55 protein-coding genes, 1 other RNA gene and 1 pseudogene (2 of these 57 running past the window's edge) are annotated in these 57671 nt (G+C 30.8%); 10 read left to right on the forward strand and 47 right to left on the reverse strand.

Annotated elements, in window-relative coordinates:
- From HMPREF9629_RS05465 to HMPREF9629_RS05680, 45 genes and pseudogenes are all read right to left on the reverse strand, one after another.
- On the reverse strand, positions 1 to 1100 hold the 5' portion of the coding sequence (locus HMPREF9629_RS05465) for a DUF342 domain-containing protein (RefSeq protein ID WP_009525373.1). 307 nt of this gene lie to the left of the window's left edge; 1100 of the gene's 1407 nt are visible here — the first part of the coding sequence; the start codon lies at positions 1098 to 1100; the stop codon falls past the left edge of the window.
- A gap of 13 nt (positions 1101 to 1113) precedes the next feature.
- A complete protein-coding gene (locus tag HMPREF9629_RS05470; RefSeq protein WP_009525374.1) occupies positions 1114 to 1857 on the reverse strand; it encodes a sigma-70 family RNA polymerase sigma factor in 744 nt (247 codons plus the stop codon).
- Positions 1858 to 1948: 91 nt separating this feature from the next.
- A complete protein-coding gene (locus tag HMPREF9629_RS05475; protein WP_009525375.1) occupies positions 1949 to 2350 on the reverse strand; it encodes a hypothetical protein in 402 nt (133 codons plus the stop codon).
- Between the two features lie 12 nt (positions 2351 to 2362).
- A complete protein-coding gene (locus HMPREF9629_RS05480; RefSeq protein ID WP_009525376.1) occupies positions 2363 to 2848 on the reverse strand; it encodes a chemotaxis protein CheD in 486 nt (161 codons plus the stop codon).
- Position 2849: 1 nt separating this feature from the next.
- Positions 2850 to 3464, reverse strand: coding sequence for a chemotaxis protein CheC (locus tag HMPREF9629_RS05485; protein ID WP_009525377.1), 615 nt, complete (start codon positions 3462 to 3464; stop codon positions 2850 to 2852).
- Positions 3465 to 3533: 69 nt separating this feature from the next.
- Entirely contained in the window at positions 3534 to 3953 is a 420-nt protein-coding gene (locus HMPREF9629_RS05490; protein WP_009525378.1) for a chemotaxis protein CheW, read from the reverse strand.
- A 20-nt stretch (positions 3954 to 3973) separates the two neighbouring features.
- On the reverse strand, positions 3974 to 6067 hold the full coding sequence (locus tag HMPREF9629_RS05495; RefSeq protein WP_009525379.1) for a chemotaxis protein CheA: 2094 nt from the start codon (positions 6065 to 6067) through the stop codon (positions 3974 to 3976).
- Positions 6068 to 6070: 3 nt separating this feature from the next.
- The gene (locus HMPREF9629_RS05500) at positions 6071 to 7162 is read right to left on the reverse strand and encodes a protein-glutamate methylesterase/protein-glutamine glutaminase (RefSeq protein WP_009525380.1); all 1092 of its coding nucleotides are present in this window, start codon (positions 7160 to 7162) and stop codon (positions 6071 to 6073) included.
- Positions 7155 to 7811 (reverse strand): flagellar brake protein, encoded by a 657-nt coding sequence (locus HMPREF9629_RS05505; RefSeq protein WP_009525381.1) that lies wholly within the window; start codon positions 7809 to 7811, stop codon positions 7155 to 7157. Before HMPREF9629_RS05505 ends, HMPREF9629_RS05500 begins: the two co-directional genes overlap by 8 nt.
- Before the next feature lie 12 nt (positions 7812 to 7823).
- Positions 7824 to 8690, reverse strand: a complete 867-nt coding sequence (locus tag HMPREF9629_RS05510; protein ID WP_009525382.1) for a MinD/ParA family protein — start codon at positions 8688 to 8690, stop codon at positions 7824 to 7826.
- A complete protein-coding gene (gene flhF / locus HMPREF9629_RS05515; RefSeq protein WP_009525383.1) occupies positions 8687 to 9967 on the reverse strand; it encodes a flagellar biosynthesis protein FlhF in 1281 nt (426 codons plus the stop codon). Before flhF ends, HMPREF9629_RS05510 begins: the two co-directional genes overlap by 4 nt.
- A 1-nt stretch (position 9968) precedes the next feature.
- Positions 9969 to 11999 carry a flagellar biosynthesis protein FlhA gene (gene flhA, locus HMPREF9629_RS05520; protein ID WP_009525384.1) on the reverse strand — a complete coding sequence of 677 codons (2031 nt, stop codon included), beginning with the start codon at positions 11997 to 11999 and terminating at the stop codon, positions 9969 to 9971.
- A 7-nt stretch (positions 12000 to 12006) separates the two neighbouring features.
- Positions 12007 to 13062, reverse strand: a complete 1056-nt coding sequence (gene flhB, locus HMPREF9629_RS05525) for a flagellar biosynthesis protein FlhB (RefSeq protein WP_242822016.1) — start codon at positions 13060 to 13062, stop codon at positions 12007 to 12009.
- Between the two features lie 97 nt (positions 13063 to 13159).
- On the reverse strand, positions 13160 to 13942 hold the full coding sequence (fliR, locus tag HMPREF9629_RS05530; protein WP_009525386.1) for a flagellar biosynthetic protein FliR: 783 nt from the start codon (positions 13940 to 13942) through the stop codon (positions 13160 to 13162).
- A 26-nt stretch (positions 13943 to 13968) separates the two neighbouring features.
- A complete protein-coding gene (gene fliQ / locus HMPREF9629_RS05535) occupies positions 13969 to 14238 on the reverse strand; it encodes a flagellar biosynthesis protein FliQ (RefSeq protein ID WP_009525387.1) in 270 nt (89 codons plus the stop codon).
- A gap of 8 nt (positions 14239 to 14246) precedes the next feature.
- Positions 14247 to 15041 carry a flagellar type III secretion system pore protein FliP gene (fliP, locus tag HMPREF9629_RS05540; RefSeq protein ID WP_009525388.1) on the reverse strand — a complete coding sequence of 265 codons (795 nt, stop codon included), beginning with the start codon at positions 15039 to 15041 and terminating at the stop codon, positions 14247 to 14249.
- Complete coding sequence (locus HMPREF9629_RS05545; RefSeq protein WP_009525389.1) at positions 15031 to 15294, reverse strand: flagellar biosynthetic protein FliO; 264 nt, start codon at positions 15292 to 15294, stop codon at positions 15031 to 15033. The genes fliP and HMPREF9629_RS05545 overlap by 11 nt, the downstream gene beginning before the upstream one ends.
- 4 nt (positions 15295 to 15298) lie before the next feature.
- Entirely contained in the window at positions 15299 to 15661 is a 363-nt protein-coding gene (locus HMPREF9629_RS05550) for a response regulator (RefSeq protein ID WP_009525390.1), read from the reverse strand.
- 19 nt (positions 15662 to 15680) lie between these two features.
- A complete protein-coding gene (fliY, locus tag HMPREF9629_RS05555) occupies positions 15681 to 16883 on the reverse strand; it encodes a flagellar motor switch phosphatase FliY (protein ID WP_009525391.1) in 1203 nt (400 codons plus the stop codon).
- Positions 16873 to 17871: a flagellar motor switch protein FliM gene (gene fliM, locus HMPREF9629_RS05560; RefSeq protein WP_009525392.1), complete on the reverse strand. Its 999-nt coding sequence runs from the start codon at positions 17869 to 17871 to the stop codon at positions 16873 to 16875. The genes fliY and fliM overlap by 11 nt, the downstream gene beginning before the upstream one ends.
- A gap of 18 nt (positions 17872 to 17889) precedes the next feature.
- Positions 17890 to 18324 (reverse strand): flagellar basal body-associated FliL family protein, encoded by a 435-nt coding sequence (locus tag HMPREF9629_RS05565; RefSeq protein WP_009525393.1) that lies wholly within the window; start codon positions 18322 to 18324, stop codon positions 17890 to 17892.
- 24 nt (positions 18325 to 18348) lie between these two features.
- Positions 18349 to 19092 (reverse strand): OmpA/MotB family protein, encoded by a 744-nt coding sequence (locus HMPREF9629_RS05570; RefSeq protein WP_009525394.1) that lies wholly within the window; start codon positions 19090 to 19092, stop codon positions 18349 to 18351.
- A gap of 2 nt (positions 19093 to 19094) precedes the next feature.
- Positions 19095 to 19874 carry a motility protein A gene (locus HMPREF9629_RS05575; protein ID WP_009525395.1) on the reverse strand — a complete coding sequence of 260 codons (780 nt, stop codon included), beginning with the start codon at positions 19872 to 19874 and terminating at the stop codon, positions 19095 to 19097.
- A 5-nt stretch (positions 19875 to 19879) separates the two neighbouring features.
- Entirely contained in the window at positions 19880 to 20089 is a 210-nt protein-coding gene (locus HMPREF9629_RS05580; protein WP_009525396.1) for a flagellar FlbD family protein, read from the reverse strand.
- A gap of 426 nt (positions 20090 to 20515) precedes the next feature.
- On the reverse strand, positions 20516 to 21937 hold the full coding sequence (locus HMPREF9629_RS05585) for a flagellar hook protein FlgE (protein WP_009525397.1): 1422 nt from the start codon (positions 21935 to 21937) through the stop codon (positions 20516 to 20518).
- 300 nt (positions 21938 to 22237) lie between these two features.
- Positions 22238 to 22921 (reverse strand): flagellar hook assembly protein FlgD, encoded by a 684-nt coding sequence (locus HMPREF9629_RS05590; RefSeq protein ID WP_009525398.1) that lies wholly within the window; start codon positions 22919 to 22921, stop codon positions 22238 to 22240.
- A gap of 14 nt (positions 22922 to 22935) precedes the next feature.
- Positions 22936 to 24324 (reverse strand): flagellar hook-length control protein FliK, encoded by a 1389-nt coding sequence (locus HMPREF9629_RS05595; protein WP_009525399.1) that lies wholly within the window; start codon positions 24322 to 24324, stop codon positions 22936 to 22938.
- A gap of 25 nt (positions 24325 to 24349) precedes the next feature.
- Positions 24350 to 25621, reverse strand: a complete 1272-nt coding sequence (locus HMPREF9629_RS05600) for a hypothetical protein (protein ID WP_009525400.1) — start codon at positions 25619 to 25621, stop codon at positions 24350 to 24352.
- A 16-nt stretch (positions 25622 to 25637) separates the two neighbouring features.
- Positions 25638 to 26075 (reverse strand): flagellar export protein FliJ, encoded by a 438-nt coding sequence (gene fliJ, locus HMPREF9629_RS05605; protein ID WP_009525401.1) that lies wholly within the window; start codon positions 26073 to 26075, stop codon positions 25638 to 25640.
- A gap of 14 nt (positions 26076 to 26089) precedes the next feature.
- Positions 26090 to 27403 (reverse strand): flagellar protein export ATPase FliI, encoded by a 1314-nt coding sequence (gene fliI / locus HMPREF9629_RS05610; RefSeq protein WP_009525402.1) that lies wholly within the window; start codon positions 27401 to 27403, stop codon positions 26090 to 26092.
- Between the two features lie 2 nt (positions 27404 to 27405).
- Positions 27406 to 28212, reverse strand: a complete 807-nt coding sequence (locus HMPREF9629_RS05615; protein ID WP_009525403.1) for a FliH/SctL family protein — start codon at positions 28210 to 28212, stop codon at positions 27406 to 27408.
- Positions 28205 to 29236: a flagellar motor switch protein FliG gene (gene fliG, locus HMPREF9629_RS05620; RefSeq protein ID WP_009525404.1), complete on the reverse strand. Its 1032-nt coding sequence runs from the start codon at positions 29234 to 29236 to the stop codon at positions 28205 to 28207. The genes HMPREF9629_RS05615 and fliG overlap by 8 nt, the downstream gene beginning before the upstream one ends.
- A gap of 16 nt (positions 29237 to 29252) precedes the next feature.
- The gene (gene fliF, locus HMPREF9629_RS05625) at positions 29253 to 30824 is read right to left on the reverse strand and encodes a flagellar basal-body MS-ring/collar protein FliF (RefSeq protein ID WP_009525405.1); all 1572 of its coding nucleotides are present in this window, start codon (positions 30822 to 30824) and stop codon (positions 29253 to 29255) included.
- 204 nt (positions 30825 to 31028) lie between these two features.
- Positions 31029 to 31322: a flagellar hook-basal body complex protein FliE gene (fliE, locus tag HMPREF9629_RS05630; RefSeq protein WP_009525406.1), complete on the reverse strand. Its 294-nt coding sequence runs from the start codon at positions 31320 to 31322 to the stop codon at positions 31029 to 31031.
- Between the two features lie 14 nt (positions 31323 to 31336).
- Entirely contained in the window at positions 31337 to 31780 is a 444-nt protein-coding gene (gene flgC, locus HMPREF9629_RS05635) for a flagellar basal body rod protein FlgC (protein ID WP_009525407.1), read from the reverse strand.
- Entirely contained in the window at positions 31780 to 32178 is a 399-nt protein-coding gene (gene flgB, locus HMPREF9629_RS05640; RefSeq protein ID WP_009525408.1) for a flagellar basal body rod protein FlgB, read from the reverse strand. Before flgB ends, flgC begins: the two co-directional genes overlap by 1 nt.
- 332 nt (positions 32179 to 32510) lie before the next feature.
- Positions 32511 to 32849: RNase P RNA component class A (gene rnpB, locus HMPREF9629_RS11310), an RNA gene on the reverse strand.
- Between the two features lie 157 nt (positions 32850 to 33006).
- Positions 33007 to 33483 carry a 2-C-methyl-D-erythritol 2,4-cyclodiphosphate synthase gene (gene ispF / locus HMPREF9629_RS05645; RefSeq protein ID WP_009525409.1) on the reverse strand — a complete coding sequence of 159 codons (477 nt, stop codon included), beginning with the start codon at positions 33481 to 33483 and terminating at the stop codon, positions 33007 to 33009.
- A 185-nt stretch (positions 33484 to 33668) separates the two neighbouring features.
- Positions 33669 to 34749 (reverse strand): annotated as a pseudogene (locus HMPREF9629_RS05650) (PIN/TRAM domain-containing protein).
- Positions 34750 to 36159, reverse strand: coding sequence for a DNA repair protein RadA (gene radA / locus HMPREF9629_RS05655; RefSeq protein WP_009525412.1), 1410 nt, complete (start codon positions 36157 to 36159; stop codon positions 34750 to 34752). It lies immediately after the preceding pseudogene.
- Positions 36159 to 38657 carry an ATP-dependent Clp protease ATP-binding subunit gene (locus tag HMPREF9629_RS05660; protein ID WP_009525413.1) on the reverse strand — a complete coding sequence of 833 codons (2499 nt, stop codon included), beginning with the start codon at positions 38655 to 38657 and terminating at the stop codon, positions 36159 to 36161. Before HMPREF9629_RS05660 ends, radA begins: the two co-directional genes overlap by 1 nt.
- Before the next feature lie 119 nt (positions 38658 to 38776).
- Positions 38777 to 39526, reverse strand: coding sequence for an NADPH-dependent oxidoreductase (locus HMPREF9629_RS05665; RefSeq protein ID WP_009525414.1), 750 nt, complete (start codon positions 39524 to 39526; stop codon positions 38777 to 38779).
- A gap of 31 nt (positions 39527 to 39557) precedes the next feature.
- The gene (mnmA, locus tag HMPREF9629_RS05670; RefSeq protein ID WP_009525415.1) at positions 39558 to 40670 is read right to left on the reverse strand and encodes a tRNA 2-thiouridine(34) synthase MnmA; all 1113 of its coding nucleotides are present in this window, start codon (positions 40668 to 40670) and stop codon (positions 39558 to 39560) included.
- Between the two features lie 244 nt (positions 40671 to 40914).
- Positions 40915 to 41409 carry an FAD-binding protein gene (locus tag HMPREF9629_RS05675; RefSeq protein WP_009525416.1) on the reverse strand — a complete coding sequence of 165 codons (495 nt, stop codon included), beginning with the start codon at positions 41407 to 41409 and terminating at the stop codon, positions 40915 to 40917.
- Positions 41410 to 41528: 119 nt separating this feature from the next.
- Positions 41529 to 42287 (reverse strand): DeoR/GlpR family DNA-binding transcription regulator, encoded by a 759-nt coding sequence (locus tag HMPREF9629_RS05680; protein ID WP_009525417.1) that lies wholly within the window; start codon positions 42285 to 42287, stop codon positions 41529 to 41531.
- Positions 42288 to 42696: 409 nt separating this feature from the next.
- Between HMPREF9629_RS05680 and HMPREF9629_RS05685 the strand changes: the two genes are divergently transcribed.
- From HMPREF9629_RS05685 to HMPREF9629_RS05730, 10 genes are all read left to right on the forward strand, one after another.
- Positions 42697 to 43473, forward strand: coding sequence for an enoyl-CoA hydratase-related protein (locus HMPREF9629_RS05685; protein WP_009525418.1), 777 nt, complete (start codon positions 42697 to 42699; stop codon positions 43471 to 43473).
- 537 nt (positions 43474 to 44010) lie between these two features.
- The gene (locus HMPREF9629_RS05690) at positions 44011 to 45153 is read left to right on the forward strand and encodes an acyl-CoA dehydrogenase family protein (protein ID WP_009525419.1); all 1143 of its coding nucleotides are present in this window, start codon (positions 44011 to 44013) and stop codon (positions 45151 to 45153) included.
- A 283-nt stretch (positions 45154 to 45436) separates the two neighbouring features.
- Positions 45437 to 46747 carry a GntP family permease gene (locus tag HMPREF9629_RS05695; protein WP_009525420.1) on the forward strand — a complete coding sequence of 437 codons (1311 nt, stop codon included), beginning with the start codon at positions 45437 to 45439 and terminating at the stop codon, positions 46745 to 46747.
- Between the two features lie 618 nt (positions 46748 to 47365).
- On the forward strand, positions 47366 to 47722 hold the full coding sequence (locus HMPREF9629_RS05700; protein ID WP_009525421.1) for an Asp23/Gls24 family envelope stress response protein: 357 nt from the start codon (positions 47366 to 47368) through the stop codon (positions 47720 to 47722).
- Between the two features lie 25 nt (positions 47723 to 47747).
- A complete protein-coding gene (locus HMPREF9629_RS05705) occupies positions 47748 to 49391 on the forward strand; it encodes a DAK2 domain-containing protein (RefSeq protein WP_009525422.1) in 1644 nt (547 codons plus the stop codon).
- Positions 49392 to 49608: 217 nt separating this feature from the next.
- Positions 49609 to 50121, forward strand: a complete 513-nt coding sequence (locus HMPREF9629_RS05710) for an SEC-C metal-binding domain-containing protein (protein ID WP_009525423.1) — start codon at positions 49609 to 49611, stop codon at positions 50119 to 50121.
- A 618-nt stretch (positions 50122 to 50739) separates the two neighbouring features.
- A complete protein-coding gene (locus HMPREF9629_RS05715; protein ID WP_040012683.1) occupies positions 50740 to 51939 on the forward strand; it encodes a pyridoxal phosphate-dependent aminotransferase in 1200 nt (399 codons plus the stop codon).
- 411 nt (positions 51940 to 52350) lie between these two features.
- A complete protein-coding gene (locus HMPREF9629_RS05720) occupies positions 52351 to 53442 on the forward strand; it encodes a 30S ribosomal protein S1 (RefSeq protein WP_009525425.1) in 1092 nt (363 codons plus the stop codon).
- 42 nt (positions 53443 to 53484) lie between these two features.
- Positions 53485 to 54279, forward strand: a complete 795-nt coding sequence (locus HMPREF9629_RS05725; protein ID WP_009525426.1) for a CheR family methyltransferase — start codon at positions 53485 to 53487, stop codon at positions 54277 to 54279.
- Between the two features lie 249 nt (positions 54280 to 54528).
- On the forward strand, positions 54529 to 55848 hold the full coding sequence (locus tag HMPREF9629_RS05730) for a hemolysin family protein (protein ID WP_009525427.1): 1320 nt from the start codon (positions 54529 to 54531) through the stop codon (positions 55846 to 55848).
- Between the two features lie 165 nt (positions 55849 to 56013).
- Here the strand turns inward: HMPREF9629_RS05730 and HMPREF9629_RS05735 are convergent, their stop codons facing one another.
- Both HMPREF9629_RS05735 and HMPREF9629_RS05740 read right to left on the reverse strand, forming a co-directional pair.
- Complete coding sequence (locus tag HMPREF9629_RS05735; RefSeq protein ID WP_009525428.1) at positions 56014 to 56421, reverse strand: NusG domain II-containing protein; 408 nt, start codon at positions 56419 to 56421, stop codon at positions 56014 to 56016.
- A gap of 100 nt (positions 56422 to 56521) precedes the next feature.
- Positions 56522 to 57671: the 3' portion of a S41 family peptidase gene (locus HMPREF9629_RS05740; RefSeq protein WP_009525429.1), read on the reverse strand. It continues 20 nt past the right edge of the window; only the last 1150 of its 1170 coding nucleotides appear in the window; its start codon lies off the right edge, out of view; its stop codon occupies positions 56522 to 56524.

The raw sequence follows: 57671 nt of genomic DNA on the forward strand, positions 1-57671 counted from the left end.
ATTCTTTTCAATTCTTTTTCCAGTTTAACAAGAATATTTTTTTTCTCAATCATCATAGCTTCTTTTGCTATATCAACACCTAATGTTATGTCAGTTTTTGTTCCCATATGCGAACCTAAAGTTGATGTTATTATTGAATCCTTTGCTACTACCTCTCCGCCTGCTATTACTCCTTTTTTCTGATTAAGAGTTATTTTTCCGCCTGATATTACATTGGAATGTATTATAAAATCTGTATTTATATTAAAATTTACAAACACATTCGCATTTTCAATAAATTTACATATTACAGAGCCGCTTACCAGCACCTTTGTTGTCTCATTGCCTTTTATCCCGCCTTTTACTATGAGGTCTTTACCGACTTCTATATCACTTGATTCTATTACTCCTTTTACATCTAACGAACCTTCCGCCTTAACTTTAAATCCGCCTTTTATATCACCGGAAACAAATATATCTCCGTTAAATTCTATATTTCCAACAGATGTGTCTACATCCCCATTTATGTTGAGAACTTCACTTACACAGATTTTAGAATCTATAATTTCTACTATTCCGTCAGCTTTTGCAACTGCATTTTGTTCACTATCATCTATACCCACATTTTTACCAAGTAAAAACTTTATATCTTTTCCTAAAGGTGCTACAATAGGCTCGCCTTTTATATCTTTGCCGTCTATACCTCTTTGTGCAGGTATTTTTGTTGCAAGTATATCACCTTGTTTTACCTGTTGAAACCAATTTAATGATTTAAAATCTATATTACCGCTTTCATCTTGAACAAGATTTATTTTTTTTGAAAAATCATGTTTATAAATTATTTGAGCATCTTCACCTTTTGTAGCCGGTTCACCCAATGCCACAAGAGTTGCCTTCATAATTTTATTATTTACTATATTTTTTATGCTATAATATTCAATTCCAAATTTTACCCCGTTTTCATCTAAAAAAGATATTATATCTTCTTCGCTGGGAAAATTAAAGCCGTCATTATTGTTTTTTGAAATTTCAATATATCCTTTTGTTTTATCTTCATTTATCTTTAGGTGTACAACATAGTCTCCGATAGATTTTTCCACACTACTAAGCTTAAGTGCCAATATTTCACCCTCTTTATTGATTTAGAATTTTTTTTATCTTTATCAAACATGAGCTTATTATTTGAGATATTCTTGATTCAGACACACCCACTATTTCCGATATTTCTTTATATGTCAAATTTTCATAATAATACAAATTTATTACCAATTTTTCCTTTTCTTTTAATGTATCGATGGCTTTTGCAAGTTCTTTTACGGTATCTTTATATATGAGATTTTCTTCAGGAGAGTTTTCTTTTTTGTCATCTGTTATCTGTAATTTATAATTTTCAGTTATTTCATCTTCTATAGAAACTATATTATATGTAGTAGTTTCTTCAAACAAATCATCCACTTCTTTCAAGCTTATTTGCATATATTCGGATATTTCTTGCCTTGTTACTTCTCTGCCCAACTGTGACTCTAATTTTTCTGTCACCGCATTTAAAGTCTTCATTTTTTTTCTTATGCTTCTTGGAATCCAATCCAAATTTCTTATCTGATCTATAATTTCTCCTCTTATTCTTATAGAAGCATATGTTTCAAATTTTATATTTTTCGTATAATCATATTTATCTATGGCATCTATAAGTCCTATTACGCCATAACCCATAAGATCATCATATTCTATTTTTTGTGCATAATAATTAAAAAGCTTTCCGGAAACTATCTTAACAAGTCCTATATAATTTGTGATTATCTCTTCTTTCAATTGTTTCCTTTTTAACTCATCCGTTTCTTTTTCATATAGAAACCAAATACCGGCATTTTCATTCAATTATGCCAACCCCCCTGTTTCAAAATATAAACTTCAGCATCAAAAAAACAGAAAGAGTACAAATAATAAACCTTGTCAAATATTCATATATTTAAAAATCTTGACCATCCGATTTGTTAAAATCTATTTTGTCAAATTCATCATTTTCTTTTTCCGGACTTGATGAAGTATCATCAATATTATTTATATAATTTGATGTATTCTCTGTATTTTCGCTTTTTGAATCTTCTTTTAATAAATCTTTAATTTCATCTTCATTTGCAACTATATCAAGTTTAAAAGTACTATCATTACCGCTCATATTGTCATTTTCAACTCTTAGTGAACTCAATATAAAATGCACCAATGTATATATAATATTAACACATACTAATATAAATATTGTATCACTTATATATTCTATAAACAAAATTTTATTCAATATAGAATATATAAGTGTCAACATTGCAACTATATAATTCAAAAAAATATATATGATAGGATTAAATTTCATATAAATCCCCCATTATATTATACTCTCTCCTTTTCCTATACTCTTGATATGGAGTTCGGTAGTTAATACATCAAATGTTATCGTCCTACCGCTGTTACCAAGTATATCTTCTGCAACTATCGGTATATTTAAAGCTTTAAGTTTTTCTTTTACTGCAATGGCATTCCTTTTGCCTATGTTCAATGTATCTGATTTTAAAGATATACTGAACATTTGTGCTCCTCCTGCAATTTTTGCTTTTAATGATGATTTGTTTACATTTGCTTTTAATAAATCTGCCATCATCAAGTCCAAACATGTATCTGCAAATTTCATCTTATTGCTGTTATTTTTTATTTCCTGACTGGACGGTAGCATAATATGTGCCATACCTGCTATTTGCTTTACTTTATCATATATCACTATGCCTATACAAGAACCTAAACCCAATGTTATAAGAGAATCCGGGGATTTAGCAATCTTATAATCAGCCATTCCAACCTTTATAACATTACTCATATTATAGCACTCCTAATTGTACAAACAATTTCTCAAACGAATCCAAATCCGGCATGAAAAAGAAATAGCAATTAACATTTTCTCCCTCTATATCCAACTTATTTTCTATTAAAATCAATTTATCCGAGTCTATGCCATATTCCACTGCGGGTACACTTAATATTGATGATACCATATCTATGCAAACTGACGGTATGGATATATTTATAAATAAGCTGGAAAACATAGATATTGCATTTACATATCCGCTTGTCATAATATTACCGAGCTCTTGAACAACTGATTTTTCCATATCATTATACATAAAATCTTTCGGCTCTTGTCCGATAAGTGCCTTAATCAACTTACCTGCCGATTCTTTATCAAGCAACGTAAGTATTGTTCCCTGAATGTCTCCTGTGAAGTTTATATAAACTCCCACAGTTATCTCTTCCTGATCACTGAACATTTCTACAACTTTTTGAGTATCAATAACTTCCACATTCGGTACCTGCATATCTACTTTTTTACCTATCATGTTGGACAAAGATGTAGCCGCATTGCCCGAACCTATATTACCTATTTCTTTCAGTAGGTCTAAGCACATACTGTTAATATTGTCTATAGTAAAATTCATATTCTTTACTCCTATTTTAATCAACAATTTAAGAGAATACAAAAATTAAAACAATAATTGTATCAATTTCTATATTCCTAAAACTTTATCTACGTCCAACAATATTATCATTCTATCATGATCTTTTGCAATACCTTTAACATAAGTTTCAGATATATTGTTATCAAATGATGAATGTTCTATTACTGACGGATCTATATCTTTAACTTCATAAGTGGAATCTACCACATATCCAATCATCATATCATTCAATTTATTAACTATTATTCTTGTTTCAGCATCCGCACTTTTTTCTTGAAGTCCTAATCTTATTCTTAAATCTATAACGGGAACTATCTCTCCTCTTAAATTTATGACTCCTCTTATATGCCCGTCAGTTTTTGGAACTCTCGTTATTTCCATATCTCTTTCTATGGTTTCAACATTATCTATTTTTATTGCATAAAACTCATCTGCAAGTTTAAATATAACATATTGATTTTCATTCATTATAAACTCTACCTCCCACCTTAAAATATCTCATTTGTATCTATTATAAGTGCTACTCCTCCATTACCCAGTATAGTAGCTCCGGCAATAAGTTTTACAAAACTTAGGTAAGGTCCTAAAGATTTTATTACTATCTCTTGCTGACCTATTAGAGAGTCTATAATAAGTCCGAGGTCTTTTTCACCTTTTCTTACAATTACAACAGTTACATTACCCTCTTTTCTTTCTTGATTTTCACAATCCAATACTTCAGACATTCTTTTAAGTTCAAGAGGTACTCCTCTGTATAATATTATCTCTTTATCTTCTATGTTTCTTATATCTACAGTATCAATATTGGTTATCTCTTTTATATTGTTAAGAGGTATTGCATATTTTTCATTTCCTACTATAACGAGCAATGCCTGTATTATAGCAAGTGTGAGCGGAAGTCTTATTATGAATGCTGAACCTTTATCTTTTTCTGTTCTTACTTCAACAGTTCCGCTTAGTGATTCAATTTTAGTTTTAACAACATCAAGTCCGACACCTCTACCGGATACATCGCTTATTTTATCTGCTGTAGAAAATCCTGCTGCAAATATCAACTCTGCTGCCTTATTTATTTCAAGCTCATCAGCTTGACTTTGTGTTAATATTCCTCTTTCTATTGCTTTTTGTTTTACTTTTTCAGTATTTATACCTGCTCCGTCATCTGTAACTTCTATAACAACCGTATTTCCGTCTTGATATGCAACAAGTCTTACAGTTCCTACTTCAGGTTTGCCTTTTGCTATTCTGTCTCCCGGAGATTCTATACCGTGGTCAGCTGAATTTCTAAGCAAATGCACCAAAGGATCTCCTATTTCATCTATAACGGTTCTGTCTACTTCCGTTTCCTCACCTGCCATTATAAGATTTATCTCTTTGTTAAGATCTTTTGATAAATCCCTTACCATACGAGGAAATCTGTTAAACACTCTCTCTATAGGAACCATTCTGACTTTTGTAACCGCATCATGCAAACTTGTAGTTATTCTTTCAAGATATTCTATAGCTTCCGTCATATTTTGACGCTTTGAAAAAATCTCATTATCTTCAAGTCTTGTTTTTACTATTATAAGCTCACTTACCAAATTCATAAGATTATCTAATCTGTCTATATCAACTCTTATAGTTTTACCTGATTTTGCTTTTTTATCCGTTTGAGATTTTGCTGCCTGAGCCGTTTTTTTAGGTTCTTCCTTTTTAGGTTGCTGAGCTTGAGGTGCTTGAACGGTTTCTTTCGGTTGTTCCTGCTTTTCTTCAGATTTTTCTTCTTCTTTTTCAGAATTTAGAAGTTCAATATCAAAGTTGTCAACTGAAACTTTTTCCACTTCTGAAACCCCTTCTATGCTTGATCTAATTTCATCAAGCGTTTCATGAGTTAAAAGAAGTATAGTAAAATGTCCCTCAAAGCTTTCTTTTTCTATATCATCAGACGACGGATGAGAATATATCACTTCTCCGGCTTCTTCAAGATTTTTAAAAACTATGAATGCTCTTGCTGATTTGAGCATAGAACTCTCTTCTAAATCAACATCTATCTTGTATAAATTATATCCGTCTTTTAACATCTCTTTTGAAGAAACATAAAGTGCATCTTTGTCTTCTTTTGAGATTTCAAATGACAAACCTGATGATTTTGAAACGGCTTCACTCTCTTTTGTTACAGAATTGCTCGGTTCAGATACGCCTCCTGCAAGCGAACCCCCTTTTTCCAATATATCAAGTCTGTTTATTATATCTGATATATCTATCTGTTGTTCTTTTCCGTCGTTTTCTATTGTCTTTACCTGTCCTTCCAATATGTCAAGCCCTTCAAATAAAATATCTATCATATCTCTGTTTAGGGTAAACTTATGAGATCTTATTCCGTCTAATATATTTTCCATCTTATGAGTAAGTTTAGCTATTATCTCAAATCCCATGGTTGCAGACATTCCCTTTAATGTGTGAGCCATTCTGAATATTTCATTTACTGTATCCAAATTTTCCGGATCCTCTTCTAACCTCAACAAAGCTTCATTAAGATTTTGCAAATGATCTTTTGACTCATCCAAAAAAATATCAATATATTGATCAAAATCCATCATAATTTATACCCCCATAATTTTATTGATTTCATCCGCTATTTTATTCAACGGAACTATAAAATCCACCTTTCCTGTTTCTATAGCGGCTTTCGGCATACCAAAAACAATACAGGTCTTCTCATCTTCAGCAATAGTTTTCGCATTTTTCTCAGTCTTTAAAGTTTCTATCCCTTTTGCACCGTCATTTCCCATACCTGTCATAACCACAGAAACAACTTCTCTGACACTGCTTTTAGAAACCGAAAACATCATAGCATCTACTGACGGTTTATGTCCGTTAACATTTTCAGAATCATCTAAAAATATTTTAAATTTATCCGCTCCGAAAGATTTGATTTTCATATGAACTCCACCCGGTGCAATATATGCCCAACCGTTTTTCAATATCTCCCCGTCTTCAGCCTCTTTTACTTTCACACTTGAGATTAAATCCAACCTTTCAGCTAAAGATTTGGTAAATCCTTTAGGCATATGCTGAACTATCAAAACAGGTGCATTCACTTTACCTGATATATTCGGTATAACTTCATGCAAAGCTCTCGGTCCTCCTGTAGAAGTTCCTATTGCTATAATAGTCTTTATTGTATCGGCAGAACCTATATTATGTTTTATCACATTATATTCATTCGGTATCTTAGTATAATTGTTATTTCGAGAAAGTGACAGACTTGAATATCTAACCATTTTCATATTGGCTTTTCGAGCATTTTTTATCTTATCTATTATACCCGCTTTTATCTCATCTGAACTTACAGAAAACACATTTTTAGGTTTTGTTATAAAATCAACTGCTCCCAAATTAAGAGCGTCCAATGTTATCTGCTCACCTTCTTTTGTAAGAGAACTCATCATAACAACAGGTGTAGGACAAATCTTCATTATTTCTTTCAAGGTTGTCAGTCCGTCCATAACAGGCATTTCTATATCCAATGTAATGACATCATACTTATTTTGTTTGATTTTTTCTATAGCTTCTTTCCCATTTTTAGCCTGATCAACAACATCAAAATCATCATCACTTTCAAGTATATCTTTTAATAATTTCCTTATAAAAGCTGAATCGTCCACATTTAAAACACGAATATTTTTACTCATTAGAAAACATTCCTTTTTTTATTCCTTCTCTTTGCTTGTCAAATATAAATCTTATAATTTCATTTCTGTCTTTTTCTAAAATATCTATAAATTGCAAACTTACTTCTTTTGTCCCTCTAACATCGGTATAATCTATTTTTACTACTTTTGCATCAACGCTGAATTCTTTGCTTTCAAGTTGAAAATCCAATCTTACTATATCATTAATCTCAAAATCCTGTTTTGAAAGCAGCCTTATTCCACCACCGCTTATGTCAACGGTTTTAGTATTTTCAACCACAACACCGTTTATTTTTCTTACTGCAATATCCATAGATGTGAGCAGTCTAAAGAAGTTTCTTCTTTGTATCTTTCTTATATCTGATACTTTTTTTGCTCTTACAAGAGGAATGTTATTATCATCCCTTATTTTTTCAACAACTTCCAAATCAACACTGTACATGCCCAAATTTTCGTGCATATATATCATGTTTACTACAGAACCGTTTATCAATAACACTAATTGCGTTTGCTTTATCGGAGTTTCAAGCAGAAAAATGTCGTTTTCTTCAATCCCCACTATTTTGCTTGCATACTCTTCCATTTCTCCTGTTATCTTAGTTTTTACCAATTTTACATTTTGCCATATTTTCGGATAATTTGATGTCAATATAATTCACCTCTACCTAAATAATCCCTTAAATTTATCCATAAATTTTAAAAATCCTCCTGCGCTGACTTGTGTATCAAGCATCTTATCACATATAGAGCGTATACATTTAGCGGCATTGCTTGAAGGCAAAAAGTCTACAAATGCTTTTTGGCATTTAACCGCTTTTGATACGGCAGTATCATTGTATATATATCCCAAATATCTAAGTTCCTTATTTATAAACTTCTTTGACACTGAATTTATATTTTCAAATACAGCATCAGCTTCTCTTATAGTATCAGCTCTATTTACTACAATATTTATGGTTTTTTTCGGGTTTTTCTTTATAATCATTTTTATAAGCGCATACGCATCGGCTACTGATGTAGGTTCGCATGTCGTAACCACTATAACTTCTTCAGATATATGCGTAAATGCAGTTACTACGTTAGATATTCCGGCACCTGTATCTATTATAATATAATCAGCCATATCTTTAAGCTGTGCTATAGAATTTACCACTTTGTTCAATTTATTGTCATTGACATTTGCCAATTCCAATATTCCGGATCCTCCTGATATGAGCTTGATTCCGTTATCCATTTCAACCATTATATCTTTTATATCAAGTTCATTATTTATAAGATCTAAAAAGCTGTTTTTCGATACGATTCCAAATAATATTTCTATATTTGCCAATCCAAAGTCGGCATCTATTATTATTACCCTTTTCCCTCTTTTGCTAAGCTCAAGTGCTATGTTGGTAGTAAAATTCGACTTTCCTACTCCGCCCTTTCCGCTTGAAACGCACAAAACCTTAGGTCCTTCTATCTTTAAATCTTCTATTTGTAAATTGTTTACAAAATCTCTCAAACCTTGAGCTTGGTCATTAATCATTTATATATCTCTCCAATCAATTCACTGACATAGGTTTCCAAGTTAAATATTTCTATGTCGTCAGGAACATTTTGACCAAACGCCGTATATGCAATATTCTTTTTAGTTTTATTCATTATATCCAGCAGGTTTCCATATCTTTTTGTTTCATCCATCTTAGTAACTATTATATCATAATCTTCAATAAAATTATATATATCTATTATATCATATATATCCGATAAATTTATGTTTGCACTTATAACAATATAAATCTTTTTATTATATATATTATCCAACACATTTTTTAAATCTTCCACTTGTCCTTTATTATTATGAGATCTTCCTGCAGTATCTATAAATACAACATCTCTATTTGACAATCTTTCAATAGCCGTTTTCAGATCCTGTATTTCATAGGCTACTTCTATAGGCGAAGACAATATCTCAGCATAAGTTTTTAACTGCTCTACAGCTGATATTCTATAAGTATCCAGCGTCAAAAATCCAATTTTTTTTCTCTCTTCTATCGCTTTTTTTGATGCTATTTTTGCAAGAGTGGTAGTTTTTCCAACTCCTGTAGGACCAACAAACACTATATGTTTAATATCATCATATGATGGTTTTTTATTGTTTGATAATATATCTATAATTTCAGATTTTAAATTATTGTATGAGATTATTTTATCACTTTTTTTGAGGTTTGTAACTATTTCTTTTGAAAATTGATAAGAAAGTCCCACATTTATTAATTTATCAATGGCTTCTTTCTCTTTTTTATATTCTTCTTCTTCTTCCGGAGTTTTAAATGTATCATTTATCTTTTTACTTAACTGCAATACTGTATTTTTTATCTCATCAATATCTTCTTTTACCTCTATAGTTTCTTTTGATATATCAGACTTTATCTCAATTTGCGGCTTAATTCTTGGACTTACAAAATTTTTTTCTATAAAATTTTCTTGCCTTTTTTCCTTTATATCATTCATATTTTCTATATGTGATTTAAAGTCCACCTTACTAATATCTCTAAAATTATTTATATTTCCAAACTCACTGTCATTCGAAAAAATATTACTTCCGCTATTCAAAGTCTTAGGATAGGTATTTTTTTTATTCATCTTAACTTCATTATCAAGTGCAGCCAATATTTCTATGGCTTCTTTTTGGAAAAATCCCAAAAATCCCCCTGTCTTTACTCTGTTTGTCTGTAAAATTATAGCTTCGTCACCGAATTCTTTTCTTATCAATGCCATTACTTGAGCTGTATTTTCTCCGGTAAATTTTTTTACTTGCATTTTATGCACTCACCATCCCTACAGATTGTATTTTTGCTAAAGGATCTATCTCATTATATGAAAGAACTATTATATCATTGCTTATCTGCTCAACAAATTTTTTAAGATAAAATCTTACAACAGGTGCAGTCACTATTATAGGTTGCTCTCCAACTGACACCATTTTTTCCACTTCATCACTTATATTGTTTGCCAATTTACGTGATCTTGCAGGATCAAGTGCCATATATGTTCCTGTTTCAGTGGTTTGTAAGGATTCCATTATAGTTTTTTCTATATCCGGATCCATAGTTATAACTTTTGCTTCTTTTCTCGGTATAAATTGATTTGTTATATTTCTATACATAGCTTGTCTTACATATTCCGTAAGCATATCCGTATCTTTTGTAACTTGTGCATAGTCTGCAAGAGCCTCCATTATAGTAGAAAAGTTCCTTATGGATACCAATTCTCTTAACAGATTTGACAATACTTTTTGTACTTCACCTAAAGATAACAGCGAAGGAACTACCTCTTCCACTAATGAAGGTTGTGTTTCTTTTAAATTATCTATGAGCATTTTTACATCTTGTCTTCCTATAAGCTCATATGCGTGCCTTTTTATTATCTCTGTCAAATGTGTAGATATAATTGATGGCGGATCCACAACTGTATATCCGTATATTTCAGCTTTTTCTCTTTCTTTTGAATCTATCCACTTTGCAGGCAATCCGAATGAAGGTTCTATTGTATCTATACCGTTTAATTCTTCTTCCGCATTTCCGGGATTCATTGCCAAATAATGGTCAAATAATACTGAACCACTTGCAACTTCCACCCCTTTTATCTTTATAACATATTCATTAGGTTGCAACTGTATATTATCTCTTAACCTTATCATTGGAACTATCATACCTAATTCCAATGCACATTGTCTTCTTATCATAACCAGTCTGTCGAATAAGTCCCCTCCTTGAGTTTTGTCTGCAAGAGGTATTATTCCATATCCGAACTCCAACTCTATTGACTCTACATTAAGTAAAGGCAACACATTCTCAGGTCTCCTTATTTCTTCTATATCATCTTGACTCGCATCTTCTTTTCCAAGAGACGCCTCAGGTTCCAAATCTTTAGTTCTAAGTGCATTTCCTACAAATAAAAATACAATCGAAAGCATTAAATACGGCATAGTAGGAAGAGGAGTAAGTGCAAGTGAAAAAAGAACACCCGACAATATAAACATTATTGTAGAATTGCTAAACAGCTGTTGTCTAAGGTCATTACCAAGATTTTCTTCTGATGCAGATCTTGTTACAATTATACCCGTCGCAGTAGAAATCAATAGCGACGGTATTGATGATACCAAGCCGTCTCCTACTGCCAACAGTGCATATTTTTGAAGTGCTTCTCCGGCCGAAATATTAAGGTATAATATACCCATAAGTATTCCACCTATCAAATTTATAAAGGTTATAATTATCCCTGCAATAGAATCGCCTTTTACAAACTTGGTAGCACCATCCATAGAGCCGTAAAAATCTGCTTCTCTTTGAATTTTACTTCTTCTTTTTCTTGCCTCTACTTCATCTATCATACCTGAATTCAAATCGGCATCTATCGCCATTTGCTTCCCAGGCATCGCATCCAAAGTAAATCTTGCCGCAACCTCTGCTACTCTCTCTGAACCTTTTGTTATTACCATGAAATTTACAAGTACTATTATTATAAATACTATAAATCCCACAACAGCATTTCCTCCCATAACGAAGTTTCCAAATGCAGTTATAACTTCTCCGGCATCTCCTTTTAACAGTATATATCTTGTTGTAGTTATGTTCAGAGCTATTCTGAATATTGTAGTTATTAGTAGGACAGACGGAAACACTGAAAAATCAAGTGCCTCTTTATTGAACATTGATATTAATAATATTAATAATGACAATGATATATTCATACTCAACATTATGTCCACTAAAAACGGAGGCATAGGTATGATTATCATCAAAATCATTAATATTATTCCTACTGATACAAAAATATCTCCGACTTTCATTAATAATTTATCTCCTATTATTTTCTTTTATAGAATAGATATATGCTAACACTTCTGCAACCGCTTCATAAAGATCCGGTGTTATCACTCTTCCTATTTCTATCTCTTTATATAAAGTTCTTGCCAAAGGCTTATTTTCAACTATCGGTATTTCATACTCTTTAGCTTTCTCTTTTATCTTTTTAGCTATATAATCCTGACCTTTTGCTATTACATAGGGCGCATCATATTTATCTTCATCATATTTAAGTGCTACGGCAAAATGTGTAGGATTTGTAATTATTACATCAGCTTTTGGAAGTTCCTGCATCATTCTTCTCATTGCCGCCTGCCTTTGTCTCTCTTTTATCTTGGCTTTTATCTGCGGATCACCTTCCGTTTGTTTGAATTCTTCCTTTACTTCTTGTTTGGACATCCTTATATTCTTTTTATAGCTGTAGTTTTGATAAAAATAATCTGCAAAACCCAATATTATTATAACAAACGCCATTCTAATCGCCATATTTATACTGAAAAAAAACACCATATATGAAAACCTCATCTTATCAAGTTCATAAGCTTTCATAACAAGACCGATATTGTCTCTTATATATATATATCCTACGTAGCCTACCAAAATTATCTTAAGCAGAGATTTTATCAGGTTCATAACTGCCTGCATAGAAAACATTCTCTTAAAACCTTCTATCGGATTTAATCTGCTAAGTTTAGGTTTTAACGGTTCTGTTGTATATAGAGAACCGACCTGTAATCTTTGAATTACAAATGCTGTTATAAATGTAGGTATAATTATGTATATAACTGCTCTCAGAGTGAATATCAACGCTTTTATTAAAATATTATATATTTCTGTAATATCATTAAAATTTAATTCATAAAACAGTCCATTATAATACTTCACAGAACTGACTATAACTTCAAGTATATTGGCAGAATATATATTTATTGCAAATACTGCCACAAAAAGCGTTATTGCGCCTGTAAGCTCCTTACTTTGTAGTACATTACCTTTCTTTCTTGTATCCTGTTTTTTCTTGGACGTTGCTTCTTCAGTTTTTTTCAGAAAACAGTTGCAAGTCCAATTTTATATATTCATACATTTTTACAACCTAAAATAATAAACTGTAGTTACAAATAAAAGACATAATGTTCTTATGGATTTATGATATATTTATAAACAAGTATAAATATTCCATCATTTTTTTTAATACTTCCAATATAATTCCTTTTACAGAAGACAAAGTAAAAGAAAATATCATAAATCCAACTATTATTTTAAACGGCATACCTACTATAAAAACATTCATTTGTGGCATAACTTTAGACATAAATGCCAACAATACGTTGCCTAAAAATAATACTATAATTATAGGTATAACTAATTGTATAGATGCAACCGTTACATATCCATATAATTTTATTACAAATGATATAAAATTATCAGTGTATAAGTTAATTGTATTTATAGGTAATAATTTAAATGAATTTACAATGGCCTTTATAAGAAGATGATGTGCATCTACTGCAAAAAAAATCAAAAATGCAAAAGCATTAAACAACTGTCCTGTTACCGTACGTTGTTCTCCTGTAGATGTGTCCATCATTTGAGCCATAGATAATCCTATTTGTATATCTGCATTTGCTCCGGCAGCTGAAAATATATTAAAAATCACATTCGCACAAAGCCCAATACAAAAACCAGTGAATACTTCTTTTACAATCAGAAATATGAATTCCGCAGTTTCTACTTGTAATTCAGTTTCCGATATTATAAAAGGTAGAATTATATATGACATTATCATACTTAACCCTACCTTAACAGTGGCAGGAATATTATTCCTTGAAAACATAGGCGCTATAAAAAACATACCCATCATTCTTGAAAAAATCAGAATAAATAAATCCATAGACTTTGTAACAAGAGTCAATAAATCAGTAAACATAATATTCCTTAATCATATTAATATTTTTAACCTATAAAACCGTTTATTCCCAAAAATAAATTTTTGGTAAAATTTACTATCGTGGATATTATCCAAGGTCCGAAAATTACCAAAGATAATAACACTGCGACTATTTTAGGAACAAAAGACAGCGTAGCCTCTTGTATTTGAGTAGTAGCTTGAAATACAGACACTATAAGTCCTACCGCCAATCCTATCAGCAACATCGGTGCTGATAAAAGCAATATCATTAATGCCGCTTGTTGTATTATATTTACAACAACATCTATGTCCATAATTCCCCCTACTTAAATCCCATAACTATAGAACGTATCACTAAATCCCAACCGTCAACCAATACAAACAGTAAAATTTTAAACGGCATTGAAATCATCATAGGCGGCAACATCATCATACCCATTGACATAAGAGTAGATGAAACAACCATATCTATTATTATAAACGGTATAAATAGTATAAATCCTATCTGAAATCCTGTCTTTAATTCACTGATTATAAATGACGGTATCAATACCGAGTTCGGTATCTTCTCTAACGTAACATTATCATTTTTTAAACTTTCATCTTTAGATAACTCTAAAAATAATTTTACATCAGTTTCTCTGGTTTGTTTAAACATAAACTCTCTAACCGGAGACATAATATTTACAACAGCCTGCTCCTGCGTTATAGATTTGTCAAAATACGGCTTGAGACCGTTCTGATATGCTTCATTACCAACAGGCGCCATTATAAAAAAAGTCAGAAATAACGCCAAACCTATCATGCTTTGTGTAGGAATCGACTGTTGAGCCCCTATTGCCTGCTTTAAAAAAGACAATATTACCGCTATTCTTGTAAAACTTGTCATCATTATTATTATGCTCGGTAATAATGATAACACAGTGAATATCAAAAGCAGTTCAACAGGTTCGCTCATATTCTGTGAGTTATTCCCCGCATTAAAATTGACAGATATACTTGGAATAGCAGGAGCTGTCACACTTTGAGCATAAGATACCTCATCAAAAAAACAAATTGCACCAATTAAAAAAACAAAAATTAAAACGATTTTTCTTAACAAATTTTTACTTATCATTGTCAGAACCTAATTCCTTTAATATAGAAATATTGTTCGTTGTGGCACCTATAAAATATTTTTTATCCAATACTTGAACAAGAAATAACTCTTTATCCTTAGAGAGGATCAGCCTCTCTAAGATTTTCATTTCTCTATCTCCGTTCATCTTATAATTTTTATTTTGAATATAAACAGATACCTTTTGTAAACCTATTATCATAGCTATCATTAATATAGTGTATACTACCAATTGAACAATCAATTTAGGCAAAGTTCTAACCTATTACTTTCTTAACAGCTTCTAAAATTCTATCAGCTTGAAACGGTTTAACAATAAAATCTTTTGCGCCTGATTGTATAGCTTCTATAACCATTGCCTGCTGACCCATAGCTGAACACATTATTACAGCCGCTCCCGCATTTATCTTTTTAATTTCTTTAACTGCGTCTATTCCATCCATTTCAGGCATAGTTATATCCATTATAACCAATTCCGGATTAAGTTCTTTATACTTTTCTACAGCTTTTAATCCATTTTCAGCCTCTCCTAAAACTTCATATCCGTTTTTAACGAGAATATCTTTTAACATCATCCTCATAAAAGCAGCATCATCAACTAATAATATACCTTTAGCCATTTCATATTCCTCCTAAATTTTATAAACTTTGTAATCTTTTGTCAGGCTTTACAATATCAGTAATTCTTATACCGTAATTTTCATCTATTACTACAACTTCACCCATAGCGATTTTCTTTCCATTAGCTAAAATATCCAGTGACTCGCCGACAACTTTATCCAATTCCAATACGCTTCCAGGTTTAAAGTCAAGTATTTCATCTATAGGTTTAACAGTTTTTCCAAGTTCAACTGTTATTTGCAACATTACATCTTTGATTATATCTATATTCTCAGGCACTTGCATCTGTCTTGCAGCCGATGAATCAAAACTCGAAAACTGCGCCGGTTGAACTTTTACATAATTTTGAACCGGAGCGGTTTGTTGATATCCATAATCCATTTGAGGTTGCATAACAGGTGTTTGAGCATAATTATTTACCTCTTGCTGTGGCGGCGGCGGTTGCATAACAGCTTGTTCCGATGCCTGCACAGGTTCAGGTTGCATAGGTATTGTTTCTTCCTTTACAGGAACATCATCTTCAACCGGTACTCCAATCATCTTTCCTACTAACTCCTTCGCAAAATCTACAGGTAATATCTGCATAATCTCAGAATCTATCAAGTCTCCTACCTTCATTCTAAATGATGTACACATTATAATTTGATTAAGATCCAATATATCGGGATCCAATCTGTCACCTTGAATTGTAACTCTTGAAACTTTCGGCGGAGTTATATCTATTTTTCCTCCCACCATCTCAGATAAAGATGTTGCAGTTGCTCCCATCATCTGATTCATAGCTTCGCTTATAGCACTCAAATGAAGTTCAGTCAGTTCTTCAGGTAAATCCGTTCTCCCATCTCCTCCCAACATAAGCGAGGTTATTACTTTTACATCGTCTTCTCTTAATATCAGCAGATTCATTCCGTCTATACCAACAGAATATCTGATATATACCGATACAAAAGGTATTTGATGACTTTTTGCTATCTCATTTATTGTGGTTTGAGTTACAACAGGTGTAGTTATTTCTACCTTATGACCTAATAACGTAAAAAGAGTGGTCGCTGCACTTCCCATACTTATATTACCTATTTCTCCGAGTGCATCTTTTTCTATATCATCAAACGCCTCTTCCTGAACGGCTGTATTAGGCTCTTCTTGCGTCGCCTCATCATTAAATGTACCTCCGTTAAGAAGAGCGTTTATTTCTTCTTGCGATAACATATCATTCATCATATTCATCCTCATCCTTTTCTATTACCTTACTTATTTTAAATGCCATATTTTTCTTATAAGTTCCCGGATAACCTAAAAACTTAGTCTTTCCACCTACTTTTAATTCAAGTTCGCTATCAACCTTGGTGTTCAACTTTATGACATCTCCAACTTGCATAAATATAAAATCTTCTACTGTTATATAAGCTTCTCCTACTACGGCACTTGATTCCAGTTCCGCCTTTCTTACATATCTTTCAAGCTCTTCTTTACCTTCATCGCCAAACTCTTTTTTAATGCCTGAGAATAAGAAATTAGTAGATAGATTTTGTATTATAGGTTCTAAAACTATATGAGGTAAACATATATTCATAAGCCCTTCAATTTCTCCTATTTTTACAGAAAGAGTTATTAGCGCAACAGTTTCATTAGGTGAAACAATTTGGGCAAATTGAGAATTAGGTTCTATTTTTTCAAGATAAGGTGATAATTCTATGACATTTTCCCATGCCTCAGGAATATAACCTATTATATTCTTAACAAGTCTCGATAATATTGTGAGCTCTATTTCTGTGAAATCTCTGCTTTCTCCTTCATAAAGACCGTCTCCTCCAAGTATTCTGTCAACCATGGTAAAAGCAAGTCTATTTGAAGTTTCTACTATTATCTGCCCCGGCAAGGGTTCAAAATTTACAACAGCTATCATAGCAGGATTAGCTATGGAGTTATTAAATTCATAATAAGATAATTCTTCTACAGATGAAACTTCTATTTCAGTTATAACCCTCAAATATCCTGATAGATATGTATTAAGCACTCTTGAGTAATTATCATGTATTATTGATAAGGTTTTTAACTGATCTTTTGCTAATTTTTTCGGACTCTTAAAATCATAACTTTTTATTTTAGTTTCTTTCTGTTCATCTTTCATATCCTCTACAGAAACATCGCCATCGCCAATAGCTGACAACAAAGCATCTATCTCTTTTTGGGACAATACTTCAGCCAAACTTAACCACCACCTTATCTATTGAAGAATGCTCTCCGTAAATAATACACCTACCACATCTTCTGTACCGATAATTTCATTCACATTATTTCTTATCTTTTCTTTCAATTCATCCAATCCTTTTTTACTTGTTATAGATGATACTTCAGAATATGATATAGATGATATTATACTGTCTTTTATCTGCGGCATCATTTCTTCTATGGAAGCAGGTGTTTTTTTACCTGTTACCACAAGATATATATGCCCCTTATAATATCTTCCGGAAGAACCTATTTGTGTAGATACATCTCCGATTTCAACATTTTGCGTCGCAACCTTTCTTTTAGATTCTTTTGCATCTCCGCTTCCGCCTACAGGTCTTAAAAAAACAAGCACTACTGTTGCAATAAATACAAGCAATGACAAAACAAAAATTATCATTGATATAATAGTAAACTTCTTAGAATCCATTATTTATCCCTCTTTATTATTATACTATTTTATTGGCGTAAAATTTTTACTCTTCATAATCATTATATCCACTCTTCTGTTTTTTCCCATATTTTCAACTGTGTCATTTTTCCCTACCGGATGATATTCACTATAGCCGGCCGCAGATAAACGTGTCGGATTCAATCCCTGAACCTCTATCAAATATCTTACGACATTACATGCTCTGGCCACCGATAATTCCCAGTTTGAACTGTAAGTGGAATTTCTTATAGGAACATTATCGGTATGTCCTTCAACTGTTATGAATTTATCTTTAAAGTTAGGACTTTTCAATATATCGGAAATATACTTCAGGATTACGTTTGATTGGCTCTTTAAAGAAGCACTCCCTTGGTCAAATAATATGCTGTCTTGAAATCTGAGTAATAATCCTTGATCTTCATTGACAACTTTAACTTTGTCTTGAAGATCATTTTGCTCAAGATATTCTTTTATCTTCTCTTCAAGTTGTTTGAAATTATCTAATTCCGTTACTTCAGAATTCGATTTATCATTTATACTCCCCTGATCTATCACATCTTCATGAGTAAGGGTATTCCCTCCACTTAAAACTCCTAAAGATCCTGAAAAAGATACGACAATTGCTTCAAATTTTTTTGCATCTATATTGGACATGGAAAAAAGTATAACGAAAAAACATAAGAGAAGAGTCATCATATCACCATAAGTATTCATATACTCAGGTGCACCCATTTTTATTTCTTCTATAACCTGTTTTTTTGCCATAACTATTCTCCTTCACCTCCGGCGGCATTTTTTCTCATAGAAGGAGGTAAGAATGCTTTTAATTTTTCTTCAATTATTCTCGGATTTTCTCCGGCCTGTATAGATAAAAGACCTTCAAGAATAATACCTCTCTCAAGCATTTCGCCTGCCGAACTTGCTCCCAATTTTTTTTCCATAGGAGTAAATATCAGATTCGCCATCAACGAACCGTAAAGTGTGGTTATAAGCGCAACCGCCATACTCGGACCTATTGATGAAGGGTCGTTCATATTCTGAAGCATCGCTATAAGTCCTATAAGTGTACCTATCATACCGAATCCGGGAGCCAAACTTGCAATTGTACCCATAGCACCTTGACCTACTTTATGCCTTTGCTCTATAAAGTCAAGTTCCGTTTCCAATAAATTCCTTACGAGCTCAGGATCCGTTCCGTCTACTATAAGCATAAGACCTTTCTTCAAAAATTCATCATTCATTTCTCTTGATGCTTCTTCTAATGAAAGCAGACCGTCTTTTCTTGCTTTATTTGCAAGTTCTATTATCTGTCCTATGGTTTTTGACGGATCTGAGTTGCTTTGTTTAAATGTCTTAGCCATCAGCTTAGGTATATCTTTAATCGTTGACATCGGATATGCAATCATAGTAGCTGCTATTGTACCGAGAACGGTTATAAGAAAAGACGGTGCATCTACATATTTCATAGGCGGTGTTCCGCCGACAACTATTGCAAATATCAAAATACCTGCCCCACCGATAAGACCAACTAAAGTACTTATATCCATTTACTTTATACCTCTCTTTTCCTTACATTTATTTGTAGACCGGCTTGTCTCTTGTATTCTATAATTTTTTGAACAACTTGAGCCATGTCTTCTTTTACTACAAACTTATGCTCATTTATAAGCGTTATAACCGTATCCGGATTAGCGTCCACTATCTCAATCAAGTCACTGTTAATTAAAAATTTTTCATCATTCAACCTTGTCAACTCAATCATAAAACTCTACCTTTGCTATTACAAAAATTAAAATATATTAATTATCAATAATGCTGAATAATACAAAAAGAAAGATAATATTATGTAAATTATAAACAAATTACAAATTATTTCAATATTATAACATTTTTATTTCAAAATAGGTATATATCTTTATAATTTAATAATTTTTTTCATACTGATGCCATAACAAAACAATACCGCAAATTAAACCGTTATAACAAAAAAATATAACAACTTTATATATTATACCATATATTTTCAGTTTTTAAAGAATTAATTAAAAAATAATGGCATAATTATTATAACATAAAAACAATTAAATATCACTTTTTTTATTATGATATTTTGCATCTAATATTATAATAACTACACCATGTGTCTATTAATCCTTATTTTTAATATTCTTCAATTATTTATATTATGTTATCTTTTTAGATTAACAAGTTCTTCAAGCATTTGATCCGTTGTTGTTATTACTCTTGAGTTTGCTTGAAATCCTCTTTGAGTAGTTATCATATTTGTAAATTCTTTAGCAAGATCTACATTGGATGCTTCAAGTGCATTTGATTGCAACATTCCGCTTCCGCCTGCACCCGGTACATTTATATTAGGATCTCCGGAGTTTTGAGTAGGAGACCATAGATTATCTCCTTCTTTTTGGAGTCCGTTTACATTGGCAAATGTAGCCGTAACTATCTGAGCAAGAGTCTTTACATCTCCATTGCTGAATTTACCTATAATTTTTCCGTCAGAACCTATGCTCATTCCATTTAATTCTCCTAATGTATATCCGTCATTTTCTTTTACAAACGCCGTGCTCTGAGACTCAAACTGTGTAAGCTTGCTAAGATCGACTTTTACATTTGTCATAGGAGCTGCACCGTTAGGAGGCGTCAATGAAAATGACCATTCTTTAGGAGATGTATCATCCACACCTCCGGTATTTTTAAATGTCAATCCGCTTAAAGCCTTTCCGTCAGCGGATGCCGCAGGATTTGTATTTACAGTCGTACCACTTGCCGGTATCATAGATCCGTTTGAGTCTACATAAAAAGCATATACATCCCATTTATTAGGATCCGCTGTCCTTACAAAATCCATTCTAATCGTATGTTTTCCGCCCAATGAATCAATAACTTCAGTAGTAGTTGTCTTACCTAATATACTTTCACGGCCTGCAGCCTCATTTTTTGCAAACTCAGGTTTAATTTCATATTTATAACCTTTTGAAGGATCACTTGAATCTACTGGAACTTTGTTATATATGGTAGCTAAAGTATTCGGAAAACCCGTAGCAGGTATCCCTTTTGCAGTTTTGGATGACAGATTTCCTTCCATAGCCATTTTTGAAGTAACCTTAGGTTTTAATATATCTTTTATAGGAACTTTTATTCTGCTAAGTTTTTCTATAACATTGCCGTCTTTATCAGCCTGATATCCCATTACATAGCGACCGTCCTGAGTTGTAAGATAACCTTCCTCGTCTACGTTAAAATTTCCGTCTCTTGTATAATATCTTCCATCTGATGATTCAACCATGAAAAAGCCTTCACCGTCTATATAGACATCCGTTCCTACATTAGTAACATCCACAGTACCTTTTTCCATTACATTGTCTATACTGCTTATATTCATACCCAAACCTACTTGAGCGGGATTTATACCACCTCTGTTTTCGCTATGACCTGACGGGGTTCTTACCATCTGACTATATGTGTCTTTAAACGTAACCCTTCCTGTTTTAAATGCAACAGTATTTACATTCGCTATATTATTACCTATAACATCCATTCTTGTCTGATGATTCTTGAGTGAAGAAACAGCAGAGTTCATCGAACGCATCATAATTAAAAATCCTCCTACTTATATAATGCCGTATGCAATATATAAAAAATAATTTCATACATATAAAAAAATAATTTCAAATTGTTTCTGTACAATAAGTCAACCTAAGAACCGAAAGAAAATTTATAATCTCTCTGAATAATTTTAAATTTATATTATTAAGTGTTGCACTTATATTGTAAACCTAAAAATCAAAAAATTATAATATTATCTTAATATATCTAATGTTAAAATTCGAATTGCCTATATTTATACAAAAATATTAATTATACGTCATTTTATATCAAATAAATTGTATAATTATGCTTTTTTGAGATTCTTTATCTCTTCCTGTAACTCAGATATCTTTTTTAAAAGACCTATATGAGTTTTTTCATATAAGCTTAAAAATTGAGCAAACTCAGATTTAGGATTTTCAGAATCGAATTTTTTTGATAAATTATTTATCGCCTTTGTTAAATCTGCCGACTCAAATTTTTTTGATAAATTTTCCATTGCTTTCACCATATTTGTTGCATCAAATTTTTGAGAAAATTTTTCAAATGATGTATTTAGTTTTGTCAACTGTTCAACTGACGACAACTGTGACATTTGTGTTATAAATTGTTCATTTTTTAAAGGCTCCAAAGGATCCTGATTTTTCAATTGAGCAATGAACAATTTCATAAAAGCATCTTTATCCGTTCCTTTTCTTTTTGCTTTTTTTGCTTCAGCATCTTCCTGAGCTTTTTGCTCTGCCCTCATTTTTCTTGCATTTGAAGATATATCATAAAACTTAGGCTCATTTTTTTTATCGGTTTCTTGAGTATTATCAGCTTTCTTATCGCTATTTGAAGTCTTATTTGTATCACTTGCTTTATTTTCTTTTGTTTTATCACTTTTTTCTTTGTTTCCGTCAGTTTTTTTTGCCTTATTATCCGGTGCTCCGGATGTATATTGGGCGCCTTGTATAAGTGAATCAGACATTACTGTTCCTATCGACATATCAATCCTCCTGATTAAATTAAATCATTAAATAAATCTTCTTGCAAATAAGGATTTATAACAGAACCGAATTCTTCCATATTAACCTTTCCTATACTGTCTCTTTTAGAGAAATTTATAGCCTCCATTATATTCTTGTGATAGTTCAAATCCTCATTATTTTGTCCAACCTGAACATTTATATCTTGTACATTTATATTGCGATCCGTAAGAGATTTTACAAGCAACTGCATCTGATTTTCTATCGCTTGTTTCGCTTTATCGGATTCTACAAAGAATGAAGCGCTCAATACTCCGTTTTCAGAATGTATTTTTATGCTCAGCTTTCCTAAAGTTTCCGGCTCCAATTTTATATTCAACGTAGTCTTATCATCTCTAAATGCGATTCTCATCTCATCTATTATTTTAGAAAAGTTTTGTATTTGTTGCGGATTTGCAACCGACACCCTCGGTGTGTTAAATATTCTGTTGGAATTGCCTATGATTTTAATATCTGCAACATTCATATTCGGATCATATACTTCATCTTGCTTAAAAGAAATATTTTCGACATCTTCATTTTTTGAAACACCGGCTTGCACCATATTTTTCAAATTTTGGGATAAGTCAAATTCATTTTTTAAATCATTCAATTCCTGATTTATACTGACCGGCAAAACTTCTTTGTTTGTATTTTTATCTTCTTTAACAAACTTCACGTCATCAAATATCTTTTTAAAATCTGTTATTTGCTTGAAAGTATCGGGATTGGCAAAATCCGATATCAATTCATCTTCCAATTTTACACCGCTTTCCAATTTTTCAATAACCTTGGATAATTTGTCTTTCAGCTCTGTAGGTATTTCTTTAATATTTTCCAAAGCTGTTTTTATTTCTTCCAATTGTTCTTTCGGCATATTTTCAAGCTGTTCTTTTATCTCGTTTAAATCGTTTGAAAAATTTATAATCATATTAAGAACATTTTGAATACTTTCAATGTCTATATTTTTTGCTATTTTTTGTTCTTCCTCCTGAACATCTTTTTTCACTTCTTCTTTTTTTGAATATACGCTTTTTTTATCAGAATCGTTATTATCGGTCTTTTTCACCTCATCTTTTAAATTTGTTTTTGAATCTTCCTGTTTCTCATTTTTATTTTGTATATCTTTTTTATCAGACATCTTGTCTGTATTATTATCTCCATCTTGAACTTTTTGATTCTTATCATCATTTTTCACTTCGTTTTGCCTGTAGTCATCTTTTTTCTTGTATTCATATTTTTGATTCGAATTGACCGGCTTTATATAGTCTTTAAAACTATTTTTTGTTGCGTCCGCTTTGTTGTTGTTAGCAAGATTTTTAGATAAATCCATTATGGCTGACGAAGCACTTGATGAAACACTTGTTTGTGTTATCTTTTCCAATTTATACCTCCCATCAATAATATTTTTAAGGCTCAGGTATTCCCAATTCTCTACTCAAAAATGCAGCTTTATCAATCTTGTCATTATTTTTAAGCTGTGCAATAATTTCTCCTACTAATGCAGGTTTCATTTTTTTAAGCGTATCTACTGCCATTTGTTTTTCACTTATAGAAAAATTCCTTACATTATCTATTTTATAAGTCTTATAAACCGGATTATCTACTGCCAGCTTATCTATAACATCCGCCAAATCGGCAGCCTGCATTTTCTCATATGCCTTCTTCAGTATATCGACATCTTCTTCATATTTTTTTAGCACTTTTATAGAATTTGCTACAACAGTTGAATAGCTTCCGTCAAAATTCATTTGATAATCTTCTATATTTTTAATTTCCATCAATATATCCTGAACTTTATTTTCGTCCGAGAATTCATTTAATATTCTCGCCGCATTTAAATAATCCATATTTGAAAATATAACCGCAAGTTGATCATCACTGAAACTTTCCGCATCTTGTAATTTTTGAGCCGCAATTTTTTCTTCCGTTTTTGAGTATAACTGACCTAATGACAAATTTTTTCTCAAAAACTCTGAATATATTTGCATTTCTCTTTCTACAGACTTTAAAAATTCGTTGCCGAATCTGTTTTTTATACCGTCAATATATATAGGGTTCGTATAATGTAATATTCTTGCTACTGTTTTTGCCTGCATATTCTCCAATGCTGATGATACTTTGTCATAATTCATAGTAGTTTGTAATTCGCTTTGTATTGCATCTATAGCTCCTTTTATTCCTAAAGATGTATAATAAGATGATGTAGTTTTATTTTCATCAGCTTTTGCAAGCTCCATTTTCTCATATTCGTCTTTTATTATATCTTTTTTGCTTTCAAATTTCTTTATAAGCTCGTTTACATTATCAGTTTTTTCAGAATTTATTATCATCATTGATGACAACAATTTTTCATATGATTTTTTATCGCTCTTCTTTATATCAATCAGCTTATCAGCTATCTGTTCTTCATCCATCTGTAAATAATATTTGGCAAGTTCGGATATTCTCGGATCACTTACACCTTTCGCTTCAGCTTTGGCTTTAAGTTCCTGTCTTGTTTGGTATTGTTTTATCTGTGTATTTATAAATTTTTTTACTTTATTATTCGTTAAATACAAAACTCCTGCCGTTCCTGCTATTATAGTAAGAAAAACAAGTAATACGGCTAATATTATTTTTATGGTCGTAAATATAGACGTTTTTTTCTCTACAGGCAACACATCATTTTCAATACTCACTTTTATAACTCCTTAATTATAACTTTCTACTTGAAAAACTAACTATTTCATCAATGATTTTTTCTTCTTCTTTTGCTTCTTTAGTCATATATCTTGCATAATCTTTATCCTTTAAATTTTCATAGGACTTTCTTTCTTTTCTTGACTCTATATATTCTTCTTTTTTTATTTCCAATTTTTTATTTAATTCACATATTTCAAGTTCTTTTATTTTTATTAAAGAACATAAATAATCAATATATTTGTTGAGTTGAATAGCCTCTATTATAGAAGTACCTTTTTTATTTTTTTCTTCTCTTTCTATACCTTTTTGTGTAAGTTCAAGTTTTAACTCTTGTAATTGTTCATTTGCCTTTAACAATTCTTTGTTCGCTATATAGACTTCATTTTTTTTATTGTCTTCAGCTTTTTCTTTTACATCCAACACTTTTTGTAATCTAAATTTATAACTCAATTAAATCACCTTGTTTATAATTGGATTATTTTACCAACCATATTTTCTATTTCATCAAAAGAAAATTTATCATGAATATCCTGTTTTAAAAAATCGTTAATCTCATCATTTTTTTCAGTGGCCATATCTACTTTTTTGCTTGTTCCTTTGACATACGCACCTATGCTTATAAGATCTTCAGAGTCTTTATATGTAGCCATAAGATCTCTTATATTACCTACTTTCAACATATGCTCTTTATCCATTATAGCAGGCATTACTCTTGATACTGAAGCTAAAACATCTATAGCCGGATAATGGTTTTTATTTGCTAAAGTTCTTGACAACACTATATGACCATCCAATATACCTCTAACGGTATCTGCAATAGGTTCATTCATATCATCTCCATCTACAAGCACAGTGTAAAGACCGGTTATTGAACCTTTATCGGAATTGCCGGCTCTTTCCAAAAGTTTAGGTAATTCCGCAAATACCGAAGGCGGATATCCTTTTGTAACAGGAGGTTCTCCTATCGCAAGTCCGACTTCTCTTTGTGCCATAGAAAATCTTGTAAGAGAGTCCATCATCAATATTACGTTTTTGCCTTGATCTCTAAAATATTCAGCTACAGATGTAGCTAACAATGCGCCTTTTTTCCTGACAAGCGCCGGTTGATCCGATGTAGCAACTATAACTATAGATCTTGCGAGACCCTCTTCTTGTAAGTCATTTTCTATAAATTCTTTTACTTCTCTTCCTCTTTCTCCTATAAGCCCTATGACATTTATATCTGCAACTGTATTCCTCGCAATCATTCCGAGCAAAGTAGACTTTCCTACCCCGGAACCGGCAAATATTCCTATTCTTTGTCCTCTTCCACAAGTAAGCATTCCGTCTATAGCTTTTATTCCAAGAGGCAAAGGTTCTCTTATTCTGCTCCTTGACAAAGGATTTGGAGGAGTATTGTTCACAGGATAAGCTCTGCTCAATTTCAATTCTTCTTTATCGTCTATAGGGTTACCCAATCCGTCAAGTACACGACCGAGAAGACTTTCTCCTACTTGAACCTCAAGACTGTTTCCTGATGCTACTACAGTAGCTCCCGGTCCTATGCCTTGCATATCTCCAAGTGGCATAAGTAAAACCGCATTTTGCGTAAAGCCTACAGCCTCCGCCATAACCGGAGCTTCTGATTTTACCGGATATATTTTGCACATCTCTCCGATTTTCACCTGCGGTCCCGTCGATTCTATAGTAAGCCCCACTATTTTTGAAACTCTTCCCTTATATTGTACAAGTGTTGTATCAGTTAATTTATCACTGTATTTTTTCAATGATATTTCCATAGCTATTCCCCTTCAAGAAGTTTAGAAAATTCTTCTCTAAGTTTTACAAACTGAGCCTTTATGGATGGATTTACCGTTCCATCTTCGCTTTGTATTTCCATATCTCCTTTTAAATATGTTTCAACAATTTTTATTTCTATATCTTCCACAGCCGGAAACATAGCCAATATCTTGGTTTTTAACTTTGATGTAGTTTCAAAATCTTCTCTGCTGACTTTAACTGTTAATTTTTTTCTTGATGTAATATCTTCAATAGAAGATAAAATCAATTTTGTTGCAGTTTCGTCACTATCATCCAGTTTTTGTCTTAATATCTTGTTTACACACTGCAATACCAAACCTATTATTTCTTTTTCCTGATTTGCAAACGTATTTTTTCTATATTGTTCAGCATCTTCTATTATATCTCTTGCCTCTTTAAGTAATATTTCATATCGTTCCAAAGATTCTTCGTATCCTTGATTAAATCCATTTTGCTTGCTTTCTATAAGTATATTTCCGGCTTCAACTTTTGCATCATCTATTATCTTTTTAGCGTCTGAATTTGCTCTTGATATTATCTCATTAGATAGCTCTGTAGCATTTCTATTCATCTCTTGAGTTTCATTTTGAAGCCTTATTTTGAGTTGTTCCAACTTTTCTATCTTAATTTTAACTTCTTTTTCTTCACCGTCTTCTACATTTTCCGTATTTGCAGTTATCTTATGCAAAGTTTCCGAAGAACTTGCATTTTCCTCTCTAAGCTCTTTATTTCCGACAACAAATACTTCATCTATTTCAATAAAACCGGACTTGATAAGTTTATCCAATTAGCTCGTCTCCTCCACCTCTTGAAATTACTATCTCTCCTGCATCTTCGAGTCGTCTTATTACGTTTACTATATTTTGTTGCGCCTCTTCTACATCTCTCAGTCTCACAGGACCCATAAAGTCCATATCTTCTCTTATCATTTCTGCCATACGTTTAGACATATTGGCAAATATAAGTTCCGCAACTTCAGGTGTTGCACCTTTAAGAGCAATAGTAAGTTCACTGTTTTCAACCTCTCTGATAAATCTTTGTATAGCTGTTGAATCAAGATTGACAACATCTTCAAATACAAACATTTTTTTCTTGATTTCATCTGCAAGCTCTGTATCCGATTCTTCAAGATTTTCAATAATATATCTTTCAGTTCCTCTATCCACAGAGTTCAAAATTTCTACAATCGCATCTATGCCTCCAGCTTTTGTATAGTCTTGAGTTACTATGTTTGATAATTTTTTTTCAAGTACAATTTCCACTTCTTTTATTATTTCAGGATACGTTCTGTCCATTGTAGCTATCCTTCTTGCAACTTCTATTTGTTTTTCTTGTGAGAGCGATGACAATATCTGACCGGATTTTTCAAAATCAAGATAAGATAATATAAGAGCTATTGTTTGCGGATGCTCATTTTGAATGAAGTTAGCAAGCTGAGCGGCATCAGCTTTTTTTGCGAAATCAAACGGTTTTACCTGCAAAGATGCCGTAAGTTTGTTTATAACTTCATAGGCTTTTTCTTTTCCAAGCGATTTTTCTAAAACTTCTTTTGCGTAATTTATACCGCCCTCTGATATATAATCTTGTGCAATACACATTTCATAAAATTCATCCAACACTTCTTCTTTCAATTCAGGATCCACTTTTTTAACATTCGCTATTTCCAATGTCATTTCTTCTATATCTTCGTCGCTGAGATGCCCATATATCTTTGAAGAATATTCCGGTCCTAAACTTATCATAAGTATTGCGGCTTTTTGTTTCCCGTACAGCTTAATAGGCTCTTTTTGAGCGGCTTGTTGTTTTGCCAAGTTCTCCACCTCTTTATTATTCTTCTTCTATCCATGTTTTTAACAATTGTGTTACTACCTCCGGATTTTTGTTTATTAATTCTTCTATACTTCTCTTCTTTCCGGATTCTTTTATGTCCAATTCTATTGTTTCTATTTCTTTTTGTTTTCTTGCCCTTTCTTCTGCGCTTAAATTATCTTTTTGTTTTGCCATTTCTTCCAATTTTCTATTTCTTCTTCTTAATAACATAATAATCAACAATGCCGCTATAGGTATGAACGCTATAACTCCTATTGCAATCCATTGCCACAACGGTATACCGTAATTGTCGGATGCAGCCATTTGATTTTGCATATCTTTGTTAAAGCTTTCTGCAAACACTTCTACAGATTTTGTATTAAGACCTGTGGCTGTGGTTATCAACTTTACTATTTGAGCTTTTTTCTCATCTGTAAGTTCTCCGCCTTCTAAAGAATCTTTATTCAAAATTACAGAAACAGTTATGCTGTCTATAGTCCCTTTCGCTTTTTCCACATTTTTTACAATCTCGTTTAATTCATAATTTATGGTACTTTCACTTCTATTATATGTTGAATTTCCATTTTCATCTACCGTAACATAATTGGTTGTTCCGCCGGCTTCATTGTTATTTGCTGTAACTCCCGGAGTTCCTAAAGCATCTTTTTTATTTTCGACTTGTTCTTTTAAATTCTGCTCGCTTCTTGCAAGTCCCGAAGTTTCTCCTTCAACAGGCGGCGAAAAACTTTTTGTTTGAGTCTGCTCATTATCAAAGTTAAGTTTGACTGATGCCATAACAGATATGTTATTATATCCGAACATAGGACTTAAAAAATTTTGTAATGATTTTTCTATATCACTTTTCACCTTATCTTGCATTTCCAAATTACTTTTTGCTTGAATAGAGTCATTTTTATTTTCAGAATTTACATTAAGCACTTGACCGTTAGGTCCATGTATTGTAACATTTTCAGGAAGCAATCCTTCCACAGAACTTGAAACTATTGATGCTATTCCGTTTATAGAATCTTGATCAAGCTCCTTACCGGATTTCAAAGACAACATTACACTTGCCTTTGAAATTTGTTTATTCTCATTTAATACAAATTCCGAATTTTTCGGTATAGATAAACTTACATATGCTTTATCCACCGCATCGATAGATTCTATAACTGTTGATATCTGGTTTGTAAGAGCATATTGTCTTGCCGTTTCTTTTTCGTCATCACTCATAAACATCGAATTCATCTTGATTAAATCCGAATAATCAAACTTGGCATTAGGCAAATTTCTGCCTGCTAAGTCAACCATTACTTTATTTCTTATTTTTTCCGGAACAAGTATCGAATTTTGTCCTTCTATCTTATATTTCACACCCAAACCATCCAAGTTCTGAGTTACCGTACTCATTGTATTCAAATCAAGATTACTGTATAACGGCACATATTTTGTTCTTGTCAAATATAATATCAGCGAAGTAACTATTGCAATTATCGCTAAGGTTGAGACAGCTACAGTTATTATCTGTCTCCTTGAATATTTTTCCAAATATTGATTTATTGAATTTCTTACATTATTAATATTTTCCAAAACGAACACTCCTGTGTCTATTATAAAATAAGACGCTTTTTTACTTAAAATATATCAAAACAAACAAATTTATTATACTATTTTTTATACAATAATATTAAAAAGTATGTATACATAAATATTCTTACAAAATTATATCTAAATTAAAAAATATATCATCAGCAGATATTATGTAAGTACACTGCTGATGATTAAAAAATTGTTTTAAATTTGTATTCTTGATATTTCTTTGTATGCGTCGACAATTTTAGATATCCCCTCTGAAAGTGCACTGAATTGAACATTGGCAATACCTCTTGCTATTGATAATTCGTGCAAATTCTCCAATTCTCCCGATATTAATTTTTGTGTCAATTCCTCTTGATATTTCTTTGCATCATTAACTTCGTATATAGCTTTTTTCAGAAAATCGGAAAAATTTATATCCTTGTTTGTTTCTTCCTTTTTTATGATTTTTATATCATTCAAAGGAATAATATCACTGACTTTGTTTACCATTTTCTCTCCTCAAATTATCTTCCAATTTCAACGGCTTTTTGCAACATTGCCTTAGAAGTATTTACAGCAGTTGCACTTGCTTCATATGATCTTTGTGAAGATATCATATCAACCATCTCCGTTATCAAATCAACATTACTCATTTTAACATATCCGTTTTCATCAGCATCAGGGTGTCCGGGATCGTATTTCATTTTAAAATCACTCTTATCTTCTACTACCCCTACAAGTTCTACTCCGCCCTTATCTTTTTTATGTCTTTTATTGTTTAAAATAGCGTTAAAACTCGACATATTACCGTCCGCCTCGGCAAATACGGCAACTTGTCTTCTATACGGGAGTCCGTTTTTAGTTCTTGTCGTTTGTGCATTAGCTATATTTTTAGATATTATATCCATTCTTGCTCTTTCAGCTGTAAGTGCCGTAGCATTTATATTCATACTTGAAAATATGGACATTATTTTCTACCTCCTGTTATACCTGATATAAGCGAGTTGAAATATCCTGTCATAGAATCCGCAATCATAGAATAATTTATATAGTTTTTCACACTATCAACTTCTTCCGTGTCAATATTGACATTATTGCCGTCTTCTCTTGTGCTAACGGAATTATCTTTGACAACTGTTGGAAAAGTGTCACCTTTTAATGACGGTATATCTATATGTCTCGAATTTGTCTTTGCTCCTTTTAATGTACACTCATCATTTGCTTTTGCAAGATATTCTTCAAATCTTACATAACTCCTCTTATAATTAGGAGTATTTACATTGGCTATATTATTACTTATCGCTTCACTTCTCATACTATATGCGTTCAGCGCTTTCGATAATATGCCTATATAAGCTGAATCCATAAAATATTTTCCTCTCCATATTTGATACAACAAAAAATATTTGCTTTTAAAGCTTTTAAAATAGACATTAAATATATAATCACTCAAACAGCTATATAATTAATGTCCTAAATAAAGTGTAAAATTATTTATTTTTAAATTTTTATATAAAAATATCAGCAAAATTTATACAAGTAAAAATCACATCAAAATGTAAGCTTTAATTTATTTAAGTAATTATTTCAATGTATGTACTATAAATAAAAAGCATTACTAAAAGCCAAAGACCGTTAAACTGCAATATCAATATATGTAAATAAAGGTGTATAATAAGAAATTACACACCTTAGATGTAGTAGAGCAAATCTATAAGCCGAGTTCTGTTTAAAATAGTCATCTATCTACTATCACAGTCGCCTATGATATTCAGCGACCTACCTACGGATAGAAACGAGCAATTTCTTATTATATCCTGCTTGGTCTTGCTTCAAATGGGGTTTACATAACAAGACAGTCGCCTGTCTTTTGGTGAGCTCTTACCTCACCTTTCCACCCTTACCTATTAAAATATAGGCGGTTTATTTCTGTTGCACTTGCCTTGGAGTCGCCTCCACCGGACGTTATCCGGCATTTCGCTCTATAAAGCTCGGACTTTCCTCATACATAGAGTATGCGACTATTCAACTTACTCTTCTGATATTATACTATTATTTAAATAATCTTTCAATTATTTTTTTATTTTTTTTTACAGTTTTTTCAATAATTTATAAAAATATTGTATTTTTTAACAAATTTTGCATAATATTTTCTATTAAATAGTCAATAAATAAACATTTTCTTTTTTTATTTTTATAATATTTTCTCTAATAATACTACAGCTTGAGAGCTTATACCTTCTTTTCTGCCTTCAAAACCTAATTTTTCTGTAGTTGTGGCTTTCACAGATACCTGTTCGGGATTTAAATCCAACACTTCGGCAATATTTTTCTTCATCTTTGATATATAGGGTAACATTTTAGGTGATTGAGCTATTATTATACTGTCTATATTGGATATTTTAAAATTATTTTCTGTCACTATTTTTTTTACTTCTCTTAACAACAACATAGAGTTTATATCCTTATATTTATCATCCGTATCAGGAAACAAAGTGCCTATATCTCCTTTATTCACAGCTCCAATCAGTGCATCTATTATAGAATGTATAAGAACATCCGCATCTGAATGTCCTTCAAGCCCTTTTTCATATGGTATATTTACACCTCCAATTATAAGCTTCCTGTTTTCTTCAAATTTATGTACATCATACCCTATTCCTACTCTCATAATAATCCTCAACTTTCACATTTTCTATAAATAAAAAATCTTATCGATATTTTACTTAGATAATATATTCTTAAAAAAAATATCCATTAACCAAATACATTCCAATGCAACATTTTTTATATAAGTATTTATTATATATAAAATATAAAATAAGATGTTTATAAAAAACACCTTTATTTTATACTCTATTTAGTTTTCGCAAAAATCATTCTTCCTGCCGGAGTTTGCAATACTGATGTAACTTCAACTTCTATGCTTGAGCCTACAAACTTTTTACCGTTTTCTACAACTATCATAGTCCCATCATCTAAATATGCCACTCCTTGAGAATTTTCTTTTCCTTCTTTTACTATTTGAACGTTTATCTGTTCGCCTGATACGAGCTGCGGTTTGACTGCATTTGACAATTCGTTTACATTCAATACTTTTACATTTTGTATCTGAGCTACTTTGTTCAAATTATAATCGTTAGTAACTACCGAGCCTCCTAATTTTTCTGCCAATTTCAACAATTTAATATCTACTTCGTATTCAACATCAAATTTAGTTTCATTAACTTCTACCGTAACATTGGATTTATTTTGAATTTCATTTATTATATCTAATCCTCTTCTTCCCTTTACTCTTTTTAAATCATCTGCTGAATCAGCTATATGTCTTAATTCTTCCAATACAAAAGTAGGTATTATAACCTTTCCTTCAATAAATCCGGTATCTATTATATCTGCTATTCTGCCATCTATTATAACACTTGTATCCAATATCTTAGGCATGGCATTAACTGTTTTTTTGTTGATTTTTTCTCTTGAGCTTATCCTTTTGCTATGGATATATTTAGCTATTTCATCTTTTTTGATTCTACCTATATTACTGCCTATATATCCCAAAAATATATATATCGCTATTGTTAAAGGTATTCCAACAAAAGGTATTGCTTTTATAGGGCTTGTAACAAAATAAGCTATTACTATACTGATTATAAAACCGAATATTGTAGTTATCATTTCAGGAAGTGGTATTTTAGATACTTCGTTTTGTATATAGTTTGCTATTTGCTGGCTTTTTTTCATCAAAAAAAGGCGCTATAAAATAAAATATAATTCCAAATAAAATAAATAATGTTGTCAGCATAGCTACGTCAAATATAGATTTCGACATATAAGCAGGTTTTACAGTTTCAAGTATGTTGTACATCAAAAAATATATTAAAACCCCTACTGAACCTCCACCTATTCCTATAAACCATCTTATGGCTTTTTTTATCATTTATTCTTCACCTCCTTTTTTTACTTTTTTTACATTTGATATAGAACAATCAAGTGCCTGTTTTATATTCTTTACTCCTGTAATTTTTATATTTTTATTTTTTAATTTTATGTCTTTTAAATTTGAATATGGTATGAGTATCTCTTCAAAGCCTAATTTTTCAGCTTCATTTATTCTATTTTGTACAAAACTCACGTTTCTTATTTCGCCTGTAAGCCCTACTTCACCGCATATAGCAAGCAATCCTTTTACAGGAATGTTATAATAACTTGATGCAACGGCAATGATCACTCCCAAATCTATAAAAGGTTCATTAAGTTTTATGCCGCCTGTTAAATTGACATATACATCATAGTTTTGTATCAAAATTCCTGCATGTTTTTCCAAAACTGCAAGCAACATATTTAATCTGTTATAATCTATTCCCGTTCCTGTTCTTCGTGGCGAAGGAAAGTTTGTTGATATGACAAGAGATTGTATTTCAACAAGCATAGGTCTTGTTCCTTCTACGCAACTTACAATGGCTGTACCTGCTTCATTAGAATCACTCCCTGACAATAATACCTTTGATGGATTATCCACTTCCACAAGTCCTTTATCAGTCATCTCAAAGACGCCTAATTCATTGGTTGAACCGAATCTGTTTTTTACAGCTCTTATCATCCTGTATGAATTATATTTTTCACCCTCAAAATATAAAACAGTATCGACTAAATGCTCTAAAACTCTCGGACCGGCTATAGCACCGTCTTTTGTGACATGTCCCACTATAAAACAACATACGTTTTCTTTTTTACATATTTTCATAAGTCTGTTAGCTATGTCTTTTACCTGAGAAACTGAACCCGGCAAAGAATCAAGAGTTGTTGATGATATAGTTTGTATTGAATCTATTATTACAACATCAGGTTTTATATCCAATATTTGCTTTTCTATAATTTCCAGATTTGTTTGTGCTATTATAAGCAAATCCGCTTCTTCTTCAAATATCCTGTCAGCTCTCAATTTAATTTGCTCCAATGATTCTTCCGCTGATACATAAAGCACATTTTTTTTATCACTTATATTATTTGTCAACTGCAACAGTATCGTAGATTTACCTATACCGGGATCTCCTCCTATGAGCACAAGCGAGCCGTTTACTATACCGCCTCCCAAAACTCTGTCAAATTCTTTTATACCGGTAGAAAACCTAACATATTCCTGTCCCTTAACCTCACTGAGTTTTATAGGTGAAACATCCTCTCCAAGTGTAATCAACTCTACTTGCTTTTCTATCGTTTTACTTTTTTGTGTATATACTTCCTCTTTCAATGTGCCCGCTGTAGAACATCTCGGACATATTCCCCACCATTTCGATGTTTCATATCCGCAATTCTCACAAGCGTATTTTGTTTTTAATTTTGCCATTATTCCTCACTATCTTCGTTTATTATTTCAAAGCTTAGACTGTCTTTGTTTCCTATTACATTTATAAAAGAATTATCTTTTATCTCTTCCAATAATATTTTTTGAGCAATTTCATTTTCAAGCATTTTTTGTATAGTACGCAGTAGCGGTCTTGCACCATATTCCGGATTATAACCGTCTTTTGCAATAGTCTCTATCGCACTGTCTTGTATGATTAAATGTATGCCTCTATCTTTCAACCTTTCTTGAAGCCTTTCTATCATTATTCCGGCTATCTTTGATATATCATTTTTTTCAAGTTGTCTGAATACTACTATCTCATCAACTCTGTTTATAAATTCCGGTTTAAAATATTTTTTCAGCTCTGATATAAATGATTTCTCCAAGTTTTTATACACATCATCATTTATTTTTTCAAAAGATTGATTTGAAAATCCGAAATTATTTTGTTTTTTTACAGCTGAAGCTCCTATATTTGATGTCATTATTATTATTGAATTTTTAAAATCTACTTTTCTTCCTTGAGAATCCGTTAAATGTCCCTCATCCAAAACCTGTAAAAGTAAATCGAATATATCAGGATGTGCTTTTTCTATTTCATCAAACAGCAGTACACAATACGGTTTCTTCTTAACTTTTTCTGTTAGCTGTCCGCCTTCAGAGTAACCTACATATCCCGGAGGAGAGCCTATAACTTTACTTACATCAAACTTCTCCATGTATTCGCTCATATCCACTCTTATCATAGCGTCTTCATCATCAAAAAGTTCCCTTGCCAAAGTTTTTGCAAGCTGAGTTTTTCCAACACCTGTAGGTCCTAAAAATATGAATGAGCCTATAGGTTTTTTAGGATCTTTAAGCCCTGTTCTCGCTCTTTGTATTGCTCTTGTTACGCTTAATACAGCCTCATCTTGACCTATTACATATTTCGATATATTTTTTCTCATATCGAGCAACTTATCTTCTTGCGTTTTTGTAAGTTTTTCAATAGGTATACCTGTTATTGCACTGACCACGCATTCTATGTCTTTTTTCATTAAGATTTTCTTTTCATTGTATATCTTAAGCCTTTCATCTGATATGGATGACATAATTCGATCTAAGTCCAGTATCTCGTCTCTTATAATAGAAACATTTTGTATGTTATTTTCTCTGACCTCTTTAGCTATTCTAAATTTCGCATCTTTTATGTTTTTTAGTACTTCATCTATTTCATAATAATCTTCATCTCTTGCCAATTTCAATTTTGCAGACGCTTCGTCTATTATATCTATAGCTTTATCAGGTAAATACATAGTCGATATATATCTCTTTGATAATTTTACAGCCAATTCTATAGCATCTTGTTCTATCCTTACATCATGATAGTTCTCATAAATTTGTTTTACAGCCATTAACATTTTTATAGCTTTTTCTTCTGATGGTTCTTTTATTTGAACTACTTGTATTCTTCTTTTTATAACATCATCTTTTTCTATATATCTTTTATATTCAGATGCGCTTGTGACTCCTATTATTTGCAATTTCCCTTCTGCAAGAGCGTTTTTAATCATATTGCCGGCTTCCGACGTGTTCTCTTGATTACTTAAAATCGCAATGCTGTGAAAATTATCTATAAACAGAATGATATTTTCACTGCTACTTACTTCTTCAATTATCTTTCTAATTCTTTCTTCTAACTCACCTTTATACTTGCTTCCTGACACAACAAGAGGCATATTTAGCTGAAATATACGCTTATTCCTTAAAATATTTGGAGCCTTTTTTGAAACTATATTTTGTGCTATTGCATATATTACAGATGTCTTTCCAACTCCCGCTTCCCCTACCAAAACAGGATTGTTCTTGTTTCTTCTTGCCAATATGTGAGTTATTCTTTCTATCTCTTCTTCTCTTTCTACAACTATGTTCAATTCTCCATTTTCAGCATTATTGGTTATATCTGTCGCATATCTGTTCAAAACTCTACCTATTTTAGGAGGTTTTTTATATATGTTTCTTCCATAATCTTCTTGAACCTCATTATACTCAGATATGTCTTTTACTTTTTGCTTTATATTATCAAATTCTTTTTTAGCTATTATTATCTCATCTATAACATCATCTCGATATATACCACTATTATTCAATATATCTGTTGCAATGCCTTTTTTCCCAAGTATAGCTATAAGTACATGTTCTAAACCCACAAATTCAAATGATAGCGAATTTGCAATGGAAATTGATTCTTCAAATATATCTTTTATATCGCTTGCATATATTAAAACATTGCTCGGAACAACACCTTTTTCATTTTTTTCCAATACTTTTTGCACTATATCGTCCGTATATAAATTATGTTCTGATAATATTCTACCTACAAGAGATTTTTCCTGTCTGCTTATAGCTATCAAAATATGTTCACTGTCAACTGTATTGTGACCTAATTTGCTTGCCTCTTGAGCAGCCAAATTCAACAATCTTCTACTAAATTGAGTAAATGTTTCTATTTTTATCATCCTTTATAAATTTCTTTAAAATAATAGCAAGTAGTTAATATATCACTTACAACTCCAAACAGATAATGATATTTAATAACTTGTTATCAATTTTTTAAGTATATTGGCAAATTAATAATTTAAACAATGTCCATATCAAATCCCCTTGATTTTATTTCATCTATCATATTTCTATTTCTTCCAAGTGAATTTTTTAATTTATTAACAACCTGTGTAGTAAATTTTCCAACTGTTTTTGTGGTATCTCTAAGGTCTATATATTTATTCATTTCTTCATCAAAGGTCTTTATAGCCTCTGTATAATTGTCAAATTTTTTGTATTCATCTTCAAATACCTGCATATGCTTTGGAAGTCTCGGTTTTAATGCAGGTTCATGATTTTTATAGCCAAGTCCTAAACCTATTATAGGAAATGTGAGCTTCGGTAAATTAAGTATTTCACTTACGCCTTTTATATCCTTTAGTATACTCCCAAAATATACCGTTCCTATACCGAGTGATTCTGCCGCAACAACCATATTTTGAGCTGCTATAAGAGCATCGCTCACACCTTGAATAAAACTGTCCATGTCATTTCCAACATCATCTAAGCCGTTTTCTTTTGCAATTTTAGAATTCCTGTACATATCAACTACAAATATTATAAGGTCACTATTATTTTTAACATAAGGTTGATTGCATATTTCAGCTATTTTTGATTTCTTATTATCATCTTTTACGTGTATCATAGAATAACTGTATAGTCCGTTGCCACTCGCCGATCTAACAGCTATAGCAAACAAATTATCCATTATCTCTTTATCTATTTTTTCGTCTGTAAATTTCCTTATTGTTCTATGCTCTAATTGACTTTTTAATGTTGAATTCATAATAATTCACTTCCTTAAACAATATAAATTACTATATATTTAAATATCTATATTTGTCGTTTAACGGTTCTAAATCTTTTATTATACAAGAGCCTAAACAGTATTCTTTATCGTAAAATACGGCAACTTGACCCGGAGTTACCGCCTTAACTTTAAAATCATACTCCACTTTTAAATTTCCATTATTAAGCTTATATACACTGACAGGTATATCAGACTGTCTATATCTGAATTTAGCAGTACATTTAAGAGGAAATACCGGCTCCTTTTCAAGTATCCAAAACGGATTTTCACCTATCATAGATTTTGTAAACAACGCTTCATGCTCTTCTCCTTGAGCTACATAAACGATATTTTCTTTTAGATTTTTGCCTGCCACAAACCAAGGTTTACCATTTCCAACTCCACCTATTCCAAGACCTTTTCTCTGCCCAAGAGTATAGTGTATGATACCGTTATGCATACCTATTTTTTTGTTTGAATCTATATCTATTATATCTCCTTTTTTCGAAAGCAGATATTTATCCAAAAACTTGTCAAAATTTCTTTCTCCAATAAAACAAACACCCGTAGAATCTTTTTTTAGAGCAGTAGCAAGATTATGTTCTTTAGCTATTTCTCTAACTTTTGATTTTTCTATATCTCCAATAGGAAATATAGTTTTTGATAACGCTTTTTGACCTATTCTTGATAAAAAATATGTTTGGTCTTTAGAGTTATCAACGCCACGTTTCAAATAAAAATCATTATTTTTTTCCTCAACTCTTGCATAATGCCCCATAGCTATATAATCCGCATCTAATTTAAGAGCATAGTCCAAAAAAGCCTTGAATTTTATTTCTTGATTACACATAACATCAGGATTAGGTGTCCTGCCTTTTTTATATTCATCCAAAAAATAAGTAAAAACTTGATCCCAATATTGTTTTTCAAAATTAACCGTATAATAATCTATTCCTATACTGTCAGCTACTTTTCTGACATCATCATAATCTTCCTTGGCAGTGCATATTCCATCATCATCTTTTTCATCCCAGTTTTTCATAAATATTCCGGTAACGTCATAGCCTTGCTCTTTCAATATGACCGCACTTACAGACGAATCAACTCCGCCACTCATTCCTAAGATAACTTTTTTTGCCACCTGTAATCACCTTTATCTGTTTTTATAATCGCATAGTTCATAATTATAACATATTTTATCCAAAATTGCTAAAGCTTAAAATATCTTTACAAATATTTAAGCAATAATTAATAATTTTCATAAAAAATTATTTATAACATTGTTTTTTATTCATAAAAAATTTTACATACAATATATAATTCTTATTTTTATAAAAATTTAAAAATCATCTATTTTTTCAATAAAAAATATAATATCAAAAAGTCTAAATGCCATTTATAAATTTTGCCACTTCTCTTGCATCTCCTAATATGGCATATTTAGCATGTCTGAATATCGCAGAATTTTTATTATTATTTACAGCTATTATTTCTTGCGCCTTAACACTACCCAAATGTTGTACAGCTCCAGATACACCGAAACCTATATATATTTTAGGATTCGCAGATAAAGCTGTTTTACCCAAAACTCTGTCAGAACTAATTATATTCATATCTTGTACAGGTCTTGTAGCGGCATACTGAGCACCAAGTTTTCTTGCAATATCCTTTATATCCTCTATACCTTTTTCAGGATGATATCCCCTTCCAAAAGCTACAATTATATCAGCATCTTCAAGCATTTTACTATTTTTAACACCTTTGGTTTTTTCAAATAAACCTTTAAATATTCTTTTTATTTCCTTTTTTCCTTCATCTTCTTCGAATAATATATAATTTCTATCAGTACTATAATCTGTCATGAGTTCCAATACGCTCATATTTCACCTCTTTAATATAATCAAACTCATCTGTATTTTTCAATTTATATCAAAATGGACAATTTTATAAAACAACAAACATACTGATAACTACTTCAATTTTTTCAATTTTATCATAACTATACACACTCAACTAATTTTATATTATGCTCTTTAGCAAATTTTTTGTATTTTTCAGGTGCCTTATCAGTTATTATACAATCTATATCATCAAATCCACAATAAGTAAAAAGCGCATGTTTATCAAACTTTGTATGATCTACAAGCATAAATACTTTTTCAGCCTTATTGACAACCTCTGATTTTATATCTTTTTCTTCACAAGTAGAATTTGTAGCACCGTTTTTCATACTTATTCCTGTAGCGGCCATAAACGCTTTTGTTATATTTATATCTTTCAAAATACTTAGTGAATCTTTACTTGCAAAAGAAAAAGTTCTTCTGTTCACTTCTCCTCCCAAAGCTATGAGATTTATGTTTTCTTTTCTGCTCGCCTCTATAACAACACTGAGATTACTGGTTATTATGGTAACGTTTTTCTTATCGCACAAGTAGTATATTATATTCATAGTTGTAGTTCCGGAATCTACAAATATTATGTCATTATCTTCTACAAATCTTGAGGCTTTTCTTCCAATCAACTCTTTAAAATCTTTATCTCTTACACATCTTTCAAGAAAGTCCGAAAATTCAACTTCAGATTCGCAATATTCAACTCCGCCGTAAACTTTTTTTATATTACCGTTTTCAATGAGCTCATTTATATCTCTCCTTATAGTATTCATTGATATTCCGAATTCTTCTTGCAATTCCTTCAAGCTCATTATTCTTCTTTCTAAAATCAGTTTTTCCATTTTAGCTAATCTGATATTTTTCATTATGTTATTCGACTCCAATTTTTTATTAAATTTTATATAATTGTAGATATTTATCCACATAATTCAATACATTTTTAATATTATATTAAGGCATTATATACCAAAATAAGTTGTTTATTAATCAAATATATCATATTTTAAAATCATTATCAACATTTTATCATATTATAAAAATATTTTTATAAAAACTTGCTCAACGTTATATATATTTTCAGATATTTTTTATTTATACAAACCTTTCATTCATCAAAAATATAAGTATTTTATCACATTTTTAAAATAGATAATAAAACTTCTTGACTTTTACTTGTTTTAGTCTTAATATTGAATATAGTGAAAGCGGTATAAAAATAACAGGCAATCGATTAACAATTTTTTAATACTTTACTATTTAGGAGGATAATATATTATGAACAATCTATTAATGCAAGTAGAAGATCAAATTGCTGTTGTTACAATCAACAGACCGAAAGCACTCAATGCACTTAATACTGAAACTTTAAGTGAAATAAACGAGTTATTTGCTGAAATAGGAAAAAGAAAAGATATAAAAGTAGTTATATTAACAGGTTCCGGAGAAAAATCATTTGTAGCCGGTGCCGATATATCCGAAATGGTAAATGGAGATGCCGCACAAGGAAGAACTTTCAGCTTATTAGCTAAAGAAGCATTTTCAAGATTGGAACAAATCCCTCAAGTTGTAATAGCTGCCGTAAACGGATATGCTCTTGGTGGTGGTTGCGAAATATCAATGGCTTGCGATATAAGAGTTGCTTCTGAAAATGCAATATTCGGACAACCAGAAACAAGTTTGGGAATAATCCCCGGTTTCGGTGGAACTCAAAGATTGACAAGACTTGTTGGAAAAGGCAGAGCTAAAGAACTTGTATTTACTTGCGATAAAATAGATGCTCAAGAAGCATATAGAATAGGTCTTGCAAACAAAGTTGTTCCACAAGCCGAGTTATTAGACTACTGCAAAAAAATGGCACAAAGAATAATCAAAAACGGAAGCCTTGCCGTATCTATTGCTAAACAATTGATAGAAAGAGGTGCCGACACTGATTTGGATTCAGCACTTGTACTTGAAGCTACAGGTTTCGGTTTGACATTTGCTACTAATGACAAAAAAGAAGGAATGACTGCATTTTTGGAAAAGAGAAAAGCTAATTTAACTGATTTTTAAATAATACTATAAAAAATAAAAATTAATCCCGTAGTTTTTATAATACCATAGTTTATCAAAGGTTATTTTATAACATTTCTGTTATAAAATAACCTTTTTTATATCAATTTTAATATTACGCAATCCAAAAAATAATTTAATTCATTTTAAAATAATAACAATATTAAATTTAAATCTGATATAAAAGAATATATGTTATAAAATTAATACTAATATACCCAAAAGTTATCCATATAATTTTAAATATAAATTCTTGTATATATTAATATTTAAATATATATTTACTTTTTTAAAATATAACCAAAAATATATTGACATAAAACAAAAAAAGTATTATCATTTTATTAGTGTAAATGAAGTTCATATTTTTTTAATTACATATGATGTGAACTTATTACAAACTTTCATTTTTCAGATGCTTTTAAAGTTATCATTATACCGCTTCACTAAATATAAAGGCTATAATGGCTTTACATCTGTATAAAATATGTCATTTTTATTTTTTATGAAAATTTTATTTTTGAAAGGAGCTTTATAATGGATTTTCGTTTAAATGAAAAACAACTTGAACTTCAAGCTAAAGTAAGAAAATTTGCCCAAGAAAGATTACTTCCTACAGTAGTCGAAAGAGACAACAAAGGCGAATATCCCACTGAACTTTACAAAGAAATGGGAGCTATGGGACTTATAGGTCTACCATATCCTAAAGAATTCGGCGGTCAAGGAGAAGATTACCTGTCATATGCAATAGCTGTAGAAGAAATTTCAAAAGTTGACGCATCTCTTGGAATATCATATTCCGTTTGCACTTCTTTATATGGCGGATCTGTTATGAACTCCAATGCAACCGATGCTCAAAAGAAAGAATTTTTACCTGATGTATTACAAGGAAAAGCATGGGGTTCATTCGGTCTTACTGAACCGAATGCAGGAAGTGATGCAGGAGGTTGTGTAACTACTGCTGCAAAAGACGGCGACGGATATGTTTTAAACGGACTTAAATGTTTCAATACAAACGGTCCTTTAGCCGATTATTCTGCAGTTTTTGCTCTTACCGAACCTGAACTGAAAGCAAAAGGATTGGCTTGCTTTGTAGTAAAAAAAGGAACTCCTGGTTTCAGTGTAGGACGCATAGAAGATAAAATGGGTATTCGTCAGGCGCAAGTATCAGAACTTATATTTGATAATTGTCGTGTGCCTGAATCTGCAATGATAGCCCCTACAGGTCAAGGATTTAAATTAGCTATGAAAGCATTGGATGGCGGACGTATAGGTGTTGCAGCTCAAGGTCTCGGTATAGCGGAAGGTGCTTTTGATACTGCAGTAGAGTACATGAAAACAAGAGAACAATTCGGGAAACCTATATTTAAAAACCAATATTTAGCTTTCAAAATGGCTGAATTAAAAATGGAAATAGAAGCTGCAAAATTAATGTTATATAAAGCAGCTACTGATAAAGATACAGGTGCTCCTTATGGCGAATCTGCAGCTATGGCTAAATACTTGTGCACAAACGCTGCTATGCATGTAACTACAGAATGTGTGCAATTTATGGGCGGAAACGGTTATATGAAAGGTTATCATGTAGAGCGTATGATGAGAGATGCAAAAATAACTCAAATATATGAAGGAACTAACGAAATACAACAACTAATCATAAGTGGTGGTATATTCAGATAATCAAAGAAGCATTGGCTGTCTATTTGTACAATATCACAATTAGACAGCTATTTTTTATAAAAGAAAATTTTTATTTTGTTATATACATAAAATATTTTTTAATTTTTACTATTTGATTAATATTACATAATATAGATTTTAAAGATTTCTTATGTATTACACGGTATGATTTAAATACGGATTTTTTACCTCTAAAAAACACACCGTTTATCAAAATAAAAATTTTATATAACAAATATTCTCAGTAATATTTTTATTCTAATAAATGAAGGGAGATATCTTTATGGATATGCTTGTTCTTGTATTAGCTATAGTTCTATTTACTGTTTTGGCATTCAAAGGCATAAGTGCTCTAATAATGGGTCCTTTAGTCAGTATAATCGTAGCTGTATTAGCAGGTCTGCCTGTATATCAAACAATGCTCGGCCCGTTTATGGAATCATCAAGCGCTTATGTAAAAAGCTTTTTCTTCGTATTCTTCTTAGGTGCATTATTCGGTGCTATATATGAAAGCACAGGTGCTGCAAAATCAGTAGCATTAGGTATTGTAAAAATGAGTAAGGGGAAATTTACAGCTTCTATAATTACAATTATAACAGGTCTTTTAACTTTCGGAGGTATAAGCGGATTCGTCGTATTCTTTGTAATATACCCTATAGCTTTACACTTGTTCCAAGAAAACAATATTTCAAGAAGAATACTTCCGGGTGCTATTTCAGCAGGATGTTGGACATTCTCTATGATTGCCCCTGCTTCACCATCTATACAAAACGTAATTTCTTCAAGAGTTTTAGGTACTCCTATGTCTGCTGCTTTAATCCCCGGTATTGTCGCAACTATTTTTGAATTAGTGGCAATAATAATTTGGTTGGAATACAGAACAGCTTACACAAAGAAAAAAGGTCAATTTTTTAATGATCCGACTCTAACACCTCTTCCTGAATCAGAAGATGTTGATATGAGCACAGATAAATTACCTAACTTTATATTATCGTTATTACCTATATTAGTTATAGTTTTAACATTTAATATATGGCCTGATATATTCCAAGTAGAAACTTCCGTTCTTTTAGGAACAATTTTAGCACTTGTATTATTCGGAAAATATTTACCGGGAACAGGACTTGAAAGAATAATCAACCCTCTTAACAAAGGCGGATTAAATGGTGTAAACGCCATAATGAATACAGCATTAGTTGTGGGTTTCGGTGGAGTTGTAAAAGAAACTTCAGGTTTTAAAAGCCTTGTAGAAAATGTTCTTAGTTTGAATATGCCTCCGCTTATTTTCGTGGCTATCGCTGTTGCAATATGCGCAGGAGCTGTTGGCTCAGCATCAGGCGGTCTTACTATAGCTTTCCAAGCTCTTTCCGATACTTTCAAAGTTATGCATGTTAATCTTGAATACGTTCATAGAATTGGGGTTATAGCCGCAGGTACACTTGATACACTTCCTCACCAAGGTGCACAGATAACATTGCTTAACCTATGCCACTTAACACACAAGGAAGGTTATTTGGATATCTTCATAACTCAAATACTTATACCTATCCTTGCGTTATTTATAATTATACCGATATGTTCAATGGGATTATAATATTTATATGAAAAGTTATTTAATATATAATTCGACTTATTTAAATATATTATATTATATATATTTAAATATTGTTGTATATATTAAAGTTATTTAATAAAAAATATAATATATTGCATTTTTATAACAAATTTGATTTTAAATCTCACAAAATTTTATTTTAGATTTTGTGGGATTTTTTTATAACATTTTATAAATAAACTAATAGATATTTTTAACATAGCACAAAATACAATTGTTATATACAACTTGAGTATTTACATAAAAAATGGTATACTTTCTATCAATATATATAATAAAGTCCGTCTTATACTAAACACTATTACAAAATATAAAATTTTATATATTTGCTACTTAAAAAATACAATATCTATAATTATAATACAACTTTAATTAGTGTTTAGTATTAATATATAAATATAGTTAATTAAACTTATTATTCGTCAGCTATGCTTTATAAAATCGTTATTTATAATAAATTTAATCATATAAAATACAACTTTATACTTAATAAACCATACAAATTAATCAGTTTATGATTTTTTTTCTTGAATTTTTGGTATATATAAAGTATACTCATATTAAATTTAAAAATTTTACAAAAGGGAGATTTCTAAAATGTCTGTAACTTACAATAACAATGATGGTAAAGTAATAATAGATAAAGAAGTTATCAAAAAAATTGCCGGCTATGGAGCCAAAGAATGCTATGGTCTTGTCGGTATGGCATCTAAAAACAAAGCTACTGGCATAGTGGAATTGCTTAGTCTGTTTGATTCAAGTCGAGGCATAAACGTACAAATAGAAGATGATTTAGTATATATTGAGCTGTTTGTAATAGTACAATACGGCACAAAAATATCAGTAGTAGCTAATAATCTCATAGAAAAAGTAAAATATGATGTAGAAATGCAGACAGGACTTAAAGTAAAAAAAATATCCGTAAATATTCAAGGAGTAAGGGTATCAAAATAAATATATTTAAAGGAGCAATTTTATAATGCAAAAAATTAATTCAGCTTTACTCAAAGATATGTTTTTAGGTGGAGCTAATAATCTTATAAATAATAAAGCATATGTTGACAAACTCAATGTATTTCCGGTACCTGACGGCGATACCGGCACAAATATGTCGCTGACTTTAAAATCAGCTGTAGACGAGATAAATAAAAATACATGTTCAACTCTAAAAGAACTCGGAGATTCCATTACAAAAGGCTCTCTTATGGGAGCAAGAGGTAATTCCGGCGTTATATTGTCACAGATATTGCGCGGTTTCTCCAAAGCTATAGAAACAAAAGATGAACTTGATATAAGAGATTTTGCACTATCTTTGGACAGTGCAAAAAAAGTGGCATATAAAGCTGTAATAAAACCGGTAGAAGGAACTATACTCACTGTTATAAGGGAAACCGCCGACTATGCAAGGGATGTCTATGCCAACTATGATAATTTTTCAGTTTTTTTTGACGATTTACTCAAAAAAGCAAACGAAGTTTTACAAAAGACACCGGAATTATTGAAAGAACTTAAAAATGCAGGAGTTGTAGATTCAGGCGGACAAGGTCTGATATTTTTTATAGAAGGTATGGTAAAAACTTTCAAAGGGGAAGAATTAAAAATACACGATGATAATTCCAAATCATCAGAAAAACTTTTTGAAGAAGATATTCATATACTTGATGAAAACCCGCAGTTCGGTTACTGTACGGAGTTTATGCTCAATACTGTAAAATTGGAGCCTAATGATTTAAAAGAGAAAATTGAGCATATGGGAAATTCTTTAATAGTAGTTGGAAGTGACAATATAATAAAAGTCCATATACATTCAAATAACCCCGGAAAAGTTCTTGAAATAGCAGGGGAATTCGGAGAATTGGACAGAATAAAAATAGAAAATATGCGTTTGGAATTCAAAGAACGACTTGAACAAAATAAAGAGGCAAGAAAACATTCAGATAATTTTGAAGAAATAGGCAAAAGCCAAAAAGCATTTTCAATAATATCCGTTTCTGTTGGAAAAGGCTTAAATGATATAATGAAGGATTTTGGAGTTGATTATATAATTGAAGGCGGTCAAACAATGAATCCAAGTACAAATGACTTTTTAAATGCCATAAAAAAAATCAATCAAAATGATATATTTATATTCCCAAACAACTCAAATATAATAATGGCTGCTAATCAGGCAAAAGAACTGAGTGAAAAAAATATAAAAGTAATACCTACCAAAAATATACCTCAATGTATACAAGCACTAATATCTATGAATACATTTATGTCATTTGATGAAAATGAAACGCTTATGAGCGAGGCAATACCGAATGTAAAAAGCGGCCAAGTAACATTTGCTGTAAGAGATACCGTTTCAAACGGTTTTGATATAAAAAAAGGTGATTTCATAGGTCTTAGCGAAAAAGAAATACTATCTTGTGAAAAAGATGCCAATACAGCCACAATAAACTTAATAAAATCTATGATCGACGAAAATTCCGAGATAGTATCAATATTTTATGGAGAAGACATAAAACAGGATAAAGCTGATTTATTTAAAGAAGAACTTCAATATGAATTTCCGGATCTTGAAATAGAATTTTATTATGGAGGACAACCTATATATCAATATTTGGTAAGCATAGAATAAATTTTTCTAAATTTATAATTATTTTTCATATGAAAAAAACTATTTGAAAAAAAAATAATATTGTTGTACAATATTTTAGTATTGCTAAAAATGATTTTAAGAAGTTATTTTAAATATAACTATCATAAAATAAACTAAAATAAAAAATTATAAATGATATTAATTTTTCTTAATTAATATCAAGTTACTACAAAAGCTAAAGGAGATTTGTAAAGATATGGCAAGTATGTATAAACAATGGTGTAAAAGAGCTTATGAAATAACTACTCAGGCTGAATATGACGAATTTTGGAATTGGTATTTACCTATAGAAAAAGATATATATGACGAGCTTTTGAAAAATAAGGACACTGTGTATAGTGGCAGCGTAAAAGAGCTTGCTCAAAAATTTACAGTAGAGCCTCTTACAATGATAGGTTTTATAGACGGTATAAATTCAAGTTTGAAATCAGAATATAATATGGAGGATATGGATGAAGATACAAACGTATCTTTTGACATAGATTTTGAAAAACTTTATTTCAATATGCTTGATGCAACAGCCGAATGGTTATACAATTTGAAAGGTTGGGATAATATACTTACTGAAGAAAGAAGAGAAGAAATCACAAAAGAGTATAAACGCAGTAAAATAATAGTAAAACCTGAAAAAATAGGCAGAAATGATCCTTGTCCATGTGGTAGCGGTAAAAAATACAAAAAATGTTGTGGAAAAGATATACAAGAGTAAATTATACAGATAGCAGATTCATCCTGCTATCTTTTTTATTAAACAATATTTTTTTTATACTAAATATCATTTAATACTAATAACCAATATAATAGTAGAGATAATCCATTCTCTATGAATAACGCTTTTTACAATATCTTTAGTTAATAAATCTATGGTGTCACATAATCTATCCACTAAATAATTCAATGTTTTTATTGGTTTTTAGTATAATACAAGCACCTTATAGAATAATAGATAATTTATACGAGAAATATATAAGTAGTATTATACTTTTATTAAATTTACACAACACTATTTTTTATATTACTATTAAGCTTTAGTATAAATTAGAATGTACTCAAATATATTTTGCCTATACAGTTTTTATAAACTACAACAGCAAATGTATATTTTTTTATAAACAGCTACAAATCAGATATTTATAAAGTTGTTGGGCATCTCAGTTCCAAAATAATTTAAGCATTATAAAAAAATATATATATTTACTTTAGATAGTAGTATTAGTAATCTCAGATATAGCCAAATTTCTATAAAATTTTACTTTACATTTATGAGCATTAGTTTTAAAATAAAGTATTAATTACAACAATATAATGAAGGGAAATGAAATACAATATGGAAATATCAAAAAGAACCTATTCTATGCCATATTCATCAGTAAGAAAATTGGTTCCTTATGAAAAAAACGCAATTAAAGAAGGTAAAAAAGTATATCATCTTAATATAGGACAACCCGATATAAAAACACCTGATATATTCTATGACGCTATGAAAAACTATAAAGAAGAAACCTTGGAATATGCTGATTCCAGAGGCGAAAAATCTCTAATAGATTCTGTTATAAAATATTACTCAAACATAGACGTATCTTTAGAATATGATGACGTATTCATTACAAATGGCGGTAGTGAAGCTCTTATGTACGCTTTTTTTGCAACTATGGATAGCGAAGATGAGCTTTTGGTTCCTGAACCATTTTATACAAATTACAACTCTATAGCAAAATTAGCACAAATTCAAATTGTCCCTATAAAAACACACTCAAGTGATGGTTTTTTGTTGCCGTCATATGAAGAAATAGAAAAATCCATAACGCCAAAAACAAAAGCATTTTTAATTACAAATCCCAACAATCCTACAGGCGCGGTGTATTCATATGAAGCACTTCGTTCAATATGTGAACTTGCAAAAAAATATTCACTTTATATATTGGCAGATGAAGTGTATAGAGAGTTTATATATGATGACGAAGTGAAACACATATCGCTTGGAACTATGCAAGATGTGAGAGAAAATGTAATTATAATAGATTCAATATCGAAAAGATTCAGTGCTTGTGGAGCAAGAATAGGCATATTAGCCACAAAAAACAAAGAAATTGCTCAAATGATTATGAAACTTTGTCAATTAAGGCTTGCCGCTCCTACTATGGGACAAATAGGCGCCGCACAACTTTATAAAACACCTGTATCCTATTTAAAAGAAGTTAACCTTGAATACAAAAAAAGACGTGATATTTGCTATGAAAGTTTGCAAAAGATAGACGGCGTATTTTGCAAAAAACCTCTCGGTGCTTTTTATATGATTGCAAAACTTCCGGTAGAAAACTCAGAAGATTTTTGTATATGGCTTCTTGAAAATTTCGATGTAGACGGCGAAACACTTATGATGGCTCCTGCCAATGGTTTTTATGTTAACCCGGAAGAAGGAAAAGACGAAGTCAGGATAGCATATGTACTCGACTGCGAAAAATTAAAAAAAGCGTTTAATATATTAGATAAAGGTCTTAAAGCATATAATTCAAGAAATAAATAATATTTCGATATATTGTCAAAATATATAAAATAAAAATTCAGTAAAACCACACATTTATATTGTGGTTTTACTAAAATTATAAAAACTTAAACATTGTTTATATAAAATGTATTGTTTTTATGTTTTTAAACAGTTTTTAAAAGAATATATTATTTACAAAAAAAATAATATTTTTGTTTTATAATTTTCTTATACTTACATAAAATCTCTATTTTTCAATATGTTTTTATAATTGAAATTAATTTTTTATATTAAATTATATTAAATTTTTTAATTTTATTTAAAATAAGTGTGGACAAATTAGCATAAAATTGAGATAATGTAATTATTATTTTATAAAAATTATGAAACCTGTTCCTAAAAATTTATAAAATAATTATTGTACAAATATTTTTTAAGGAGTTGGAAACTATGAGCGACACAATGGAACAACTATTATTGGAGCAAGAGAATAACTATCATGAAATATACAGAGGCACTGTAATTGAAGGTACTGTTTTGGTAGAAAAAAGCGATGCCTATTATGTGGATTTACAGTATAAAACAGATGGAATTCTGCCAAAATCAGAGATGTTCGATGATGAAGAGATCCATGTCGGCGATAAACTAAAACTTTTAGTAATAAAAATAGATAAGAATAACGGTGAAATCATTTTATCCAAAAAAAGAGTTGATGAGATAAGTGCCTGGGAAGATATACAAAAAGGCGATATAATAACTGTTAAAGGTCAAGAAGTTAATTCTAAAGGATTAATAGTTGCATATAAAGGAAATATAAAAGGATTTTTACCTTTAAGTCATATAGAGCTTAAATATATAAACGAAGATATTGCTAAATCTTATATAGGCAAGGAATTTGAGGCTGAGATATTGGACATAGATCCTAAAAAAAGAAGATTGATCCTTTCAAGAAAATCTATACTTCAAAAAGTTCAAGATGAGAAATTAAAAGAATTATCCGAGACAATTCAAGAAGGAAAAGTATTTAAAGGTATAGTAAAAGACATAAAAGACTACGGTATATTCATAGATATCGGAGGAATTGTAGGATTAGTACACGTAAGCGAAATATCATGGGCTCGCAATAAAAAGATAAAAGATTCTTTTGAATTGGAACAAGAAGTAGAAGTCCAAGTTTTAAGTTATACTCCTGAAGAAAAGAGATTATCTTTGTCTATAAAATCGTTAGAACCTAATCCATGGGATGAGTATGTAAAATCTCATAAAGAAGGCGATATAGTAGACGGAGAAGTTAAAAATATTAAGGATTATGGTGCATTTATCAGCTTATATCCAATAGTTGACGGATTTGTTCACATATCCAATCTGTCTGAAGACTTCGTTAAAAATCCTTCAGAAATATTAAAAACAGGTGACAAAGTAAAAGTAAAGATAATAGGTATAAACCCTGAAGAAAAGAAGATAGAACTAAGCATGTTACTTGAAGACAAAAAACAGGAAGAACTTGAAGTACAACAAGAACAAAACGAAACAGAAGTTTAGAAATAAAATTTATTAAATTTTAGTATAGGAGAGAAGTTATTAATGGCTGATTCTTATGAGCAATTTAAAGAGAAAATTTTGAGAAAAACAGGTATAAATTTAACTTTATACAAAGAAGCTCAAATGAAAAGAAGAATTTCATCTTTAGCATCAAGGAATGGGTTTAATGACCTTTTAGAATATTTTAAATTCATTGATAATGATAAAGAGAAGTTTAATGAATTTATAAATTTTATGACTATCAATGTATCGGAATTTTTCAGAAATCCTGAACAGTGGAAAATAGTAGAAACTAAATTATTTCCGGCTTTTTTATCAAAGAACAAGGATATAAAAGTGTGGAGTGCCGCATGCTCTACAGGTGAAGAACCTTACACAATAACTATGATATTATCTACATTACTTCCGCTGAACAAGATAACCGTATATGCAACAGATATAGACGATGGAGCTATGGCTAAAGCAAAAGCCGGAGTATATATAGCATCAAGTTTAAAAAATGTACCTACAGAATTGAAAAATAAATATTTTAAGAAAAACAGCGATGGAAAATTTGAAATAAGTAATGAAATAAAAAGTCGTGTTCAATTCAAAAAACACAATCTTTTAAAAGACCCATATATAGATAAATGTGATTTAATAGTGTGCAGAAATGTTATGATATATTTTACAGATGATGCTAAAAACGAAATATATCAAAAGTTTTCAAATTCATTAAAACCTGACGGTGTTTTGTTTGTCGGTTCTACAGAGCAAATAATATCTCCACAACAATTTGACCTTAAATCACTTAAGACTTTCTTTTATGGGCGCACAAACAGCAATATAAAACTGTAAATACTATAAAAACAGCCTATGATTTTATATTCATAGGCTTTCGTTTAATATTAAGAAAATTATTCTATTACACTTATCCGATATATCTATTAATACTGTTGTTTGATTGAAAAATCAAATAATTTATTTTTATAAACAATGAATTTTTTTTAAATCTACATTAAACGATATCCAAAAATAAAATTTATGATTTTTTTATACTTCTTAATGGAAACTATCGGTAAAATACATAAATGAAAGGATTTTTAAATGGAAACTGACACGATTGTACCCGTCACAATCTTTAACATACTTTTTATAATATTAATCATATTAATAAATGCTTTTTTATCCGCATTGGAAGTATCTATAGGGAAATTAAAATCATCTGTATCTCAAGAAAATGAGTACGAAAATAATTATCTAACAGAAAAAATATCTGCAAACTCTGAAATATATATAATATCCATAAGATTTTTAAAATTTTTTATCACACTTTGTACAAATATATATTTTGCTGTTAATTATCTATATACTTTTTTCAAAGATACTTCATTTGCTGAGCATAGTATTATTGTTGTTATTTTAATCATATCGCTTATTATGTCTTGCCTGCTGATAGCTTTTGGAGATATAATTCCGAAAAAAATTGCTTTATTCAGCGATACACCTCCAAAAGCGATAGGTTTAAGCATTATAAATATTATATATCTGCTGACATTTATAATAATAAAACCGCTTGATTTTTTAATTAATGTGATCCTCAAAATCTTTCATAAAGACAAAAAAGATTTTGATGAAAAAGTTTCTGCTGAGGAAATAAAAGCACTCGTTGAAACTGCAAGCGAAAAAGGCGTATTTAATGATATAGAAAAGGAAATAATTAACTCTATATTTTCTTTTGACAATATAACAGCTAAAGATATAATGGTATCAAGAAAAGATACCTATAAAATAGATATAACAGAACCTATATCAGAGCATTTAGATGAAATTATAGAAACGTATTATTCAAGAATACCGGTATATAAAGAAAATATCGACGATATAATCGGAATATTAAATACAAAGGACCTTCTTGTACAAGCAAGAAAAATCGGATTTGAAAATATCAATATTGAATCTCTTCTTCAAAAACCATATTTTGTACCGGAGATGAAGAACATAGATGAACTATTCAAAGAAATGCAACGTCTTAGGAATCATATGGCTATACTTGTTGATGAGTATGGAGGTTTTTCAGGTATAGTTACAATAGAAGACCTAATTGAACAGATTATGGGTGACATAAATGATGAATTCGATGATGAAGAACAAGGAATAGTCAAATTATCAGACAGTGAATATTTGATAAGCGGTACAACAGAAATAAGAGAAATAAACAAAGAGCTTGATTTGGAACTCGAAAACGAAAATTATGACACAATCTCAGCCTTGGTTATAGAAAAACTGGGATATATTCCGAATAAAGGTGAAAAACCAAGTATTGATATAGATAATCTTACATTTAAAGTAGAATTAGCATCTGATAATAGAATACAAAAAGTTAAACTTAAAATAAATCCAATTATAGAACAAGTCAACGAATAATTAAATATAACAGTATGATACTAAAAATCTTTTAAAAAGCCATATATGGTATGAAATAAATAGTCACATAAAAAACATCATATAAAATACAAACTGTATGGCATTTCAAATGGAGAATGAGATTAGAATCTTTATATAAAAAACAAGGGGATTGCCCCTTGTTTTTTATGTTGCGATAGAATCTATCTCGCTATCAGTTTTCGAATTTTCTATAGATATTACTAATTTTGCAGGTAATGCCACTATTATTTTACTGTCATCTCCAATCCAAGACATATCCGCATGAATTGATTTAGGAACAACTTCCTTTGGCAATCTAAGTAATCTTACCTGAGAGTTTTTGGTCTCCAACGTGCCTTTATATTTTTTACCGTCCATTTCAAAATCAAATTCTATATATTGAGAATTACTACCAGTGTTTAATTCATATGTTCCTATTATTTTTGAATCTTGAGATACTATTATCTTAGCATTATCGCTATTAAATTCATTTTTAAAAAATAACATAGGAATAAGCGATAGAACAATTATAATAACTATTACTGCTATATCACCTTTTTTTAAGATTTTCAATTTAATTCTCCTAATTCATAGTGATTAAAATCATAAGCAAAAATGCTTTTTTGTATTAATTTTGATTTAAAATAACATAAAATACTTTTTTAGTATATTCCTATTTTATCTTACCTTTCATAACTTCTATTGCTTTTTCAAGCTGTACATCTTTATTCTTTGTATTTTGGCTTGATTCCACCTTCACATCAGGTATTATGCCCTTGCCATGTACTATATGCCCATTAGGCGTAAAATATTGTGCTGTTGTTAAAATAAGTCCACCATCATCTCCCATTTGCAAAACAGACTGAATAACACCTTTTCCATATGTCTGTTGTCCAACTATTGTAGCCGCCTTATTGTCTTGCAATGCCCCTGACAATATTTCAGATGCAGACGCTGAACCTTCGTTTACAAGTACTACTATAGGCAATGTTATGCTTTCTTTTTCATCAGAGTTAAAATATTCTTTTTCATCATCTTTATTGTTTGTATATACTATATTAGCTCTTGGCAATATTTGATCTGCTATATCAAGCACTTGGTCTACAAGACCTCCCGGATTTGAACGCAAATCTATTATCAATCCTTTTATATTTTTCTTCTTCAAATCTTCATAATTTTTTCTAAATTCCTCTGCTGTCTTTCCTTCAAATGAAATTATTTGTACATATCCTATGTTGTTATCTATAACCTTTGAACCGACTGTTTGAGGATGTATAGGAGATTTTATCACAGTATATTCTTTACGCTTACCGTTTTTATCCAATATACCTATTACTACTTTTTCTCCAGCTTTTCCCCTCATCTGTTTTACAGCATCTTCCATATGCTTTCCGTCATATTTTTTGCCGTTTATACTCTCTATTATATCTCCTGATTTTATGCCTACCTTTTCAGCCGGTGAACCTTTTATAGGAGATACAACCGCTATTGTGTTATTTTCTGTAGGTGCTATATACACACCTATCCCTACAAATTCTCCTGTAGTATCTTCCATGGTTTTATCAAATTCTTCTTTGGTCAAATATTTGGAATATGGATCATTTAATGAGTCTATTATTCCTTTTCTTATTCCTGTTTTAAAATCTACATTATCCGTATTCTCATAATAATATTTTTGAGTAAATTCTTTAAATGCACTTATATCTTTATATTCTTGCAAGGTAAGTCCATATGTTTTTGTGAAAAATACAGTTAATGATACAAATACTAAGACCCCTGCCAAAGCTCCTGTAATTATATTAAACAGAAGTTGTTTTTTATTC

It is taken from the genome of Peptoanaerobacter stomatis, from assembly GCF_000238115.1.
Lineage (GTDB): Bacteria > Bacillota > Clostridia > Peptostreptococcales > Filifactoraceae > Peptoanaerobacter > Peptoanaerobacter stomatis.

Coding starts and splice junctions, on each gene's coding strand:
- fliR (WP_009525386.1), bottom strand. CDS start 13,942: ATGTTTACTGATTTATTGACTCTTGTTACAAAGTCTATGGATTTATTT.
- HMPREF9629_RS05485 (WP_009525377.1), bottom strand. CDS start 3,464: ATGAATTTTACTATAGACAATATTAACAGTATGTGCTTAGACCTACTG.
- HMPREF9629_RS05585 (WP_009525397.1), bottom strand. CDS start 21,937: ATGATGCGTTCGATGAACTCTGCTGTTTCTTCACTCAAGAATCATCAG.
- flhA (WP_009525384.1), bottom strand. CDS start 11,999: ATGAAAGTCGGAGATATTTTTGTATCAGTAGGAATAATATTAATGATT.
- HMPREF9629_RS05660 (WP_009525413.1), bottom strand. CDS start 38,657: ATGATAAAAATAGAAACATTTACTCAATTTAGTAGAAGATTGTTGAAT.
- fliQ (WP_009525387.1), bottom strand. CDS start 14,238: ATGGACATAGATGTTGTTGTAAATATAATACAACAAGCGGCATTAATG.
- HMPREF9629_RS05710 (WP_009525423.1), top strand. CDS start 49,609: ATGGCAAGTATGTATAAACAATGGTGTAAAAGAGCTTATGAAATAACT.
- fliP (WP_009525388.1), bottom strand. CDS start 15,041: ATGATAAGTAAAAATTTGTTAAGAAAAATCGTTTTAATTTTTGTTTTT.
- ispF (WP_009525409.1), bottom strand. CDS start 33,483: ATGAGAGTAGGAATAGGGTATGATGTACATAAATTTGAAGAAAACAGG.
- HMPREF9629_RS05475 (WP_009525375.1), bottom strand. CDS start 2,350: ATGAAATTTAATCCTATCATATATATTTTTTTGAATTATATAGTTGCA.
- HMPREF9629_RS05495 (WP_009525379.1), bottom strand. CDS start 6,067: ATGATGGATTTTGATCAATATATTGATATTTTTTTGGATGAGTCAAAA.
- HMPREF9629_RS05690 (WP_009525419.1), top strand. CDS start 44,011: ATGGATTTTCGTTTAAATGAAAAACAACTTGAACTTCAAGCTAAAGTA.
- fliE (WP_009525406.1), bottom strand. CDS start 31,322: ATGGTAAACAAAGTCAGTGATATTATTCCTTTGAATGATATAAAAATC.
- HMPREF9629_RS05685 (WP_009525418.1), top strand. CDS start 42,697: ATGAACAATCTATTAATGCAAGTAGAAGATCAAATTGCTGTTGTTACA.
- HMPREF9629_RS05675 (WP_009525416.1), bottom strand. CDS start 41,409: ATGAGCGTATTGGAACTCATGACAGATTATAGTACTGATAGAAATTAT.
- flgC (WP_009525407.1), bottom strand. CDS start 31,780: ATGTCCATATTTTCAAGTATGAATATAAATGCTACGGCACTTACAGCT.
- HMPREF9629_RS05730 (WP_009525427.1), top strand. CDS start 54,529: ATGGAAACTGACACGATTGTACCCGTCACAATCTTTAACATACTTTTT.
- HMPREF9629_RS05590 (WP_009525398.1), bottom strand. CDS start 22,921: ATGTCGATAGGAACAGTAATGTCTGATTCACTTATACAAGGCGCCCAA.
- flhF (WP_009525383.1), bottom strand. CDS start 9,967: ATGCAAGTAAAAAAATTTACCGGAGAAAATACAGCTCAAGTAATGGCA.
- HMPREF9629_RS05700 (WP_009525421.1), top strand. CDS start 47,366: ATGTCTGTAACTTACAATAACAATGATGGTAAAGTAATAATAGATAAA.
- HMPREF9629_RS05480 (WP_009525376.1), bottom strand. CDS start 2,848: ATGAGTAATGTTATAAAGGTTGGAATGGCTGATTATAAGATTGCTAAA.
- HMPREF9629_RS05550 (WP_009525390.1), bottom strand. CDS start 15,661: ATGGCTAAAGGTATATTATTAGTTGATGATGCTGCTTTTATGAGGATG.
- flgB (WP_009525408.1), bottom strand. CDS start 32,178: ATGGATTCAGCTTATATAGGCATATTATCGAAAGCGCTGAACGCATAT.
- HMPREF9629_RS05490 (WP_009525378.1), bottom strand. CDS start 3,953: ATGAATGAAAATCAATATGTTATATTTAAACTTGCAGATGAGTTTTAT.
- HMPREF9629_RS05500 (WP_009525380.1), bottom strand. CDS start 7,162: ATGAGTAAAAATATTCGTGTTTTAAATGTGGACGATTCAGCTTTTATA.
- HMPREF9629_RS05680 (WP_009525417.1), bottom strand. CDS start 42,287: ATGAAAAATATCAGATTAGCTAAAATGGAAAAACTGATTTTAGAAAGA.
- HMPREF9629_RS05695 (WP_009525420.1), top strand. CDS start 45,437: ATGGATATGCTTGTTCTTGTATTAGCTATAGTTCTATTTACTGTTTTG.
- HMPREF9629_RS05705 (WP_009525422.1), top strand. CDS start 47,748: ATGCAAAAAATTAATTCAGCTTTACTCAAAGATATGTTTTTAGGTGGA.
- fliY (WP_009525391.1), bottom strand. CDS start 16,883: ATGATGAATGATATGTTATCGCAAGAAGAAATAAACGCTCTTCTTAAC.
- HMPREF9629_RS05580 (WP_009525396.1), bottom strand. CDS start 20,089: ATGATTGAGTTGACAAGGTTGAATGATGAAAAATTTTTAATTAACAGT.
- HMPREF9629_RS05565 (WP_009525393.1), bottom strand. CDS start 18,324: ATGGATTCTAAGAAGTTTACTATTATATCAATGATAATTTTTGTTTTG.
- HMPREF9629_RS05720 (WP_009525425.1), top strand. CDS start 52,351: ATGAGCGACACAATGGAACAACTATTATTGGAGCAAGAGAATAACTAT.
- HMPREF9629_RS05510 (WP_009525382.1), bottom strand. CDS start 8,690: ATGATTAATGACCAAGCTCAAGGTTTGAGAGATTTTGTAAACAATTTA.
- HMPREF9629_RS05575 (WP_009525395.1), bottom strand. CDS start 19,874: ATGGATATAAGTACTTTAGTTGGTCTTATCGGTGGGGCAGGTATTTTG.
- HMPREF9629_RS05725 (WP_009525426.1), top strand. CDS start 53,485: ATGGCTGATTCTTATGAGCAATTTAAAGAGAAAATTTTGAGAAAAACA.
- HMPREF9629_RS05715 (WP_040012683.1), top strand. CDS start 50,740: ATGGAAATATCAAAAAGAACCTATTCTATGCCATATTCATCAGTAAGA.
- fliI (WP_009525402.1), bottom strand. CDS start 27,403: ATGGAAATATCATTGAAAAAATACAGTGATAAATTAACTGATACAACA.
- radA (WP_009525412.1), bottom strand. CDS start 36,159: ATGGCAAAATTAAAAACAAAATACGCTTGTGAGAATTGCGGATATGAA.
- HMPREF9629_RS05665 (WP_009525414.1), bottom strand. CDS start 39,526: ATGAATTCAACATTAAAAAGTCAATTAGAGCATAGAACAATAAGGAAA.
- HMPREF9629_RS05570 (WP_009525394.1), bottom strand. CDS start 19,092: ATGGCAAAAAAACAGGTTATAGAAGAAATAAAAATGGGTGCACCTGAG.